The organism is Pseudomonas asplenii, assembly GCF_001293465.1.
In the GTDB taxonomy this organism is placed as follows: Bacteria; Pseudomonadota; Gammaproteobacteria; order Pseudomonadales; family Pseudomonadaceae; genus Aquipseudomonas; species Aquipseudomonas fuscovaginae_B.
The window spans coordinates 1-57,671 of the sequence record NZ_JSYZ01000028.1; the positions used below are offsets into that span (position 1 = coordinate 1).

Here is a 57,671-nt window from a genome sequence, read left to right on the forward strand (position 1 = left end):
GCCACCGACCTGGTCGGCTACCACTTTGACTCAGTCAATCTGCGCCGCTAACGCCGCATTCCTGCGTAACCGATCCAAATAATCCGTCCATTGCTGCGCGGCCTCCCGACGCTGCGGTAGCAATTGAGCGCGGGCATACACCGCGCCCAGTGCGCCTGGCATGCGGTGAGACAACGACAACTCCAGTACAATCGGATCGATGCCCAAATGCTCATGGGCGAGGGTGCGGTAGGTGGCGCGAAAGCCGTGAGCGGTAATGGCGTATTCCGGCCAGAGTCGCTGATAGGACTTGGCCAGAGAGGTCGCATTGATGGGGCGCCCCGGGTAGACCGGGGAGACGAACACCCAGCCGTTGCCGGCCTCATCCACCACCCGGCGCTTGTGCAGCTCGCGCAGAAGCACCAGCGCCTGCTCCGGCAGGGGGACGATGTGTTTGCTCTTGTCCAGGTACCGGGTCTTGCTGACCACAAAGCGCCAGTCGGCGTTGATCAGGTCGACGTCTTCCCAACGCATCTTCACCAGTTCTCCCGGACGCACCGGCAGCATGACCAGCAAGCGCATTGCCGTGGTGACGCTGTTCGGGGCGAGTTCATCCAGGCGCAGCAAGAAGCGTCCCAAGTCGGCTGGTCGCTCGATCGCGGGATTGCTGGTGACGACCTGGCGGATTTTGAGTTCCTCGGTGTTGCTCAGCGCCACGTTTCGCTCCAGCCAGCCGCGCCCCTGCGCGAAGCCGAGCACGGCCCGGATGAGGGTACGTACGCGCTTGGCCATGGCCATGGTGCGGGCACGGCGCAGGGTACTGATGATTGCGGTGATGTGCTCAAGCCTGATTTCGGTCACAGGTATGGTGCCAATGGCGGGCAAGATATGGTTGCGCAGGGCGCCGCGAAATCCGGCGATGGATTTGCTGACCAGGTCGGGAGACTTGAACTTCAGCCACTCCTCGGCCACGTAGGCGAACGTACGTGCCTCGTTGAGCCTTTGCGCTTCGATCCTGGCCCGTTTCGCTTTGAGCGGATCGAGGTCATGGAACACGTTATGGCGTGCGGCCCGAGCCGACTCGCGGGCCTCTTTCAAGCTCACCTCGGGGTACCGGCCAATCACGAAGACCTGCTCCTTGCCGCGCAGACGGTACTTCAGGCGCCAATGACGAGAGGGGGACTTGCCGGGCTTGAGTGAGGGGCGCACCTGAAGATACAGACCCGGCACTTCGCCGTCGGCATATTTGCCGGCGGTGGTCAGCGAACGGATGAACGCGTCGCTGAGTTTTTGGCGGAAGGCAGGCGGTCTTTCGGCGGACATGGCGTGGGGGTATCTTTTTGGTTTTTCCCAAAAGATACCCCCAGTCAAGGTGGAATTGAGTGGAATCAGACGGACGGTAATGGACGCATTTTCGACTTAAGTGCCTGTATTAAAAGCCTTTATGGCCTTCAGTGGAACCGGCCTACAGGCTCTCGGGGTCCCCGCAGAACATCTGAATCCGCGAACGCAGCCAGCGTTCGCCCGGATCGTTGTCCTGCGAACCGCGCCAGGCCATGTGCAGCTCGAAACTCTGCACCGGAATCGGCGGGTCCTCGGCCCGCACGCCACCGGCGGCGGTCAGGGCATCGGCGGTGTAGTCGGGGATGGTGGCGATGATGTCGGTGCCGCTGATCAGCGTACCCAGGCCGTTGAACTGCGGGACCGCCAGCACCACATGGCGCTTGCGGTCGAGTTTCTCCAGCTCGGTATCGATGAAGCCGCTCAGGTCGCCGGCGAAGGACACCAGCGCATGGGGGCGCGAACAGAAGTCATCGAGGGTCAGCGGGCCGGGCATGGTGTCGGCGCGCAGCACCTTGGGCGAGCTGCGGCGCAGCACCTTGCGCTTGGCATTGGCGGGCAGGTCGGAGGTGTAGCACACGCCAATGGAGATTTCGCCGGAACTGAGCTTGGCCGGAATCAGCAGATAGTTGACCCGGCGCACCACCAGCACGATGCCCGGCGCCTCGGCGCGCAGGCGTTTGAGCAACTGCGGCAGCAGCGCGAACTCGACGTCGTCGGACAGGCCGATACGGAACACCTGGGTGCTGGTGGCCGGGTCGAACTCGGCGGCGCGGCTCACTGCCGTGGAGATCGAGTCCAGGGCCGGCGAGAGCAGGGCGAAGATTTCCTCGGCCCGGGCCGAAGGTTCCATGCTGCGGCCGGTACGTACGAACAACGGATCGTCGAACAGGTTGCGCAGGCGCGACAGCGCCGCACTGATCGCCGGCTGGCCGAGAAACAGCTTTTCCGCGGCCCGGGTGACGCTGCGCTCGTGCATCAGGGTCTCGAACACGATCAACAGGTTCAGGTCGACGCGGCGCAGGTCGTTACGGTTCATCGGGCTCGCTTCACAGGAGGGTCAATAACGTAAGAGGTGAATCTTACGGGCAAAACCGTCTGATTCGCACTGGAAAAATGAACTTTCCTATTTCGCCGGGGAATGGCGGCGTCTGGTCCCCGATTTCGGGGCCTGTCCGGCCGGCAAAAGCGGCTTTTCTCACAGCTGCGGCCCGCTGCGGCTGACATTGTGTACAATGCCCCCGAATCAATGACAGGCATGTCGACTATTAACGGGCACGGATAGTGTTCCCCACAAAGCCCGGATAGAGTTCGTGTCATTAGAAGTTCATTTGGCGAGGTTTGCGATGTCCCGCACGATCCGTTTTCACAAGTTTGGTTCGGCCGAGGTGCTCAAGTGCGAAGAGCATGCGACGACCTTGCCCGCACCGGGCGAAGTGCAGGTGCGTGTCGAGGCGATCGGTATCAGCTGGTACGACGTGCTCTGGCGGCAGAACCTGGCGTCCTCCCACGCCCGTCTGCCGGCCGGTATCGGTCATGAGATGGCCGGCGTGGTCACGGCGGTCGGCGATGGGGTGGATGACCTGGCGGTCGGTGACAAGGTCGCCAGCTTCCCGGCCCAGAGCCCCAACGACTATCCGGTGTACGGCGAAGTGATCCTCATGCCGCGCTCGTCCCTGACCCGTTATCCGGATGTGCTGACGCCGGTCCAGGCCAGCGTTCACTACACCCCGCTGTTGATCGCCTATTTCGCCTATGTCGACCTGGCGCGGGTCAAGCCGGGGCAGTTCGCCCTGATCACCGATGCCAGCCACTGCGCCGGCCCGGCCTTCGTGCAACTGGGCAAGGCCCTGGGCGTGAAGGTGATCGCTGCGACCAAGACCGCCGAGGAGCGCGAATGCCTGCTGGCCCTGGGCGCCGAGAAGGTGGTGGTCACCGAGGAGCAGGATCTGCTGATGCAGATCAACAAGTACACCGATGGACGGGGTGTCGACATGGTCTTCGACGGCCTGGGCGGCCCGCAGATGTCGATGCTCGGCGATGTGCTGGCGCCGCGTGGCAGCCTGGTGCTCTATGGCCTGCAGGGCGGCAACCAGACGCCGTTCCCTGCCTGCGCGGCGTTCCAGAAGAACATCCAGTTCTTCGTGCACTGCATCGGCAACTTCACCGGCAAGCCGGAGCTGGGCATTGTGCAGGACCAGGCGGCAGTGCAACGGGCCCTGCGCGATATCAACCAGTTGACGGCCGATCGTGTGTTGCCGCCGATGGAGATTCGCGCGTTTCCCTTCGACGAGTTCGTCGAGGCCCATCGTTTCATGGACGCCTGTCCATGCCGTGGTCGCGTGGCGTTGCAGCTCGATCCGGCCTGACGCCGGCCAAGGTGTCATCAGCCCCGTATCAGGCGACTGATACGGGGCTTTTTATTTTGTCCAATATTTTATCGCGGATGAACTTCCCCGGAATGCCTGTTTTACTGCAACTGAACTGGTTTTTTCAGAAATTCTGTATCTGTTAATCGTGCTCTAAGCACTGATAATTAACCGGTAACTTTCAGCTCAAGGAATGAGTCATGGTTGAGTTTCAGTTGTTGTACCGCAGTGGTCCAGTTGCACAAGCTTTGGGCGCCGAGTTTGCAGAGCATAGGCAGGGCCAGGCAGCGCCCGTGCGGCGGGGTGCTGCCAGCTAAGAAATTGCATGTAATCGAAGTTTGTAAGTTGATGTAAGAATATTCCTAGGAAGTTCTTTCTCCGAAAATTTCCAACGCTAACCGGCAATCAGTAATCAGGGCACTCTCGTATATCCTGCTATGGATGTTGCAGGCTCGGGGTAATACTCTTGTTGTTGCCCGACATGTTCCGGTGGCGGACGCCAAACAGGCACCTGAACATGGCAAGACCTGGCAAGCGCGGATAATACGAGCGCCGTTGGCCCGACACTGAACCCAATCCAGGTGTAAAGGCTATGAGCTCTATTCATGAGCAGGCAATGAACTATGTATATCAACAGGTCCTACAACGGTTGATGAGTTACTTCACCCGTGCCGAACGGATCGCCCTGCAGTTGTTGATCCAGCGCCTGATCGTCGCTGCCGGCGGTATCGAGCGGATCGGTGAGTTCAAGGTCATGGTGGCCCATGGTGGCGGCAAGGACAGCAGCTACACGCTGGCCTTCCTGAGGGCCGCGCAGTTGAGCATCGCCGGCCGCTCGCCGGCCACCTTCAACCTGCGTATCGCCACCTCGCGTCATGCGGGCCTGACGTCCACGGTGATGAACAACATCCATCAGGGGTATTGCGCCCTGTTCGTCTATGACGATCCGCGGGTGGAATTGCTGATGGTCGACAACCGGCACGTGCGCCCGTTCCACCATCGCACGCCGTTGTCCGACCTGGGGCGCGACCTCAATCGGCGCGACCTGCTCATGAACGGCCATCTGACGGCGGGCGATGGCCGCACGACCTTCTGCAACAACTGCTACCTGTCGATGGCCGATTTCTACGAGCGGGCCAGTTCCTGGGACCAGGGCATCGATGCGCTGATCATCGGCGATCCGCCCCGCGAGCAGAAACAGTACCTGACATGGTTGCTGCGCTCGACCGAAACGCCCGAGCGCAGCCCGCTCGGCGGGCGCGCGCTGGAATTCGAGGAGGCGGTCAGGACCTGCAACGAACTCAGCCTGGAATACTACCGGGAGCTTTACGGTGACGCCGCGACCCAGCCCCAGGGGCCGGCCATCAGTCGCTCCAGTCGCAGCCAGCCGCCGATGCTGGTCGGCGTGCATGACCTGGTGGGCAGCGACATCGAGCAGCGCTGGCCGTTGCTGACCGAGTTCCTCGGTTTCCGCTTCGACGACCTGGCGTTTCACTTCAGTGAATCCGACTGCGCCAACCCCTTGCTGATGGCGCATATGCGCGGTCTGCAGGCGCAGTATGTCAGGGGCCTGAGCTACCAGACGGGGATCACCGAATACCTGCAACTGGCCGTGGTGATGATGCGCAAGAAACGCATGTCGGCACGCCTGATCGAGCAGGCCATGGCGGCCTACGACAGCTCGGAGAAACTCCTCGGCCGCCGGGCGCTGGCCCGGGTCTACGCCCAGGAAGCCTATGGCCTGAGCGAGGGGCAACTGATCTGCCTGCTGTTCGCGCCCTTCGTCAATCAGGGCCGTGGCCTGGAACCGTTCCTGCGCCGCTGCCACCCGGGCATGCTGGTGGCTTTGCCGGAGCTGCACAAGGCGCTGTCGGGCAAGCCGGCCGGCGAGCAGGTTGAGCAGTGGCTGAGCGAGGTCAGCGGTTTGCCCCTTGAACGCCTGCAGGATCTCTACCAGAAAAAACAGGTCGACTTCAGTGCCGCCGCCTCGCTGATTGCCCGGGTCCGGGCCAGCGACCCGGACAAGCACCGTGTCGATATCATCCATCCCGACAGTGGCGAAGTCCGCAAGGAAGTCCTGTCGGGACGCTAAAGGGTTTGCGATTGACTGCCTCGAAAACTCCCGAACCCGCTTCGACCCCGACCGGACCGAGCGGCCGGACGCCGCGAACGACCCCGGAAGGCAAGCCTGCGGGCTTTGCCTACCAGGCGGTCTACCGTTACCTGGTCAGCCTGATCAACGAGGTCGAAACCGAAGCCCGGGTCAAGCTGCCCTCGTTGCGCCAGTTGTCCGAGCGCCTGAACGTGTCGATTTCCACCGTCCAGTACGCCTATTCCCTGCTGGAGAAGGAGGGGCGGGTCTATTCCCAGGCCAAGTCGGGCTATTATGCCTTGCCGGTACCCGGCGGCTCGTTCGTCAGTGGTGGGGCCGATCTGCTGGAGCGCATCTACGTGCATTCGCGCAGGCCCGGCACCCTGGTGCTGGGCAATGACGAGCCGGCGTTGCTGCTGTCGCTGGACAACCCGCTGCTGCTGCTCGAACGTGAACTGGTGCGCCAGTACCCGCGGCAACAGCAGCCGCAACTGCAACCCTTTGGCGAGATGGAGCTGCGAGCCGCCCTGGCGGTGCGCTACACCACCTCGGCCCAGCGTTACTGGCATGCCGACGACGTCTATATCGGTGCCGACCTGCGCAGTGTGCTGGAAACCCTGATGGCGGCCCTGGCGTTGAAACACACCACTGTGCTGGTGGAGTCGCCCTGCGACTGGGTGATCCTGCGCCTGTTGCAGGCCGGAGGCGTCGACGTGGTCGAATTGCCGCTGGGCGGCAACGGGCTGTTCGACCTGGAACAGCTCGAACAGCTGTTGCGCACACAGCCGGTCAAGCTGCTGCTGATGTCTTCCGCGGTCAACATGCCCCGGGGCAGCCTGATGCCGGCCGAGCATCGCCAGCAGATCGCCCGGCTGCTGGAACAGTTTGGCGTGTGGTTGCTGGAGAACGACAGCCACGGTGAACTGGCCTACCAGCCCGCCGGCGCGCGCATGCGTGACCTGGTCGACCCGGATCGCCTGCTGGTGCTGGCCGGCTTCGAGCGTTTCATGGGCTGCGAGGCGCCATTCGGCTACCTGCTGTCGCGACACTTCGGGGTGGAACTGCAACGGCATTTCCTGCTGCGCTCGTTCCGCATGTCGCCGACCCGGCAGAAGGCGATTGCCCGCTTGTACGGCAGCGGGCGTCTCGACCAGCACCTGGGTATCCTGCGCCGCCTGCTGCAGGAGCGCATGTCGCAGGTCTGCCAACTGTTGCAGGAACGCCTGCCCGACAGCCTCGACTTCGTCCCGCCCCAGGGCGGCGCCACGGTCTGGGCACGGGCCCGGAGTGAAGTGGACATGCGCAAGGTCTTCGAGCACCTGCTGGAACAGCGCATCGTCATCGCCCCCGGTGAACTGTTCAGCCTGCACGGCCTGCACCGCGATTGCCTGCGCCTGAGCAGCACCTCCAACGGTCACCGCCACCTGGAGCCGGCCCTGGGCGCGCTATGCAATGCCCTGCGCCTGGAGTCCGGGCCCTGAAACCCCGTACCGGGCAACCCTTTGTCCAATTGTGTTTGCCAGACGCGGGGAGGACTGTTATCTGTATGCATAACCAGCATTCGACAACCGTGGTCCTGCCTGCCCGTGACAACTGCGCCCCTCGACGATCCGTTTTACTACCTGAACAACTTCCACTGTGTGCTCGATTGGCTGACGCAGCGTTATGCCGATTTGCTGGATGCGCGGGAGCGGGCGTTCATCGACGACTTCGCCAGACTGCCCAGGGCCGCGCAGGCGCTGCTGGTGCGCATGGTCATGCGCAAGGGCGAGCACTTTCGCGGCAGCCGGCTGAACTACGACGAGATTGGCGATACTACCGCTGCAGTACAGCCGCTGCTGGCCCTTGGCTGGGTCCGCGATGACCTGCCGCTGGCGTTGGAGAGCCTGTTCGCTGTATTGCAGAAGGCCGAGATCGTCCAGGCGTTCCAGGCCCCGTCCAGGTTGAAGAAAACCGAGCTGTACGAGCGGCTGGCGCCGTTGCACGTCGAACCGCGGCCGTTCGCCCAGTGGTGCCCGCAGGTGCCCGACCGGCTCTACAGCCTGCAGGTGATGGACCTGTGCGACCGCCTGCGGCTGATGTTCTTCGGCAACCTGTACCAGGACTGGTCGGAGTTCGTGCTGGCCGACCTCGGCATCTTCAGCTACGAAAAGGTCGAGTTCCATGCCGACTCCCGTGGCCTGCGCAGCCGCGCCGACGTGGACGGCTACCTGCACCTGCAGGCGGCGCGGCAGGCCCTGGAGGTCGGGGAGGAGGTGGGCCGGGTGCTGGAGCAGGTCAACCGGCTGGAAACCGACAACCCCTGGCTGGAGCGTCGGCGCGGCAAGCTGCTGTTTCAACTGGGCCAGCACAGCGAGCGCCTGGAAGACCTGGCCGGCGCGTTGGCGATCTACCAGGGTTGCCGCTACCCCGGCGCCCGGTTGCGGCGTATCCGGGTGCTGGAGCGCCTGGGCGAGCACGGGTTGGCCATGACCCTGGCCGACGAGGCCCTGGCGGCGCCGGAGAGCGCCGGGGAAGAACAGCACCTGCAGCGCATTCTGCCGCGATTGCGGCGCCGGCTCGGGCTGCCGGCGGTTGCCCGAAGTGCACCGGTGCCGGTGACGCGCCTGGACTTCAGCCTGAGTTGCGAGCCGCACGAGTCGGTCGAGCAGCGGGTCGCCCGGCACCTGTGGGAAGAGCAGGGGCCGGTGCATTACGTCGAAAACACCCTGATCAATTCGCTGTTCGGCCTGCTGTGCTGGCCGGCGATCTTCGCGCCGCTGCCCGGTGCGTTCTTCCACCCCTTCCAGAGCGGGCCGGCCGACCTGCACAGCGAGGATTTCCATGCCCGCCGCGCCGAGCTGTTTGCCGCGTGCCTGGAGCAACTGGCGGATGAGCGCTACAAGCAGACCATCCGACACAACTTCGTCGCCAAGTGGGGGCTGCAGTCGCCCTTCGTGTTCTGGAACGTGCTCAGCGGGGAACTGCTCGAACAGGCGCTTGAGTGCCTGCCGGCGGCGCACCTGCGGCACTGGTTCGAACGGCTGCTGCTCGACATCAAGGCCAACCGCGCCGGCATGCCCGACCTGATCCAGTTCTGGCCGGCGCAGAAAACCTACCGGATGATCGAGGTCAAGGGCCCCGGCGACCGCCTGCAGGACAACCAGTTGCGCTGGCTGGAGTTCTGTCACCGGCACCAGATGCCGGTCGCGGTCTGCTACGTGCAATGGGCGGAGCCGGTCGCTTGAGCTACAGCATCGCCGTGCGGGCCCTGTGCGAGTTCACCGCCAAGGCCGGCGACCTCGACCTGCGTTTCACGCCGTCGCCGACCGCCCTGGAGGGCATCACCGGCCACCGCACCGTGGCCGCGCGTCGCAGCGAGGGTTATCGCGCCGAACTGGCCCTGGAGGGGCATTACCAGCAGTTGCGGGTTCGGGGCAGGGCCGATGGCTATGATCCGGCACAAAACCAACTGGAGGAAATCAAGACCTACCGTGGCGACCTCGCCAGACAGCCGGCCAACCACCGCCAACTGCATTGGGCCCAGGCCCGGATCTACGGCTGGCTGGCGTGCGAGCACCTGCAACTGAGCGAAATCCATCTGGCGCTGGTGTACTTCGATATCATCAGCGAAAAGGAAACCCTGCTGCGTGAAACCTGGAGTGCCACCGATCTCAAGGCGTTCTTCGAGGGGCAGTGTGCATGCTTCCTGCACTGGGCCGAACAGGAAATGGCCCATCGCAGCGCCCGCGACCAGGCCGCACGCCAGCTGGCATTCCCCCATGGCGAGTTCCGCCCCGGCCAGCGCGCCCTGGCCGAGACCGTGTACAAGGCGGTCAGCACCGGTCGGTGCCTGATGGCCCAGGCACCGACCGGCATTGGCAAGACTCTTGGTACGCTGTTTCCGATGCTCAAGGCCCTGGCCCCGCAGCGGCTGGACAAGGTGTTCTTTCTCACCGCCAAGACGCCGGGGCGCCAGTTGGCCCTGGACGCCGCGCGAGTGCTGCACGCCAGCCAGCCAGGCCTGCCGTTGCGGGTGCTGGAGCTGGTGGCCCGGGACAAGGCCTGCGAGCATCCGGACAAGGCCTGCCATGGCGAGGCCTGCCCGTTGGCGCACGGCTTCTACGATCGCCTGCCGGCCGCGCGCGAGGCCGCCGCCGCAGTGACCCTGCTCGATCGCCAGGCACTGCGCGAGATCGCCCTGGCCCACGACATCTGCCCGTATTACCTGAGCCAGGAAATGGCCCGTTGGGCCGACTGGGTGGTTGCCGACTACAACTACTATTTCGACTTCAGCGCGCTGCTGTTCGGCCTGGCCCAGGCCAACCAGTGGCAGGTCGCAGCCCTGGTGGACGAGGCCCACAACCTGGTCGAGCGCGGTCGCCAGATGTACAGCGCCGGCCTCGACCAGCACGTGCTCGGGCAGGTGCGCAAGACGGCGCCACAGCCATTGCAGAAGGCCCTGCAGCGGTTGAACCGCGAATGGAATGCGCTGCACAAGGAGCAGGTCGCCAACTACCAGGCCTACGACCAGGCGCCGGGCAAGCTGTTGTCGGCGATGACCCTGTGCACCGCAGCCATCGGCGACTATCTCAATGACCACCCCCAGGGTCTGGATGGCGAGCTTCAGGCGTTCTACTTCGAACTGTTGCAGTTCGCCCGGGTAGGCGAGCTGTTCGACGAGCATTTCCTGTTCGATATCAGTGTGCGCGATGTGGGCCGCCGACGCTTGTCGCAACTGTGCCTGCGCAATGTGGTGCCGGCAGCGTTCCTGCGGCCACGCCTGACGGCGGCGCGCAGCAGCGTGCTGTTTTCCGCGACCCTGAGCCCCCGGCACTATTATGCCGACCTGCTGGGGCTGCCCGCCGACACGGCCTGGATCGACGTCGAGTCGCCGTTTCGGCGTGAACAACTGGACCTGCGCATCGTCAGCCAGGTTTCCACCCGTTACGTCCATCGCCAGGCGTCGCTGGCGCCCATCGTCGAGCTGCTGGCCGGGCAGTTCAGGCAGCGTCCCGGCAACTACCTGGCGTTCTTCAGCAGCTTCGACTACCTGCAACAGGTGGCGCAACGGATGGCCGACACCCACCCGGATATCCCCTTGTGGCTGCAGTCGCGGCGCATGGAAGAGAGCCAGCGCCAGGCCTTTCTCGAACAGTTCACCGAGCACAGCCAGGGCATCGGTTTCGCGGTGCTGGGCGGTGCCTTCGGCGAGGGCATCGACTTGCCCGGCCAGCGGCTGATCGGGGCCTTCATCGCCACCCTCGGCCTGCCGCAACTGAACCCGCTCAACGAGCAGATCAAGCAGCGCATGGCGGCGCTGTTCGGCTCGGGGTACGACTACACCTACCTCTACCCGGGCCTGCAGAAGGTGGTGCAGGCGGCGGGGCGGGTGATCCGTAGCCAGCAGGACAGCGGCGTGGTGGTACTGATCGATGACCGGTTCGCCGAGGCCCGGGTCCGGCAGTTGTTGCCGCGCTGGTGGCAGCTTTGATGTCGGTCACCACAGTGACTGTGTTCATGGCGGGGCGACCCGGGCTGGCGCGTCGCGCGAGCGGACCTGCTCGCGAAAGACCTGGACCGAGGTGACGATCCCCTCGACATCGAGGCCCGAGGCTTGCAGCAACTGCTCGACCGTCCCGTGTTCGATGAAGTGGTCGTCCAGGCCCAGTTGCAGGGTCGGCCGGCCACTGAGCGAGGCGGCCAGGTATTCGAGGCAGGCGGCCCCGGCACCACCTTTGACGCAGCCTTCCTCCACCGTTACCAGCAGGTCGTGACTGCTGGCCAGGTGTTCTATCAGGTTCATGTCCAGCGGCTTGACGAAACGCATGTTGGCCACCGTCGCATCCAGGCGCCGGGCAGCCTCCAGGCTGGCTGACAACAGCGAACCGAAGGCCAGGATGGCCACTCGCCGGCCTGCCGGCTGGGTCGACTGTCGGCGAATCTCGCCGCGACCGATCGGCAGGGGCGTCAGCCGGGCCTGCAGCGGGACGCCGCAACCGCTGCCTCTCGGGTAGCGCACCGCTACCGGTCCGTTGTGACACAGGCCGGTGTGCAGCATCTGCCGGCATTCGTTCTCATCCGCCGGCGCCATGATCACCAGGTTGGGGACACAGCGCAGGTAAGCCAGATCGAACGCTCCGGTATGGGTGGCACCGTCCGCACCGACCAGGCCGGCGCGGTCGATGGCCAGCAGCACGGGCAGGTTCTGCAACGCGATGTCGTGGATCAACTGGTCGTAGGCCCGCTGCAGGAAGGTCGAGTAGATCGCCACCACGGGCCTCAGGCCTTCGGTCGCCAGACCGGCGGCAAAGGTCAGGGCATGCGCCTCGGCAATGCCGACGTCGAAGTAGCGATCGGGAAAGCGCCGCTCGAACTCCACCAGACCCGAACCTTCGCGCATCGCCGGGGTGATGGCGACAACGCGCCGGTCCTGCCCGGCTTCGTCGCACAGCCAGTTGCCGAACACCTGGGCGTAGCTCTGCCGAGCGGCGGGCACGGCCTGGAGACCTTCCTGGGCATTGAATTTGCCCGTCGCGTGATACTGCACCGGGTCGCTGGCGGCCGGGCTGTAGCCGTGACCCTTTTCGGTGATGACGTGCAGCAGTTGCGGGCCGGGTCGACCTTTCAGCGCTTGCAGGGCGGGGATCAGCGCGTCGAGATCGTGTCCGTCGATGGGGCCGCTGTACTCCACGCCGAGGGCCTCGAACAGGCTGGCCGCGTCGGGCCGGGCTGTCGAGGTGGTGAGCCCGGCCAGGTGGTTGCGCAGCGCGCCGACCGCCGGGGAAATCGACATGTCGTTATCGTTGAGCAGGATCAGCAGCGGCAGGTCTGCCTGCACCCCGGCATTGTTCAGTGCCTCGTAGGCCAGGCCACCGCTCAAGGCACCGTCGCCGATCACCGCGACACAGTGGCGCCGCCGGCCCTTGATCCGCATGCCGAGCGCCATGCCCAGCGCGGCGGAAATCGAGGTGCTGGCATGGGCCGTGCCGAAGCTGTCGTACTCGGACTCCTGCCGCCGTGGAAAACCGGATATGCCGCCCTGTTGGCGAACACCGGCCATGGCCTGGCGCCGACCGGTGAGGATCTTGTGAGGATAGGACTGGTGCCCCACGTCCCAGACGATCCGGTCGTGCGGGGTATCGAAGACATAGTGCAGGGCGATGGCGATTTCCACACTGCCCAGGTTTGCCGAGAGGTGCCCGCCGGTTCGGGAGACGCTGTGCAGGATGAACGCCCGCAACTCGTCGGCGAGTGACGGCAGGGCCTGCCGGTGCAGGGCCCGGAGATCGCGCGGGCTGTCGATGGTATTGAGTAGTTCGAACATGGCGTAGTTGCCTCCACCGCTCAGCGCTGGCGGTCGATGACCTGGTCGGCCAGGGCCCGCAGGCAGTCTGCGCGGCTGTCGAAGCGGGCCAGGGCGGCATGGGCCTGCTGCTTCAGTTGCCGGGCCAGGGCTTGCGAGGCGGCCAGGCCGATGAGCGAGACGTAGGTCGAGCGGGCATCGCGGACGTCCTTGCCGGCCGTCTTGCCCAGCGTTGCCGAGTCCTGGGTGACATCCAGCACGTCGTCGACCACCTGCAGGCCCAGGCCGATGGCGGTCGCATAGCGCTCCAGCGCCTCGACCTCGGCCCGCAGCGGGCGGCCGCACAACGCGCCCATGCGCACGGCGGCCCTGATCAGCGCGCCGGTCTTGAGCTGCTGCAAATGCTCCAGGGTGTCGAGGTCCATCGGCCTTGCCGGCGGCTGCAGGTCCAGCATCTGCCCGCCGCACATGCCCAGCGAGCCGGTGGCCTGGGCCAGTTCCGCTACCAGGCGCAGTCGGCGGGCGCTGGGCAGCGGGGCGTGCTGCAAGGTCAGGAAGGCCTGGGTGAGCAGGGCCGTGCCGGTGAGAATGGCGGTGGCTTCGTCGAACCGGACGTGGACGGTCGGCTGCCCGTGGCGCAACGGGTCATCGTCCATGGCCGGCAGGTCGTCGTGGACCAGCGAGCTGACATGCACCATTTCCAGGGCGGCACTCACCACGTCGAGGGCCTGCGGATCGGCGCCTACCACCAGGCCGCTGGCCTGGCACAGCAGCGGACGCAGGCGCTTGCCCGGGTTCAGCAGGGCATGGCGCATGGCCTCGTGCAGGCGTGAGGGCACGGTGTGCGCCGGTGGCAGTTGCGCATCGAGCCGTTGTTCGAGGCGTGCCAGTACGGCGCGGCGCCAGTCATCAAGGGGGCGGCAGGCTTTTTCGTTGGGCAGGCCGCCCGCCACCGCGCAGTGCGTGTCTGTGTTCATGCTCCGCTCCTCTCAGCGTGACGAATGAGGGGAGAGGGGCGCGGTGAGGGCGACTTCGTACCAGAAACGCAGGGTCGACAGCGGGTAGGTCTCGAAGATCCGGCGTAGCCATATCGTGTACTGCTGCGGCGCCGCCGCGATGTGCCCGGGGATCTCGGCCAGCGGCAGCCAGTTCCAGGCCATGGCTTCGTCGGGGTTGGCCAGCGGGGGGATATCGCTGAGGCCGACGAACAGGTGATCGAATTCGTGCTCGATCAACTGGTTCGAGACCTGTTCCCGGTAGAGCAGCGAGGCCACTTCGCGCAGCGGGCAGCTCAGGCCCATTTCCTCGAACAGCCGCCGTTGCGCGGCGGCCCGGGTCTGCTCGCCCTGGCGCGGGTGTCCGCAGCAGGTGTTGCTCCACAATCCCTGGGAGTGATACTTGCCCATGGCCCGCTGCTGCATCAGCAAGCGGCCATGTTCATCGAAGATGAAGATCGAGAAGGCCCGGTGCCGCAGGCCCTGTTGATGGATGAACAGCTTTTGCGCACTGCCGGTCTCGCAATCATCCTCATCGACCAGGATGAGGGTTTCCTCCATGACTCGGACTCCACTGTGTCGTTGTCACTGGGCAAAACGGCTGACCAGACTTCGGTTGAGGGCATTGACTCAAGGTTATGAGAAAGACTAGATCGCGTTTTTCCAGACGCAAGCGAACCACTGTCATTCTGCCCTGCCATCTGTCGTCCATTTCCCAGCCGGCTGCTTCAGCCTGCGCGTGCCGGCGGCCACCGCGTTGAGGTAATATCGCCCCTCGAAACGGCGCTCGCATGCGCCCGACAAAGGATTGTATGCCCGCCACATTTCTTCGCCGCTTGTGTTCATGCCTGATGCTGGGGCTGCTTGCCGGCTGCCAGCCCGACCCGGCAACGCCCCTCGACCAGCAACTGTATGTCTGGCAGCGCCAGTGGCGGCCCGCCCATGAGCAGGCCCTGGCCGAGAGCCGGGCGGATTTCTCGACCCTGCGGGTGCTGGCGTTGCAGGCACAGCCCGGTGCAGGGTGGAGCCGGGCGCTGGTCGATCTGCCGCGGCTCGAGGCGGATGGCCGGCCATTGATCGCGGTGGTGCGCCTGGACGGTCAACTGCCGGCACTGGACCTGGAGGGGGCGCGCGTGCAGATCGGGCAGATGCTGACCGACTGGCAGGCCGCGGGCGTCAAGCTGACCGGGCTGGAAATCGACCATGACAGCGCCAGTGCCCGCTTGTCGGGCTATACCGACTTCCTGCTGAAATTGCGCGGGCAACTGCCCTCCGGCTTGAAACTGAGTATCACCGCCTTGCCCGCCTGGCTCGACAGCCCGCAACTGCCCGGGTTGTTGCAGGTCGTGGACAGCAGCGTGTTGCAGGTTCACGCCGTGAGCCATCCACGGCTGGGCCTGTTCGACCCGGTTCAGGCCCGCCAATGGGCCGAACGCTGGAGCCGCATCAGCGAAAAGCCGTTCTATCTCGCCTTGCCGGCCTATGGGGTGGCGCTGCTGCCGGACAGCGGCGGTGCGCCGCTGGTGGAGGGTGAAGCACCGTTGAACCGTGGCGGCGAGCGCCGTGAGCTGCTGGCCGATCCGCAGCAACTGGCGCAACTGAGCCGGCAACTGCGGGACAAACCACCGGCGCACCTGGCCGGGCTGATCTGGTTCCGCCTGCCCTTGCCGGGCGACCGCCGGGCCTGGAGCCTGACCACCCTGGCTGCGGTGGCCCGGGGCGATGCGTTGTCCGCCCGGTGGCAGGTCGAACTGTCGTTCAAGGACGGACTCTATGACATCAGCCTCGCCAACGTCGGCAACCTCGACCAGCCGCTGCCCGAACGGGTGGAACTGAGCGCCGAACACTGCGATGGCGCCGATGGGCTCAATGGCTACAGCTTGCAGGCATCACCGCAACATCTCGTCTTCAGCCGCCAGTCCAGCGTCCGTATCGCCGCTGGCGGCCGGCGTGCCCTGGGTTGGGCGCGCTGTATCCGTATCGATCAAGGAGCGTGGCATGTTTACCCGTAACTGGCCCCGGCACCTGTTGTGCCTGTCCCTCAGCCTGCCGCTCGGTTCGGCACTGGCCTGCGGCCCGGACTTTCCGCTGCGATTGCTGGACGACCGGGCGCAGACACTGGCCGACCTGCCGGAAACCAACTTTGCCTTCGAAGTGAACCGTCTCGGCCAGGTGATCGCCGGCCTCAAGCCCGCCACCGAGGCGACCCTGAGGATGTACTGGTACAGCGATGACAATACCAACGCCTACCGCGAGCAGCGCGACAAGGTCGAGGCCAGCGAACTGCCGGAAAATCTGCGGGCCAGGGTCGCCCAGTTGCGCACCCTGCAGGATCCGCAGCAGGTGGAGGCCCAGGGGGCCGATCTGCCCGATGAGTTGCGCCTGTATATTGCCGGTGCGGTAGCCTTTGACGCTGGCAGCCAGGCCCTGGCGGCGGAGTATTTCCGCAAGGTGCTGGCGCTGCCTGCCGAACAGCGCAAGCTGCGCAGCACCTGGGCAGCCTATTCCCTGGGACGGGCGCTGGTGGCGCTGAGCGCCGAGGCCGGCGACGATCCGCAACAGACGCCGGCGGCCTTGCAGGCCCAGGCACGGCTGGCCTTTGAGCAGGCGCGCGAGTTCAGTGCCGGCGACTTCAGCGATCCGCTGGAACTGGGAATCGCCAGCCTGGGCGAGGAGGCCCGCCTGGCCAAGCTCAAGGGCAACTGGGAGGATGCGATCCAGCTGTATGCCAGCCAGAGCCGCCTGGGTTCGGCCAGTGGCTACGCCTCGCTCAGGCTGGTCGCCGCCGAACTGGTGGCGCTGCCCGATGAGCCGTTGAAGGAACAATTGACCCATCCGACGGTGCAGAAGCTGTTCACCGCCTACCTGTTGAGCCGTGTTGGCTGGTTCTTCGACGAACAGCCGGAACAGGAGCAACGCCTGACCCAACTGCTGCTCGCCAGTGTCGGCGACAGCCTGGAGAACGCCGACCGGCTGGCGGCGCTGAGTTACCAGAAGGGGAATTTCGCCGCCGCCAAGGGCTATCTCGAACATGCCGGTGATGGCGGCCTGGCCTGGTGGCTGCGGGCCAAGCTGGCCCTGCGTGACGGCGACAAGGTCCAGGCTGCGGCGGCCTATGCCAAGGCCGCGGCAGCGTTCCCCAAGGACGAGGTCTGGGGCTCGCGACGCACGCCGGACTGGGCCTACGAAACGGTCCAGCCCGGCTGCCGGGTCGAAGGCGAAAGCGCGATCCTGGCCCTGGACCGTGGCGATTACCTGCAGGCGTTCGACCAGCTCTATCGTAGCCAGGACATCTATTGGCCGGACGCGGCGACCGTGGCCGAGCGGGTGCTGACCCTCGATGAGCTGAAAGGTTATGTCGATGCCCATGTGACGGCGCCGCCGCCGGCCACCCAGCAGGACAAGGATAACTACGTACGCCGCCCGGTGGCGGCGCAGTTGCGCGAATTGCTCGGGCGCCGGCTGTTGCGCGAGGGCCGTTACGATGAGGCCCCGGCGTACTTCGACAGCCCTGAACTGCAGGCCGCCGCCCAGGCCTATGGCCAGGACCGCAAGGACGGCGCCTCGCGCTGGACCGCCACCGGCCGTGCCGAGGCGCTGTATGCCGCGGCGAAGCTGGCGCGCCAGTCGGGAATGGAAATCCTCGGCTATGAAATGTCGCCGGACTACCGCTGGCTGGGAGGCAGCTACAGCCTGGGCACCGTCGAAGTGCAGGCGGGGCCGTTCCTGGAGGAGGCGGAAGTCAAGCGCCAGCAGGGTGCGCAGGCCACGCCCAACCAGCGTTATCACTATCGTTATGTGGCTGCCGACCTGGCCAGCCGGGCGGCCGACCAGTTGCCCCACAGCAGCCAGGCGTTTGCCGCGGTACTGTGCAAGGCCGCCGGCTGGGTTGCCGGTAGCGATCAGGAAATCTCGCTGTACCAGCGTTATGTCGAACAGGGTCCCTATGTCAGCTGGGCCGGGAATTTCGGCCAGCAGTGCCAGGAGCCGCGGTTCGACCAGGCCAATCGGCGCTACCTGACCCAACCGCTCAACGCCATGCGTTCGGCGTTGCGCCCCTACAAGGGGCTGGTGCTGGCGGGTGCGGCGGCGTTGCTGGGTGGTCTTGGCTGGCTGTGGATTCGCCGTCGCAAGGCAAAGCAGTGAGGCAATCGGCGCCCGGGCATGCTATTGATAGGCGGTAACTCCCTGAACAGCCATCGGTTTCAAGATTTACGAGGTGACGATATGCCAGTTAAGCACGACTTGTTCGCAGATTTGCATTTGACCCGGGAGCAGGTCACGGAGCGCAGGGCCCAGGACAGCAAGCTCAACCACCTGCTCGACGAGTACGACGAGATCGACAAGCAGGTGCTGGCAGCCGAGGCGGCGCTGGCAGAGGATGACGACGTGAGGAAGCTCAAGGAAAAACGGCTGCTGGTCAAGGACCGGATCGTCCGCCAGCTTGAACTGCCGCACTGATTCGGCGAGCCGCTTGAGCCGCGCTGCGGGCACCGGAGCCCGCAGCCCCCTGAATGGAGTTTTCATGTCCTCGACGATGTCATCCACGGCCGAGCTGCCGATCACGCCGAAAGTCGTGCTGATCAGCATGTTCGCGCCCGAAGCGCAAAGCTGGATCGAGCGCCTGGCGTTCAACCAGGAAATCCCGCTGCCGGGATTGAGTGCCGACTACCCGAACATTCTCTGCAACGACCAGGGCGTCTGCCTGCTGGTGACCGGCATGGGCCAGACCAATGCGACGGCCTCGACCCTGGCGCTGGCCCTGTCGAACCGTTTCGACCTGCGCCAGACCTATTTCCTGATCGTCGGCATTGCCGGCATCAACCCGCACCGGGGCACTCTCGGTACTGCGGCCTGGGCCCGCTACCTGGTGGACTTCGGTACCCAGTGGGGGCTCGACTCGCGGGATGCGCCGCCGCACTGGCCGAGCGGCTACATCGGTATCAACACCCGCGGGCCGGACGAAAAGCCGCCGCTGGACTATCGCACCGAAGTCTTCGAGCTCAATGCGCGGTTGCAGGCCAAGGCGTATGCCTTGACCCGCCATGTCGTCCTGAGCGAAAGCGCCGAGTCGGCGCTCTGGCGGACGAAGTATCCCCATGCGCCGGCCAACCAGCCGCCGCAGGTGATCTGTGGCGATACCGCTTCGAGTTGTACCTGGTTTTCCGGTACGCGCCTGGGCGAGCGGGCAGAGGTGTGGACCCGGTTGCTGACCGACGGCGAGGGGGTCTACTGCACCACCCAGCAGGAAGACAACTCCACCTATGAAGCGCTGTCGCGGGCGGCCAGGGCCGGCCTGCTGGACATCGGGCGCCTGGCGGTGCTGCGCGCCGGCTCGAACTTCGACCGGCCGTATCCGGGCTACAGCGATGCCGACAACCTGCTCGACTATGCCCAGCAGGGTGGCTTCGCCCCGGCGCTGGAGAACCTCTACCGGGTGGGTAGCACCCTGGTGCAGGAGATCGTCGGCCATTGGTCCGAATGGGAGCAGGGCGTTCCCGAGTCCTGAGCCGGTTTCTGGCGCGCCTGTGCCGGCCCTTTCGCGGGCGAGCCCGCTGCCACCGTCGCCTCGGCTTTGTGTATCAGCAGGAGCCCGCGAAAGGGCCGGTCGACCCATCACTTCACCCCAATCAGCATCCGCTACTGTATAACCATCCAGTCGCGGTATAGTGGCGACCTCACCCCCGTTCGAGTGCAGGTCTTGTCTTCTCCACCGCCGATCACCGCACCCACCGCTCTGGCCCGGACGCTTGCGCCGGTCACGCTGTACCTGGCCCGCCTGGCGCCCTCCAGCCGCCAGACCATGCGCTACGTGCTGCAGGATGCCGCCGATCGCCTGGGTCTGGAGGACACGCCGATCGACGAGATCGCCTGGCACCAGCTGCAGCCGGCCCATCTCACCGCGCTGGTGGCCGCCCTGCGGGCAGACGGCTTCGCGCCCAATACCTCGTCGCTCTACGTCAATGCCATCCGCGGCGTGATGAACCAGGCCTGGCAACAGGACCTGATCACCCCCGAGCAACTGATGAAAATCCGCGCGGTCAAGGCCGCCGGCGGCTCGCGTCTGAGCCCCGGGCGAAACCTGCGCCGCACGCTGATCCGTGACCTGATGGACGTCTGCGCCGCCGACCCGCGGCCCCAGGGCCTGCGCGATGCCGCCATCATCGCGATCCTCTACGGCACCGGCATGCGCAAGTCCGAATCGGTGGATATCGAACTGCACCAGGTCAATGCCGCCGAGCGCAGCCTGCGGGTGATCGGCAAGGGCAACCGTGAACTGATCAAGTTCGCCCCGGCCTGGGCCTTCGACAAGCTCGACGCCTGGTTGCGTTTTCGTCGCGAGCAACTGCCCGCGGGTGTGGCCGACGACAGCTTCCTGTTCAACCGGATTCGTCGCGGCCACCACATCACCCGCGAACGGCTGACCAAGCACGCGATCTACTACATCGCCAAGCAACGCGGCCGGCAGGTGGGTGTCGAGATCATGCCCCATGACTTCCGGCGTTCCTTTATCACCCGGGTGATCGAAGAGTACGATGTGTCGATTGCCCAGAAGCTGGCGCACCACGCCAATATCGCCACCACGGCCGGCTACGACATGCGCGACGACAACGAGCGGCGCAATGTCACCGATCGTTTCCTGCTCTGAACACCTTATCGCCCGCTTACCCGAAAGGATCGACCATGTTCAAACCCCTGGCCCTCGCACTGCTGCTGACCTGTTCCCTGGCCCAGGCAGCCGAACCCGAGCTGCTGGCCGACATGCCACTGACCTACCTGGAACAGGCCGAGCCCGATACCCACGACCAGCCGCTGGTGATCTTCCTCCATGGCTATGGCAGCAACGAGGACGACCTGTTCGGCATCCGCGAGAGCCTGCCGGACAACTACACCGTGTTGTCGGTGCGCGGCCGGCTGGAACTGAGTTCGGGTGGCTACCAGTGGTTCCACAAGCGTACCGATGCGGCGCAGTACGATGGCAACAGCGATGACCTGAAGCTGAGCGCCGAGGCGCTGACCGACTTCATCCAGCGGGTCACCGAGAAGTATCACACCCGGCCGGAGAAGGTCTTTCTGGTCGGCTTCAGCCAGGGCGCGATGATGACCTACGAGGTGGCGCTGCGGCATCCCGAGGTGCTGCACGGCATCGCGGCGCTGAGCGGACGGCTGTTGCCGGTGGTGCGCACCCAGGCCAGGACGCCGGCGAACTACCGCAACCTGAGCGTGTTCATCGGGCATGGGACGGCGGATCCGCAGGTTCCCTACGCCGGAGCGACCGATGCGCTGACGTACCTCAAGAGCCTGTCCATCGAGCCGCAGTTTCATTCATACCCCGGTGTGGTACATACCATCAGCGCCACCGAGGTCATCGACCTGGCGAACTGGATCGCCGCGTCGCTCAAGCCCTGACACCGATCTTGCCGACAAGCCCGGCTCCTACAGGTGGTGGGGTTCTGCGCATGGCCTCCATTTTTCAGGCACTTGCGCACCTCGCGGGGGTCAGATGTTGCAACGGTCGGCTTGAACGCCGGCCCTTGCGCCATCAGACACCTCGGGAGAAACAATGAGCCAAGATGTCCTCGCCACCGAAACCAACCGCCGCCAACTGCAACAGATCATCGCCGGCCTGTCCGACGGAGTGATCCTGATCGAAGTCGACCAGGGCATTCTCTGGGCCAACGAAGCTGCCCTGGCCATGCATGGTGTCAGCGAGGTCGGCGAACTGGGGGCGAATGCCGAGCAGTATCGTGAGCGCTTTACCCTGCGTTACCGCAATCACCACCCCCTGAGTGCCGACAGCTACCCGATCGCCCGGGTCGCCAATGGCGAAACCTTCAGCGACCTGGTGGTCGAGGTCACCGCCCAGGCCGACCCGGAGCGTACCCGGGTGCACCATATCCGCAGCATGATCCTCACCGACCGCGCCGGTGAACCGGAATCCCTGGTGCTGATCATCAGCGACGCCACGGAGCTCGCCAGTGCCGAGCAGCGCTTCGAGAAGGCCTTTGGTGCCAACCCGGCACCGGCAGTGATCTGCCGGCTCAGCGACCTGCGCTACATCAAGGCCAACCAGGGCTTCCTCGAAATGACCGGCTACAGCCGCGACCAGGTGATCGGTCGCTCGGTCTACGAGCTCGATGTACTGGAGGACGCCGAGCGCCGCGAGCTGGCGATCCAGCGGTTGGGGGAGGGGGCGACCATTCCGCAGATGCAGGCCGAGCTGAAGCTGGCCGAAGGCGGCAGCAAGCTGGTGATCGTGGCCGGCCAGCCGCTGGACATCAACGAGCAGGACTGCATGCTGTTCACCTTCATGGACCTGGAACCGCGCCGCCGTGCCGAAACCGCCTTGCGCCAGAGTGAGGAGCGTTTCGCCAAGGCCTTTCGTTTGGCGCCGGCGCCGACCCTGCTCTGTGGCGTTGCCAGTCGCCAACTGCTGGACGTCAACGAGGCGCTGCTCGGTACCACTGGCTACCAGGCGCAGGAGTTGCTGGGCATGCGGCTCGACGAGGTCGGCCTGTTCGAGGACGGCAAACTCTGCGAACAGGTGTTCGCCGCCCTGGCCAAGGCCGGTCGCCTGGAGAGCCTGGACCTGCGCATCCGGCGCAAGGACGGCGAACTGATCGACTGTGCGTTGTCCGCCGACAGTGTGCAGATCCAGGACGAACACTGTTACCTGCTGGTGCTGATGAACATCACCGAACGCAAGCGCTCCGAGCTGGAACTGGTGGCGGCGATCGAGGCGGCGATGCAGGACACGTCCTGGTTCAGCCAGAAACTGATCGAGAAGCTGGCGACGGTGAAGAACGTCAACGCCCGCAAGCTGCCGGGCCTGTCCTTCGCCGACCTGACGCCGCGTGAACGCGATGTGCTGGAGCTGATCTGCGAAGGCCTGGCCGACAAGGAAATCGCCGCGCGGCTGAAGCTGGCGCCCAATACCGTGCGCAATCACGTGGCGACGGTGTACTCCAAGCTCGACGTGCACAGCCGCAGTGAGGCGATTGTCTGGGCCCGTGAGCGTGGCCTGTTCGGCACCCGTTCCCAGGACTGCTAGTGCAAATGCACCAGTGCCATTAGTTCATATTCGGGTTTCCTGCGCCGGCCTGGCGTCCCAGCATGGAGGCATGGCGGTCGGGCCTGTTGCCCGGCTCGCAGCCAACCTGCTCAAGGATATCGCCGGTGTTTTCTTTAATGGATCTACGAGCGCTGCTCGAACAGGGCTTTGCGCCGCTGGCCTGTGACTGTGTGCTGGGCGATGCCTCGTTGAGCGTGCGGGTCTATGACCGCGAGAGCGGGCGTGTCGACCTGATGGTCGCGGGGATTGCCCTGGGTGGTTTGCGCCAGCGGGAGGATGCCGTGCGCCTGCTCAAGGAATTGCAGGATGAGCTGGCCTTCAATGCATTGCGACGTGCGCAGAGCTAGGGCATGCATCAGGCGTGGCCCCATGGAGAGAAACGGGGTGCTGTCAGCCCTGTTTGTCCGTTTGCAGCAACGCCTGCCAGGCTTTCCTGAACCCTGCCTGACTCGATCCCATCCGAGGATTTGCAGGCCCGTCCCCACGCTACATACTGACCTGCGGGTGTATTGGACGGTGCGGGGATTGCAATGGCTTTGGCGCAACAGGGACTACAGCAGCAGGGCGTACGCCCACAGACCCGTTCAGGCATGCGGCAACGACTGATCCTCGGCTGCGTGGTGATCCTCACCGGCATCGGTGCCGGCCTGGGTGGCATGCTGCTGGCGATGTTGTTGCACGCCATCCAGCACCTCGCCTATGGCTACGGCCAGGACAGCCTGAGCAGTCACGAAAGCTTCCTGGTCGGCGTCAGCAGTGCCTCGCCCGAGCGCCGGGTGCTGGTGCTCGCCCTCTGTGGCCTGGTCGCCGGCCTGGGCTGGTGGCTGCTCTATCGTTTCGGCCGGCCATTGGTGAGCGTCAAGAAAGCCGTGGCGCCGGGTGCCGCCGACATGCCGGGCAAAACCACCCTGGCCCATGCCTTGCTGCAGATCGTCACCGTCGCCCTGGGTTCCCCCCTGGGCCGCGAAGTCGCGCCCCGCGAGGTCGGTGCCCTGGTGGGCACCTGGCTGTCGCACAAGGCCGGCCTGTCGCCCGAAACCCGGCGGCTGATGATCGCCTGTGGCGCGGGCGCCGGATTGGCGGCGGTGTACAACGTGCCGCTGGGCGGGGCCATCTTCGTGCTGGAAGTGCTGGTCGGCAGCTTCAGTTGGCCGGCGGCGATCATGGCTTTGGCGACTTCGGCGATCGGCGCCTGTGTCGCCTGGATCGGCCTGGGTGCCGAGGTGCAGTACGTGGTGCCGGCCTTGCCGTTGAGTCCCGGTCTGCTGGCCTGGGCGTTGCTCGCCGGCCCGCTGTTCGGGCTGGCCGCCCATGGTTTCGTGCGCCTCACCGGGCAGGCACGGACCCACGCGGCGCGGGGTTGGCAACTGCCGCTGTTGTCGTTGCTCAACTTTACCCTGATCGGTTGTATTGCCGTCTACCTGCCGCAGATCCTCGGCAACGGCAAGGGGCCCGCGCAACTGGGCTTCGACAGCGAGCTGACGATCGGCCTGGCGGCGTTGCTGCTGGTGGTCAAGGTGTTGATCACCAGCAGCAGCCTGCGTGCCGGTGCCGAAGGCGGCCTGCTGACGCCGGGGCTGGCCATCGGCGCGTTGCTGGCGATCATTCTCGGCGGGCTGTGGAGCCTGGCCTGGCCGGGCGTTCCGCTGGGTGCCTTTGCCATCGTCGGCGCCGCGGCGTTCCTCGCGTCCTCCATGAGCATGCCGCTCACCGCCATTGTCCTGGTGGTCGAGTTCACCCGCATCGACCATGACTTCCTGGTGCCGATCATTCTCGCGGTGGTCGGTTCGGTGTGCGTAAGCCGGCTGTGCGCCAGCCTGGCCGAGGCGAAGCGCTGAACCATCTCCCCCGTCTCCACTGATTCTCCCCTCATTTTCCTTCAGATGTTTCGCGCACGGTGTTGCATCCGTGTCATCCGTGGGCGTTATTATTTACATGTTCAGCGTATTGACTATTCGTTCAGTCAATAAATATTATTGCATCTCATTCTTAAAAAGCATGCTCAGCGGTTCAGGGAGAGGACGGGTCAATGTGGCAATCGTTTAAGGGTAGGGCAGCGCTGGGCCTGGTCTATGGCGCCATGTTGAGCCCGGGGCTGAGCGTGTCTTCGGCGATTGCCGAGGAGGGCGGTGGGCCCACCCTCGAGTTGCAGAACATTACGGTTACCGCCCGCAAGCGTGAGGAAACCGAACTGCAGGTCCCGGTCAGCATGAACGTGATCACCCCGGAACAGGCCCGGCAGAACATTGCCCCGGCGTCGAGCAACGCCGACCTGGCGCGTCAGGTGCCCAACTTCAACTACATGGAATCCGGTGGCCAGTACAGCAACTCCGGCAATATCCGTGGGGTCGGCTCGTTTTCTCCGTTGTCGGCCGACGACACCTCCATCGTGTTCAACGTCGACGAAGTGCCGGTTTCCGCCTACGGGGTACCGCCGGCGCTGCTGGACATCGAGCGGGTCGAGGTGTTGCGGGGCCCGCAAGGCACCCTGTACGGGCGCAACACCCAGGGCGGGGCGATCAATGTGGTACCCAATCGGCCGTCATTCGAACATGAAGGCTCGGTGCGGGTGGAAGGGGGCAGCCGGGGCTACGCCCTGGGCGAACTGATCAGCAACGAGGCCCTGGGCGACAACGTCGCCGGGCGCCTGGCCTTGCGCTACAGCGAGCAGGGCGGCGACATCTCCAACCGCGCCGCCGGCGGCAAGGACGGTGCCTCGCAGATCAGCGCGATGCGCGGTTCGCTGCTGTTCCTGCCCAACGACGACACCCAGGCGCTGCTGACGTTCTCCTACAACCGCAATGACGACGATGCGCCGCGCTTCATTCTGCGCAGCGGGCGAACGCCGGACAGCGGGCTGAACCCGCGCAACGATTTCAGCCGGGAGAGTTCGGCGGTCAACCTACGGGTCACCCACGACCTGGGCTGGGCGCAACTGACCTCGCTGTCGAGCGTCCAGTATTCGACCTTCGACCAGCGCATGGACATGATCGACAGCGTGCTCTACTCGGCGCTGACCGGCAGCCCGCCAGCGGCGTTCGACGGCGATACCGACCGTTATCGCGGTACCTTGCGTGATATCGCCTACATGCAGGAGTTTCGCCTCGCGTCCCTGGAAGACAGCTACGTGCAGTGGGTCACCGGGATCAACCTCTGGCACTCGCAGTTCACCGCCCATACCGACGGCGAAGCCTTTACCCAGCCGCGCTTTGCGGTGTTCAGCGGCCAGCAGAAGAACGATTTCAGCACCGACAGCTACTCGCTGTTCGGCGAGGCGACGGTGCCCCTGGCCGAGCGCCTGAAGGCGACCCTCGGCCTGCGTGGCACCCACGAAAGCAAGGACGCGACCTATCGCTACAGCGGCGGTGACCTGGGCACTGTCAGCCAGTACCACCAGAACGCCTCGATGTCGGACAATTTCCTCACCGGGCGCGGCAGCCTCAGCTACGACTGGTCCGACAGCCTGATGACCTACGTCAGCGTGGGGCGCGGCGTGGTCGGTGCCGACTATCCGTGGAACTCTTCCAATACCCCGTTCGGTCGCGACGAGCAGTCTTTCGATGCGTCGAAGAGTTGGAGCTACGAGCTGGGCTTCAAGAGCCTGTGGTGGGATGACCGGATCGCCCTCAATGGCGCGGTGTTCTACAACGACGTCAAGGACGGCCATCTCTATGTCTACAACGGCGTCAACTACCAGCCGGTGACCGTCGACTACGACTCGGTAGGCGCCGAGCTGGAATCCCGGCTCAAGTTGACCGAGCGCCTGAGCGTGAACGCCGGCGTGGGCTACACCCATGCCGAGCTGAAGAATGTCGACGCCACGGTCACCGCGCTGACCCGCGGTGCCCGTGACGGCAACCAGGTGCCCAACGTGCCGGAGTACTCCGCCAACCTGGGGCTCGACTACCGGGTGCCGGCCGAGCAGTGGGGCGTGCCGATCAGCGGCGAGTTCTACGGCCATGTCGATTACCACTACCTCGACAAGCGCGCGGCGGACGTCGCCAATACCTTCAATCTCGGCTCCTACGACCTGACCAACGCCCGCCTGGGCTGGCAGAACAAGGACTATGGCGTCTACCTGTTCGGCAACAACCTGTTCGACCGGCGCTACGAGGCCATGGGGGCCTACTACAGCGCCTCGGTCCAGGCGGTGAAGATCGGCAGCGGCCGGGTCGTCGGCGTCGGCCTGACGGCGAACTTCTGAGGGCGCCGCGAATGTCTGAAGACCTCTCCACGCTCGCCGTCGTCCGTTCCGAGGGGCACCGGAACTACTGGCGCCTGCTGCCGCGCATCGGCCTGTTGTACCTGGCCTTCGGCATCCTGTTCGGCCTGGTCCAGGGCGGCCTGCCGCCGTTGCTGCGAGCCCAGGGCCTGGAACTGGGGCGCATGGGCTGGCTGTTCCTGTTGCTGCTGCCGTTCGGCATGACATTCCTCTGGGCACCGTGGGTCGACCGCTGGCGCTGGCCCTGGTGCGAACATCGGGTTGGCTGGATCCTGGCCATGCAGGCCGTGGCGATCATCGCCGTGGTGAGCATCGGCCTCGGCCAGCAGTGGCCTGCGGTGGCGCTGCTGGCCCTGGGGCTGCTGGTGGCCTTTGCCGCCGCGACCATGGACCTGGCCCTCGATGCACTGGTCACCGAAACCACCCCGGCCCATAGCCGGGCCCTGGCCGGCGCGATGAAGGTCGGGGCGCTGAGCATCGGCGCCATGACCGGCGGCGGGGTGTTCGTGATGCTGTTCGAGCGTCTCGGCTGGCAGGCGATCTTTCTCGCCGTGGCCGGTTTGCTGGCGCTGACCACCTTGCCGATCCTCGGTTGGCGCCCGGCGGTCGGCCAGCGGCATGCGGCCGAGCCTTCCGCCAGCCTGTTCCGGGCCCTGGCCCAGCCGATGATGCGCCGGCGCCTGCTGTTGCTGTCCGTGGTTTCCAGCGTGCTGATCAGCCTGTTCAGCCTCAATCGGGTGATGCTCATCGACCTGGGTGTCCCCCTGGAAACCGTCGGCTCGGTGGTCGGGCTTTTGTCGCCGCTATGTGGCCTGTTCGCCGCCGTGCTGGCGCCCTGGACCCTGCGCCGGCTCGGGCTGCGCACCAGCCTGGCGGTGTTCTGCGTGCTCGGCCTGCTGGCGGTGATGCTGCTCCTGCTGGGCGCCTGGCAGGGCCGGCAGGCGCTGGCGATGCTCGGCGCCATCACCATCAACCTCGGCGTCAGCGGCCTGTACGTGGTGATCTGCGCGGTGATCCTCGGCTGGGCCAACAGCCGCCAGGCCGCCACCGACTATGCGGCGCTCTATGGCATCAGCCGGCTGATCGCCCTGATCGTGCTGATGACCCTCATGCAAGGCCTGACCCGACTGGGCTGGCCGGTTTTCTACGGGCTTGGCCTGCTGGCGTTGCCGCTGGCCGTGAGCCTGCTGAGTCGAACCCTACGGGAGCAACCCGACGGCAACTGAACGTGATTGAACGGCACTTGACTGACTTGATAACAGGAGGTTTCTAAGTGACATATGCCAAACGAGAACTTGACCCGGTCGACGCCAGCGGCGCGACCTCTCTACTCGAGCCACTGCGCCAGGAAGTCGCCAGTCTGCTCGACCTAGACCCGCGGGAACTGGACCCGCACCGCTCACTGATCGAATACGGCCTGGAGTCGATCAAGCTGATGCGCCTGCAGACCCGCATGGCCGCCAGGGGCATCAAGCTGCCGAGCCTGGCCCGCCTGCTGGAAGCCCCCACCTTGCAGGACTGGGCCGCCCAAGCCCGGCCGGGCAAGCCACGGGCGCAACTGGCGCCGGTGGCGAAGAGCGAACCGGACGCCGCCTTTGCCCTGACACCGATTCAACAGGCCTACTGGATCGGTCGCCAGGATGACCAGCACCTCGGCGGTGTCGGCTGTCACCTGTATGCCGAGTTCGATGGCCAGGCGGTCGATGCCCCAAGGCTGGAACAGGCCATGTTCCAGCTGCTGCAGCGTCACCCGATGCTGCGGGCGCGTTTCCTGCCCAGCGGTGAGCAGCAGATTTTGCCACGCAGCCCGTGGGCCGCGTTGCAACGCCACGACTGGCGGGACGCCGCCCCGGCGCAGGCCGAAGCCGGCCTGCTGGCCTTGCGCGAGCGTCTGTCGCATCGGCGCCTGCGGGTCGAGGAGGGTGAGGTTTGCGATGTGCAGCTCAGCCTGCTGGGCGAAGGGCGCAGCCGTATTCACCTGAACCTCGACCTGCTGGTCGCCGACGTGCTGAGCTTCGAAATTTTCCTGCACGACCTGGCGATGTTCTATGTCGGCCGCGGCGGCGAATTGCCAGCCCTGAGCACCGGTTTCGCCGACTACCTGGCGACCCAGACGCAACAGCGTGCAGCGAGCCTGGCGGCCTCCCAGGACTACTGGCGCCAGCGCATCGCCGATCTGCCCGGCGGCCCGGCGCTGCCCCTGGCCCGTCAGCCGGAACAACTGACCCGCACCCGTTTTTCGCGACGGGCCTTCACCCTCGACCTGGCCTCCCTGGCCGCTTTGCAAACGCGCGCCCGCGACGCCGGCTTGACCGTAGCCAGCGTGCTGGCCAGTGCCTTTGCCCAGGTCCTGGGGCGCTGGAGCAGCGACGGGCACTTCGTGCTCAACCTGCCGTTGTTCGACCGCCAGGAACAGGCGCCGGACGTCGCGCACATGATCGCCGATTTCACCAACCTGACCCTGCTGGAAGTGGATGTCAGCCAGCCGCTGAGTTTCGTCGAGCAGACCCGGCGCCTGCAGCGCCAGTTGCATGACGACCTGCAGCACAATGCCTGGTCGGGCCTAGAAGTGCTGCGGGAAATGGCCCACGAAACCCGCCGCAGCGCCCCGGTGGTGTTCGCCTGCAACCTGGACAAGCCGATGCCGGCACCGTTGTTCCGCCAGGAACTGGGCGATCTCGGCTGGTCGGTGTCGCAGACGCCGCAGGTCTGGCTCGATCACCAGACCTATCCGCTGGCCGACGGCCTGATGCTCAACTGGGACGCGGTCGACGAGCTGTTTCCCGCCGGGCTGCTGGATGAGATGTTCGGCTGTTATCGCCAGGCCATCGAATGGCTCTGCACCCAGGACTGGCAGCAGTCGCTGCCGTTGCCATTGCCGCCGCGCCAGCAGCAGGAGCGCGAGCAGGTCAACGCCACGGCCGGCGAGTTGCCCGAAGGCGTGCTCTATCAGCCCTGGCTGCGCTGGGTCGAGGAAACCCCGCAGGCGCCGGCGCTGCTCAGCGACTCGGTGTGCCTGAGTCACGCCGAATTGTTCGAAGTGGCCGCGCACATCGCCAGCCACCTGGTCGAGGCTGGCGTGGTGCCGGGTGACCGGGTCATGGTCTGCCTGGAGAAGGGCCCGGTGCAGATCGCCGCGACCCTCGCGGTGCTACTGGCCGGCGGGGTCTACGTGCCGGTGGCGGCCGATGGGCCGCTGGAACGCCTGCGTCTGATCCACCAGGATTGCGCCGCTCGGGCGGTGCTGGTGGAGCGCGGCGGTGCCGAACGGGACTGGCCGTTCGCCACCCTGGCCGTGGACCTTGCGACCCGCGCCGCCCAAGGCCTGTCGCCGGAAGTGGGGATGGGCCGCAATGAAGAGCTGGCCTACATCATCTACACCTCGGGTTCGACAGGTTTGCCCAAGGGCGTGATGATCGACCACCGCGGCGCACTGAATACCGTGCTGGACATCAACCGCCGTTGGCAGGTGGATGCCCGCGACCGGATCTTCGGCCTGTCGTCGCTGAGTTTCGACCTGTCGGTCTACGACATTTTCGGGGCCCTGGCGGCCGGCGCGGCGCTGGTGTTGCCGGCGGCCGACAGCCTGCGCGAGCCGAGGCACTGGCTGGCCAGCCTGCAACGCCACGACGTGAGCGTGTGGAACTCGGTGCCGGCGCTGTTCGACATGCTGCTGACCGAACTGCAGGGGCAGGGCGCCCGTCTGCCGCAGAGCCTGCGCCTGGCGATGTTGTCCGGCGACTGGGTGCCGCTGGACCTGCCGGCCCGGGCCAGGGCCTGTGGTCCGCAGTTGACCCTGGTGGCCCTGGGGGGCGCCACCGAGGCGTCGATCTGGTCGAACTGGTTCGAGGTCGGGCAGGTGGACCCGTGCTGGGCTTCGATTCCCTATGGTTACCCGCTGACCAACCAGTATTACCGGGTGCTCGACAGCCAGGGACGCGATTGCCCGGAAGGGGTCAAGGGCGACCTGTATATCGGCGGTATCGGTGTGGCCCTGGGCTACTGGAACAATCCCGAGCGTACCGCCGCGCAGTTCAGCCTCGACCCGCAGACCGGCGCACGCTTCTATCGCACCGGCGACCTGGCGCGCTATACCGCAGGCGCCCGCCTGGAATTCCTCGGTCGCAAGGACTTCCAGGTCAAGATCAAGGGCCATCGGATCGAACTGGGCGAGATCGAATCGGTGCTGGCGCGCCAGCCCGGCATCCGGGGTACGGCGGTGGACGTCCAGGAAGACAGCGCCGGCAGCCGTCAGTTGGTGGCTTACGTCACCCTGGACCCGGCGCAACGGCACGACCCGCTCAACCCGGTCGGCTGCCGGCAGGAGCCGCCGGCGGACGTCGAGGAGCGCTGGCAGGCCACTGTCGAGGCCGGCCGGGACGAGGTGCAGCAGGCCCTGGTCGATCTGGACCTGCCACGCTTCAATGCCTTCTGGCGTGATATCGAACGCCTGGCCGCGCTCGGCATGGCCAAGACCCTGGCTGAGGCCGGCCTGTTCACCGAAGAGGGCATGACCCACGACAAGGCGCAGGTCATGCAGCGCCTGCAGGCCTTGCCGCGTTATGCCAAGCTGGTGGGGCAATGGCTGCAGACCCTGGCCGACGACGGTTTCCTGCAGGCGGGCGACGGAGATAGCTATACCGCCCGCCGCGGCTTGGGTGCCGAGGCCTTCGAGGCGGCCTGGCAGGCCCTGAGCGATATCGGCATGCTCGGTGACCATGCCGAACAGGTGCTGGCCTATATCCGCCGCAGCATCGACGGCCACCTGGCGCTGTTCCGCGGCACCCTCGACCCGTTGGAAATCTACTTCCCCGAGGGCTCGACCCGGGTCGCCGAAGGCATCTACCGGTTCAACCCGGTCAATGCCTTCCTCAACCGGGTGGCGGCGCAACTGGTGGGGCACCTGGCCGCCAACCGCCAGGGCACCCTGAACGTCCTCGAGGTCGGTGCCGGTACCGGCGGTACCAGCGAATCGCTGTTTGCCGCCCTTGAGGGGCACGATGTGCGCTATCGCTTCACCGACCTCTCGGATTTCTTCCTGGAGCGCGCCCGCCAGCGCTTCGCCCGCTGGGACTTCATCGACTACGGCCACTTCGACATCAACGACGAGCCCGAGCCGCAAGGCGTACGCCTGGGGTCCCAGGACCTGGTGGTGGCGGTCAACGTGCTGCACGACGCGCGCAACCTGGCCAACACCCTGGCCTCGCTGCGCCAGATCCTGCGCCCCGGCGGCCAGTTGCTGGTGATCGAGGCGACGCAGAACTGTCGCCTGCAGATGGTCAGCATCGGTTTCATCGAAGGCATGAGCGACTATGACGACTGGCGGGTGGAGAACAACCTGCCGTTCCTGTCGTTGCCGCAATGGGAGGCCGAACTGCGTGGCAGCGGTTTCGCCCGGCAGCAGGTGTTCCCCGAGCCCGGCAGCGAGGCGGCGGTGATTGCCCAGCATGTGCTGCTGGCACAGAACCTGGAGCCGGCGGTCCGTCTCGATGCCGAGCGCCTGCGGCGGCATCTGGCGGGGCACCTGCCGGAGTACATGCTGCCGGCGCATTGGGTCACCCTGCAGCGCTTGCCGTTGAGCGGCAACGGCAAGGTCGATCGCGGCCGCCTGCCGGCCCTGAAGCTGGGCGACAAGGTCGGCAGCGATGACTACGAGCCGGCCCATCCGGGGCTGGAAACCCAGGTCGCGGCGCTGTGGGCGCAGTTGCTCAAGCGCGACAAGGTCGGCCGACGCAGCGATTTCTTCGCCCTGGGCGGCGACAGCCTGCTGGCCACGCGGCTGATGGCCTTGCTGCGCCAGCAGTTGGCGTGCGAGGTGCATTTGCGCGACCTGTTCCAGCATCCGCGCCTGCAGGATTTCGTCGCCTGGCTGGGGCAGCCCAAGGCCGAACAGCCACTGGTGATGCTCAATCGCCCGGTGGGTGGAGTCAATGTGGTCTGCCTGCCGACCGCTGATGGCGAGTGCGAGAGCTATCGGCAGTTGGCCGTCCGCCTGGATGGGCAACTGAGCCTGGTGGGCCTGCGCGATCCCCAGGGGCGCTGCGGCAGCGAGCTGCCTGCGGCACTGCACGGCTTTATCGAGACCCTCAAGGCATTGCCCGGACCGGTCCTGCTGCTGGGCTGGTCGGTGGCGGCGAAACTGGCCACGGCGCTGGCCGGCGAGATGGAACGCCGCGGCCAACCGGTGGCCGGGCTGATGCTGCTCGATCCGCTCTCCACCCGCTGCTTCGAACAGGATGGCGTGCTGCAGCCGGCGCGTTTCTTCGGCTTGCCGCCGGTGCCCGCCGGCGATCTGTATCTACAGGCGCGGCAGGCCGGGAGAATCCCCCATGGGCTGGAACCCGATGCATTCCAGGCGCTGCTGCAGCGTTGTCGCAACCTGCATGCCGGGCTGGCGGGCTACCCGACGCCACGGCTGGCGGCGCCGGTGCGCGTCCTGCAAAGCGCGGCGAGTGCCGAATGCTGGTCCGAGCCGTTGCACGACTGGCAGGACCTGCTGGAGCAGGCGCCGGCGCCACAGACGCTGTGGACGCTGCACTGGGAGCTGTTGAGTGATCAGGAGTCGCTGGCGGTCATTGCCGAAACCTTGCTTGGCCTGACCCGCGACTGACCTGGAGAACGCTCATGAAGCTGACTTTCGAAGCGCTGGGCGGTCAGTCGCCCAGCCCCGTGCACCTGTTCATCTTCCCCCACGCCGGCGGTCAGCCGGCGACCTACCGGTCCCTGGCCGAACACCTGGGAACCGCTGTGCAAGTCTCGGCCATGCTCTATCCCGGGCGTGGACGGCGGATGTTCGAGCCGTTGCCGGGCTCGATCGCCGAACTGGCCGAAGAGGCCCTGGCGGCGCTGCCGCGCAACCAGCAACTGGTACTGCTGGGGCACAGCATGGGCGGCTTCGTTGCCCATGCGCTGGCGGCCCGGCTCTGCGAGCAGGGGCGGCCGCCGGCGCGGCTGCTGTTGTCGTCGGTCCGCGCGCCGCACCTGACGCCGCATCGCTGCCTGGCCGGGCACTCGGATGAGGCGTTCGCCACGGCCCTGCTGGAACTGGGAGGCATCGCCCCGCAACTGCTGCGTGATGCCGAGGCGCGGGCGTTGTTCCTGCCGATGCTGCGTGCCGACTTTGCCCTGGCCGAAGCCCATCGCGCCCATCCGACGAAGCCCCTGGACTGTGCCGTCAGCCTGTTTCACGGGCGTGATGACGAGCATGTGCCGCTGGCCGACCTGGAGCGGTGGCGCGACTGGGCGGCCATCGACCAGTTGCATCTGCAACCGGGCGGGCACTTTCACCTGCTGCAGCAGGTGGCCGAGTTCGTCGGCAGCGTAGGGCCGCTCGCGCCTGCCAACCTGGCGGTCCATACCGCTTCCCGCAACGTCCACCTCCGTTAACCGAGATCAATGCCATGCCGACTGTGAACCTCAAGACACCTGAAGCCTGCCTGGACCTGAATGACATTCGCGACGGTATCGATGCGCTCGATCATCAGATCCTCGAAACCCTGCAACAAAGGCTGCGCTACGTGAAGGCCGCCGCCCGATTCAAGCCGAGCGAGCAGAGCATCCCCGCGCCGGAGCGGGTGGCGGCGATGCTTGCCGAGCGCCGCCAGTGGGCGGAGGCGGCCGGCCTCGAGGTCGGTTTCATCGAAAAACTCTACGAGCAGATCATCCACTGGAACATCCAGCAGCAGATCCTGCACTGGCGCGCCACTTATCCTGAACGGGTGCAAGCATGAGTCCCTTTATCGATCGCACGGCCTTGCTCGACTGCCTGGAGCAGGCCCGGCAACGCGCCACCGACCAACAACGGCCGGTCCTGGCCTGTTTCAGTTGCCGCTGGCCGGCCTGTGACGGCCTGCGGGCCTTTGCCGCCGCCTGGGGCTTCACTCAGGCCGTACTCTGGCAGTTCGCCGAATCGGGCCCGGCGATGGTGGGCGTCGGCCGTGCCCTGGAACTGGGGCTGCAGCAGGACCAGTCGCTGGTCGAGCTGCAACAGGCCTGGCAACGCTGGATGGCCGAGGCGGTCATCGTCGGACCACAGCGGCCACGGCTGTTCGGCGGCCGCACCTTCGACCGGGAAAATCCCTGCTCGGAACAATGGCGGGCATTTACCGAGGCCGCTTTCGTCCTGCCCCGGCTGAGCCGCCAGGGCGAGCATCTGTTGCTGGCCAGCCAGATCGACGAACAGACCGACTGCCAGGCGTTGTGCCAGGAGCTGCTGGACGACCTTTATTACTGGTGGGAGACGGAGCAGGGCAGGCCGGTGACGACCTTGCAGCCGGGACGCAATCCGCGGGTTCGCGAAAGCCTGCCGGCGGAGGAATGGAAAGCCCGGGTGAAGCGGGCCCTGGCCGATATCGAAAGCCGCCAGTTGCACAAGGTGGTGCTGGCGCGCGAGGTCAGGATCCAGGCGGACACTCCTTTCAGCCTGCCACGCATCCTGCAGGCCCTGGCGCAGGGCAACCCCGGAGCCTATCTGTTCGCCTTCCGCCGTGGGGACAGCTGCTTCCTCGGCGCCACGCCGGAACGCCTGGTGCTGCAACAGGCCGGGCAACTGCGGACCACCGCGCTGGCCGGGAGCATTCCCCGTGGCACCTGCGCGCAAAGTGATCGGGCCAACCATGACCGTCTGTTGGCCAGCGCCAAGGATCGCCATGAGCATGCGCTGGTGGTGGAAACCCTGCGCAGTGACCTGAGGCGCTTCACCGCCGAGTTGCAGGTGCCTGAGGTCCCGGTGGTTCACCGACTCAAGCATATCCAGCACCTGATGACGCCGATCCACGGCCGTCTGCTGCCCGAAGTGCCGCTGCTCGCGGTGGTCGAGGCGCTGCACCCGACGCCGGCGGTGGGCGGGCTGGACCGTCAGGCGGCGATCCGCTGGATTCGCCGGCACGAGAGTCTGCACCGCGGTTGGTACGCTGCACCGGTCGGCTGGCTGGACAGCGAGGGCGATGGCGAATTCGCCGTGGCCCTGCGTTCGGCACTGGTGCGCGGCGAGCAGGCCTGGGCCTTTGCCGGCTGCGGCCTGGTGGCCGGCTCCGAGCCGGAACTGGAATACCGCGAAACCTGCGTCAAGTTGCGGACCATGCTCGATGCGCTGGCACCGGGCCTGAGTGAAAACCTGGTCGAGGCATCGCGGCTGCAGGCCTGACAGGAAGCCAATCATCCAAAGGGATTTTCAAGCATGCATCAGAATCTGAGTGAACTGAGGGCGCAGTGCGTGGCGCCGCCCGCCGGCCTGGCCAGCGAGTACCGTCGTCTGCCGTACTGGCAGGAACTGAGCCTGGGCCAGATGCTCAAGGCCCAGGCCGAGCGCCATGGGGAACGCCCGGCGCTGGTCGATGGCGAGCGCTGCCTCAGTTATCGACAACTGTACGAAGGTGTCGAGCGCCTGGCCACCGCACTGTGGAGCCGCGGCCTGCGGCCGGGCCAGGTGGCGATCGTGCAACTGAACAACCAGGCGGCCGTCGTCGAACTGGTGTTCGCCCTGTTCCGCCTCGGCGTGGTCCCGGTGATGGCCCTGCCGGCCCATGGCGAACGGGAGATCGGCCAGTTCGTCGGCCTGACCGATGCGGTGGCCTGGTTCCATCCGCAGTACCCCCATGACAGCGCCAGGCAGGCGGTGGTCGAGCGCATCCGTATCGGCTCGCCGTCGTTGCGCCTGGTGGTGGCGGTCGAGCCGCAGGAGTCCTGGCGCGACCTGATGGCGGGGCAGGACACTGCGGCGACCATCGCCCAGCCGAGCCCCGACGATATCGCCTGCTTCCAGCTGTCCGGTGGTACCACTGGCATCCCCAAGCTGATTCCACGGCGGCACAACGAGTACCTGTACAACGCCCATGCCAGTGCCCACGTCAGTGGCCTGGACAGTGACTCGCGCCAGTTGGCGGTATTGCCCATGGCCCACAACTTCCCCATGGCCAGTCCCGGCTTCATCGGCACCCTCAGTGTCGGAGGCTGCGTGGTGATTGCCCGGGATCCGAGCCCGATCGAGTGCTTCGAACTGATCGAGGCCCATGGCGTCACCCATGTCTCGCTGGTTCCGACCCTGGTTCTGCTGTGGCTGGAGGCCGCGCAGGAACTGGCACCGGTACTCGACTCGCTGCAGGTGCTGCAGGTCGGCGGGGCCTCGTTCGCCGAGGATGTCGCGCGCCGCGTCGAACCGACCCTCGGCTGCCGACTGCAGCAGGTGTTCGGCATGGCCGAAGGGCTGCTGAGCTTCACCCGCCTGGACGATCCGCTCGATCGGGTCTGCACCACCCAGGGCCGGCCGCTGTCGCCGGCGGACGAAGTGCTGATCGTCGACGACCAGGATCGGGAGTTGCCGGTGGGGGAGAAGGGCCATTTGCTCGTGCGTGGGCCGTACACCCTGCGCGCCTACTACGGTGCGCCCGAGCATAACCGGCACGCCTTCCGCGCCGACGGTTTCTACCGCACCGGTGATCTGGCCCGGCGTGACGCCGAGGGCTACCTGCGTCTCTGCGGGCGCGACAAGGAGCAGATCAACCGGGGTGGCGAAAAGATCGCCGTGGACGAGGTCGAGAGTGTGCTGATCAGCCACCCGTCGATCTATGATGCGGCGGTGGTCGGCCTGCCGGATGAGTACCTGGGGGAAAAAAGTTGCGCGTTCATCATCCTGCGCCAGCCCATGGAATCGCGGGAAATCGGTGACTTCTTGCAGCAGCAGGGGCTGGCGAGCTTCAAGCAGCCGGACCAGTACTGCTTCATTGACGTGTTCCCGGCCACCGCGGTGGGCAAGATCAGCAAGCGTGGGCTGCGCGAGCGTCTGCGTGAGCAGTACCTGACCGGCTGATCAGGCGGGACGGGTGATCAGGCTCAGGGCATAGGCCAGGAAAGCCTGGTCATCCGGCACCGGGTGGCCGCTCACGGCGATGGCATCCTGGGCCTCGATCCGGCTGTGCAGCCAGTACTGGATCAGCCCGCCGACAGTGATCATCGCCTGGCCGGGCGGTATGTCGTTGCGCACGTAACCGGCTTCCTGGGCCCTGGCGAAAATCGGCACGAACAGGTTGTTGAGCTGTTCGGAGCGTCTTTTGCGTTCCTCGTCCTGCTTGCCCATGATCCGCCACAGTTGGAAGCGCAACGCGCTGGGGTGGGATTTCCAGTAATCCATGTAGGCGCCGACCAGGGTCGGGATGGTCTGGGCGTCGATGGCGTTTTCCGTCAGCGACAGGTCCTTGAACCACACCTGGAAATCGGCGGTGACCCGCTCGCCCACCTGTTCCCAGAGGGTTTCCTTGTCCTTGAAGTGATGGTGGATCAGCGGCGGCGAAACCTGCGCGGCCAGGGCCACCTGGCGAATTGATGCACCCTCGAAACCCGAGACGGAAAATATCTTCAGCGCCGCATCCAGGATCAGGTCGCGGGCATCGGGGCTCGAGTAGTGCGGGCGTAGTTCAGGCATTGTCGGTCTCCAGACTGGCCGCCAGAGTCTAGCCATGACTGACCGCCTGATCAACCGGCTGAACGCCTTGAAAATACCGTTGCTGAATCACGGTGGAGCAGGGCAAGGGCAGTGAACTATCGGTTCCGGTAATAGTGAACATCAAGCATCGCAAGTTCCGTTTTGCCGGGGCACACCGGAAAATTGCCGCCATTCCAACGAACCGCGTCTTTAACCAGGATTTGCCCATGCGCCGCTTACTGCTTCCCGTTCTGGCCTTCGCCGCCTTGTTGCTCCAGGGGTGTGCCTCCGCCCCCAACGACCCGACGCTGACCCTGCAGACCAGCAAGACGCCGGAGGAGTACACCGAGTGCGTGGTGCCGAAACTGCAGAAAAACGCCCTGACCCCGATGGTTTCCCAGAGCCAGCGGCACTACAAGATCGTCGTGGCCAGCAAGTTCGCCGCGGACAATGTGCTCGAGGCCTACAAGGCGCCGAGCGGTGGCAAAGTGTTCCTCTACGAGCGGCAACTGCTGGCATCGACCTTCAAGGCCTCGCCGTTCGAGCGTGCCGCGCAGGATTGCCTGTAGTCAGCGGCCCGTTTCCGCTCTTGGCTGGCCTGCCGGCAACAGTACATCCAGTTCACTTCGACCCGGTATCGAGGTCAATTCGACGCGTCCGCCGAGCTGTTCGACCCGTTCCCGAATATTGCGCAGACCGATACCGGCCTGGCTGCGGGTGACCTGGGCGATGTCGAAACCGATCCCATCGTCGACCATTCGCAGGCGGATCGAGGTTTCGCTGCTGTACAGGTTGATCGAAACGTGACGGGCCCGGGCATGCCGTTCGATGTTTGCCAGGCCCTCCTGGACGATACGGAACAACGACACCGCCGCCTCGTCGGCCAGGCGGCTGTCGAAGTCACTGACGCTGCAACTCACCTGCAACCCCGTCCGCTGCTCGAACTCCGCGGCAAGATGACCGATCGCCGCCGGCAGGCCGAGGCTGTCGAGCAGCGACGAGCGCAGGTCGTGGGACAGGTTGCGCACTTCGCCAATCGCTTCGCCCATGCGCTCGGTGGCTTCTCTGAGGATGCCCAGGCCCTTGGCGTACTGTTGTTTTTCGAAGACATGCCCGGCCAGCTCGAACTTGAACTTGATCGACACCAGCAACTGGCTGATCCCATCATGCAGCTCGCGGGAGATCCGTGAGCGTTCCTCTTCCTGGAGGCTGACGATACGCCGGGTCAACTGCCGCAGCTTGCGGTCGGCCAGGCGCTGCTCGCTGAAGTTCAAGGTCATGCCGCCGGCGAACACCAACAGCACCGCGACCAGTGCCACCAGGGCGATCGCCAGCATGGTTTCGTGAATGCCACGGGCCACCTCGTCGCGGGCCTGCCGGGTGGCCTGGTCGACATCTTCCAGGTAGATGCCGGTGCCGAGCATCCAGCCCCAGCGATCGAGCATCACCACATAGGACAACTTGCCGGTGACCTGGCCGGTGGACGGCTTGTTCCAGGCATAACGCTGGAAACCCGTGCCGGATTGTGCGGTTTTCAGTAGCGCCTGGATCACCGCCAGGCCGTGGGGGTCCTGCATCTCCCAGAGATCCCGGCCGACCAGCTCCGCCTGCCGCGCATGCATCAGGTTGCGCCCCTCGCGGTCATAGACGAAGAAATAACCATCGACGCCGAAACTGAGCTTGCGCAGCACCTCCAGCACCTGCTGCCGGGCCTGTTCATCGCCCTGGCCGTCGTTGTACAACGGCGCGATCAGGCTCTGGGCGAGGGCGACATGGTTCTTCAGCTCGGCGCGTTTGCTGGCCAGGATGCTGTGTTCGATCAGTTGCGCCTGCTGGTCGCCCAACTGGCGGTTGAGGGAAAACACCAGGCCGCAGATCACCGCGATCGCCAGCGCCAGGGGCAGAATCCCCAAGGCGACGACTTTGTGTTTGAGCTGCATCTGGGCTCCTGTCCGGCTCGTGTGGGGAGGGTTGTCAGGCAATTCGTAGAGACGACGAGCTCAGTCCTACGGATGTCTTGTAGATATCGGACAACCACATTGGGCCAGTTCCATCAGGCGGAAACAAGGTATGCAACAACAAGAAAGGGCACTGCCAAGCCTTGCCTGGCTTTGGACTGCCCCCTGAAAGGCGGGCAGACCCACCGTAACCTCAAACAGGTGGGGAGTGCAGCTATCATCACTCCGGCATATACCTCACCCGCAACCGCTCCAGGGTCCCATCCCGACGCAGTGCCTCCACGGCATTGCGCAGCCGCTTCACCAGATCTGCGGAACACTGTTTGGAGCAGGCCAGATACACCTGCGCCGAACTCATCACCGGGCTCATGTACAGCTTGCGATCGGAGAGCTTCGGCCAGATATAGCGGCTCTCCGGAACGCCATTGAACCAGGCATCGATCCGGCCCATGAGCAGCATCTGCGCGGGATTGTCGCCGATGGTCAGCGGGTAGATCTGATCCTTGTCAAAACCCTGGGTACGCAGGATTTCCTCCTGCGCGCTGCCCAGCCCGACACCGATCACCCGATAGGTCTTCCTGGCCTGGTCGAAGCTGGTCACCGGCTTGTCGAGACTGAAAAACGCCCGGTCCATGCTCATGATCGGCGCGATCCAGGTGAAGCGATCCTCACGTTCCGGCGTGCGCGTCAGTGGTGCAATCAACAGATCCTGCTTGTCACTGACATGCCGCTGCGCCCGGGCCCACGGCAATGCCTCTATATGGGCGGTGTGGCCTGTCCTGGCGATGGCCTGCACGGCAATATCGCCGACGATGCCATGCCCGTTGGAATCGTCGACAAAGGTCAGCGGCGGTGCATCGAGGATGTACAGATCGATAGGAGAGGGCGAGGGCGCGGCCAATGCGGCCTGTGCAGTCAGCAGCGACACGGAAAGACACAGCCGGGCCAGCCAGGGGCGGGCCGTCGATGGGCGGGGGGCGGGTTCCATGGCAGGTCTCTCTAGCTCGGCGGATGTCATGGGGCAGTAGCCTGGCTGATAGCAAACGGCTTCAGAGTAGCATCAGAGCCCTCGGATGGTGCATCGTTCCCAAATTTTGTGCACGTGCCCTGGACGCCTATCGAGCATTCGTGTCGGGCGCCACCCGGTTGCGCAGTGGCGCTTGCTTTTATGAGTGAGAGTCGGTGGCGCGGCGATTAGATCGGCGCTGCAAAGCTTTTGAGTGCACGAATGATCTCTGTGGCTTGAGTGATTTCCTCGATGACTTCATGGGGGCTCAGAGACGATCGGCTTAGTTGACTCTGGTAGAGCGAGATAAAGGTATTGAGATTGGTTTTTTGTATATCAATCGATGACTTCACGGCTGAGATCACCAGGATTTTCTGGATCTTTTCACGAATGTCCCGGGCATTTACAGGCGTTGCCCAGATCCTGAGGTCCAACTTGACGATGGAGGGGCCGTCAGTCAGGACGAAGTATCTGTCCTTTCCTGCCGTGAGTTCTTCGTCGTGGGCGAGAAAGGTCCTGATAATGTCCGCTATCTGGCTGCCAATGACATTGCGCATCCTGGCAGAACCGCCTGCGACGATTTTTTCCAGGGGCCCCATGACCGCACCGAGCACCTGGCGATCGGTCACGGCAGGGTTGTAGGCATGCACCTCTGAATAGGTATCGATGATGTTCGAAATGGGCACTATCTGATTGTCGCTGCCCAGGGAGGTATTCAAGCGGTTCGTGAGCTCCAGCTCGGCGACTGTGGCGCGTGCCTTGCCAAGATCGAAGAGCGTTTTCACATGCTCGCGCACATTTTCAAGCTCCTCATCGTTGAACAGCTTCAAAGCTTCCTTGAGTTGCCCCATGTGTACGTCCTCGCCGGTTCAGGTTTTGAGTGGTTTTAACACAGCCGGAATCAACCGAGAAGCGGGCGGTTAAATGACTGGAATTGGATAACTCAACTAAATCTCCATTTAGTTGAGTTATTTCATGAGTTGCCCGTGAAGGTCGTATCCCAGCAGTGTGAGGGGGATGAATGTCAGTCAAGCGGGATTATCGACTTCCTGAAATAGCACCCACCATGTATTGGTTCAAATCGCGAAAATCCTTAACGCTCCATGCGTGCGAAGGCAGCTTTACACCGTTCTCCTGCAAGGTTCTTGGAATCAAATCCCCATTGGGGCGAAGTATTACCGATGAAACAATAACGCCCGGATAATCATTCAACCGCTTTTTGAAGGCTGACGTCGTCAGATCAGGCGTGGGAGGATTGCTTTTTTTAGCCAGCGGGCCTGTTCCCTTGATATCGGCACCATGGCACATGGCGCATCGTTGTAAATAGAGGTTCTTCCCATTGATGTTATCCGCCAGGGATGGCGATGCCTGAATGAGCGATAGAGTGCCGAGTAAGGCCATGAGTGGTGCTTTCATTCCACGAAGCATGCTGATCCCTTGTTTATGCTGAGGCTGGATACGTCATTGGGGCCTTTGTCTGGCCGAGTCAAAGGCCTTTCATGCATTTCCTGACGTCATCGTCGATCACATTGCCAGGCTTGATGCAGTCCTTGAGCGCCTTTCTATCTGGCAGGCCGTCGAACTCGGCGCGTGCCTGAGCGCGACATTGCTTGTTCATTACGTTGGCGAACTCCGAGCGTTGACCTTTGTAGACTCCGCAAAGCACTGCGTCCGAGACTTTCTGAACCTGAGCAGTGAACGGTTGCGTGATGGGTTGGGCTGATCCTGTGCTACAGACAAACAGCATGGCTGCGGTGATGATCCATTTCATGAAGCGTCCTTGGATGATGTGGCGATGCAATGAGCGAAACGTCCGGGAACGAGACGTTAGCGCAAGGTCTTGATTTGCGTAAGGTCCGGCTCATGAATTCTGTGGAGAAGCGGACTGAACGAGTCATATGATACTACGCATAATGTATATTATGTTAAATCGTGTGTATGCGTAATGGCGTTCACACTGCCCCCTCGTCGAATCTCTTTGCCGGAACGTAAAATGGCGCCCGCTCCAATTCAGCTCGGACGCCCTGCGCTTTCAGCTTGATCAGCCACCACACGAAAGGATTCCAATGAGCGCTGAAGAAAAGATCGACACGACTACGCCTGCCGTCATCGCCAAATCCACCAGTCAATTTCCCTGGGTGCTCGCGCTGCCGTTTTTGGGCTTCGTCGGTTATGCCGCGCCGTACGTCACTGGTTTGATTTATTGGCAACACTATCTGCGCGGCCTCAGCATTCCCTCTGGACTGTTCGAAGCTGAGTCTCGGGATTATTTTGTATTCGCCTACGTGGCTCTGGTCGAGTCGCTTGGCAACTGGACTGGCATTGTGCGCAACCCGTTTGTCTGGCTCTCCGTCGCTGGTTTTATCCTGGCACTCTCTGTTGAGCTGGTGGTCATCAAGAAGCTCGAAAAAAATGCTCGGATAAAAAGCACGTTCGAAAAATACACCCGTAATCGATACGTCGCTCTCACCAGTGGGCTTGTTGTGCTTTGCGCAGCCATTACGACCGTGTTGATGCTGATACCGCTTATCCTGCTGCCAGTCCTGCTTATTCCTGGCGCCATTGGAAATTACGGTGCCGATCAAACCCTGAAGCGCGACCGTGAGATTTTTGCCAGGGGTTGTGATTTCTCCGAGGAGGCAAAAAGGCACTGTTACGTGGTCCGGGATGGCGAGAAAGTCATTGCCTCGGGCTTTCTGGTGGCGACCTCGGGCTCCAGGCTGGCTATTTATGAAAATGGCCGACCCAGGATCCTTCCACTGAAGGACTACAGTGTCGAAACGCTGGTTGAAGATGAAAAATCGACTACAGAGTAAAAATCGTGAGCCACGCCCTCTCCACTTCGAGTTGGTGTTCCCATTCCAGGTGTGTGTTCAGAGCGTACTGCTGAACACGCATCGAAATAGCGAGGGTAAATTTGCTAAATCAAGAAGTTAACAATGAGATCATTCGAGGAGATTTCCAGGGGAAAACCTCTGCTGAGCTCAAGGGCCTGTATGTCAAGCGCAACTCACTGAATGTTTCTCCAGGGGAGCATATTTATCGGCTATTCCGGATTGACTATCTCTTGAAGGATGTAAAGAAATCAACGCTGAGCCTGGTTAAAGTTTGCCCTGACTCTTTTGACGACCCAGGGGAAAACCCATTGATCGACAAAAAATTCATGGAGAATGGAGATGAGATCCTTTTAGGGTTCCTGGATTGTTATTATGCTCTTTGTTGGACTGACGACCCGCTTGATTCAAGGTGGCGGCGAGACCGATTCTTGCGTGGGCGAGCAGGTGCAAGGGTAAGGGTTTCGCTAGAAAAATTCATGTATCAGATGATGGATGAGCGGGATCGATACTTTATGCTTCACTGCTTTGCCGCAAGGGTTGAGTACCGTAGTGATGAGGCGATGCAGGCTCTTTTGAGCAGTAATGACTATTCGGTACATCTGGACTCGCTGGGTCAAGGAGGCGTCCTGGCTGTTTCGACGGTCACCGATTTCTTGGAGGAAGAACGCGAAATTCGCATAGTGTACTCTTATGAACGCGATAATGCATTCGTAGCAGAACAGGTTCGACTTGAAGGGAATCTCTGTCGAATCCCCTTTGACTGGACGAATATCATTGAAGAAATAAATTTTGATGAGTCTGTATCGAAGCAAGAATATGAAAAACTGTTGGCTCAATTGAGGAGTCATGGCATCAATTGCCCAATAACTCTGCAGCCCATAGAGTGATTATCCAGATTCTTCCTGGCTTCTGCTGTTAAAGGGCTGCTCGCAAGAACCGAACCCGAGCCCGCTGCGGCCGCAGGGAAAACCACCCCCGTGGCGCCAGCTCGCCGTCGTACACGATGTCCCAATGCTCCACCCAGTAGGCCAGCGCTGCCGCCAGATCGATCATCGCCATCGCGGTTCCCGGGCAGGAACGGTCCCCCAGGCCGAACGGGAAATAGGCGCCGCGCGGCCACGTTGCCGAGTCCAGGAAACGTTCCGGGCGGAATTCCAGGGGCGCCTCGAACCAGCGTGGGTCGCGATGGGTGATCCAGCTGGAGACCATGACCACGTCGCCCCGCTTGAGCGAATGCCCGGACACTTCGATGTCTGCCGTCACCTGCCGTGGCGCCAGGCCGTAGGCTGGTGGGTACAGGCGCAGGCATTCCTGCAGCACCGCCCGCAGCAAGGGACAGTTGCGCAGGTCACTGACCGAGCGGATGGCTGGCCAGTCGATGTAGGCCAGTTCGGCCCGCAGTCGCTTGCACAGGTCCGGACGTTGCGCCAACAGCAACAGGCACCAGGTCAAGGTGACGCCAGTGGACTGGTGCGATGCCATCAGTAGCGTGCAGAGTTCATCGCGCAACTCGACCAGGGGCTTGGGCGACTGCTGCGCAACCTCGTCGACCACCGCCCGCAATTGCCCCAGCGCCCAGCGTTTGCGCGGGCAGAGTTTGCTCGGGAACCAGTGCCCCAGGGGCAGACCGGTGGACATTTCCAGCAACGCCACCCGCGACAGCAGGCGCACCGCCTTGGCGATCCGGTAGGCCGAAGGCTCCAGGTCCACCTCGAACAGCGCGTGACCGCTGAGGGTGGCGCTGAACGCGGCCATTTCCAGGTCGAGATCGTACTCGCGCCCCTCCTCTATCCGCTCTGCCCACTGTGCGGCCAGATGGCGCACCTCACTGGCCGCTGGCGCAGTAATGTGTGGACGCACCGCCTTGCGCTGTGCCTGGGCCGGCTCGCCTTCGCGCATCATGAAGCTGCGTCCGTTCCATTGCTTGAGCATGCACAGGGCTGGCGCCCAGCGACGCAGGTCGTCGCGATGCTCGACCATCAGCTCGTGCACGGCTTGCGGATGGAACAGACACCAGACACGCTGCGGGCCCATGCGCATGACGGCGACGTCCGGCTGCATCGCGTGCATTTTCTGCAGCCAGGCCAATGGGTCGCGCTGGATCTCCAGCCAATGGCGCAAGCCGGCGCGGTTATCACCGACCCAGGGCAGATGGGCCAGCCGACGACGGATCGGGCAGTTGGGGTTGGCTTCGAGCATGGTTCCGTCTCGCTTTCCTTCGCTGGGGCCTTGCAACAGCGCGGATTCTAGACTTTTCGAGCCTGAACACCAACACGACGTTACTGATCGTTCCCACGTGCCGCGTGGGAAACGCAGTCCGTGACGCCCTGCGTCACAAGAGCGGACGACAAGCGTCCTGGGAGGCATTCCTACGCGTAGCGTAGGAACGGCCGTCTCAGAAGTCCGCTGATGTCAGTCGCCATTCCCGGCAATGGTGATGTAGTCGGTATACACCTGCGGCGCACCGGAGAAGGACGCCAGTTGCCGCCATTCCTCGTACATGCGCTCGCTCTCCTGGTGCTCGCGGACAAAGGTCAATGCCTTTTCCGTCGACACGTCCAGTTCCGGGTGGAAGGCATTCAGCGAGGCCAGGCTCTCGATCTCCAGCATCACCGCGTACTGGTCCAGGCGGTTACCGCCCTGCCCCTTGAGCATGTGGAACTTCCAGCCCGGGTAGTCTTCGATGCGCTGGATATTGCCGGTGATGAAGTCGTCGAAGGTCTGCGCCGACACGCCGGAGCGCAACGCCAGGTTATGGATGCCCACCACCCGTGCCACCGGTTTCTCGTCGGCCACGGCGCGGTAGTTGGGGCCTTCGGCCAGGGAACTGTGGTTGTTCTGCGCCAGCAGCGAATAGGTGGAAAAAAGGGTCGGCAGTTCGGCGAAGGTCGCGAAGGTTTTCCATTCGGCGATCAGTTCCAGCGCCTCGCCGTGCTGCTGCCAGAACTCGCGGGCATGGGCGGTCTGGTCGCCGTTGTGGTCGATGTAGTGGGCATATTCTTCGGCGCTGGGCGCTTCGAACAGCATCAGGTACTGGTTCTGTCGCTCGCCGCGCAGGCCCTTGAGCAACGTCCAGCGCCAACCGGGATACGCCGGGATGGCGACGCCACGCTGGCGCACGAAATCCTCGAAATGCTCGGCAGTGACGCCCTTTTTCAGGTTGAGACCAATGTAGTGCAGGCTGAATACCGCTGCGGATTCCTGATTCATGATGACTCCATGGAGGGGTAACGTCGGGACGAAACAAACCGGTGTCTAGCGCACAGCCTTCGGCCCCTGGCCAGTGATGCGCCAGGCGCTGGCGCAGACCAGCAGCAGGATCACCACCCCGGCGCCAAAGGCGCTGGTCAGGCTGGCATGCCGGGCGACCAGGCCGATCAGCGCCGGGCCGCTGAGCAGGCCGCTGTAGCCGACCAGGGTCACGGCCGACAGGGCCATGCCCGATGGCACGCGCGGATGGTTGCCGGCGGTGCTGAACAGGATCGGCACGATGTTGGAAAGGCCGATGCCCGCCAGGACGAAGCCGCCCAGCGCCACCCCCGGCCGATCGATCGAGACGATCAGCAACAGGCCGATGGCAGCACAGCCGGCACCGGCCGCCAGCAGGCGCCGGTGCCCCACGGCATTGACCAGGCGGTCACCGCCCAGCCGGCATAGCGCCACGGCCAGGGCGTAGAGGGTGTAGCCGAAGCCGGCGTGGCTCTTGTCCATGCCCCGCTCGCTGTGCAGCAGCACTGCCGACCAGTCGAGCATCGCCCCTTCGATCATGAAGATGAAAAAGCACAGCAGCGCGATGACCAGCAGGCTCGGCTGGGCCAGCGCCCGCAGCAGGCCCGCGCTCTCACCAGGCTCCCGGGGCTGTCGGCCGAGCAGATGGGCGCAGGCCTGCATCACCAGCAACGCGATCAGCAGCACCACCAGCAGGATCGCCTGCAGAGGCGCCAGCCCCGCCCACAACAGCAGACTGACGCCACCCGCCCCGGCCACGCTGCCGATGCTGTAGAAACCATGGAAACCGGACATCTTCGCCTGCCCGCTGTCGCGTTCGACAATCACCGCCTGGGCGTTCATCGACACATCGAGCAGGCCGTTGACCGCGCCAAACAGCAGCAAGGCCGCGGCGAGCGCCAGTGTTGCGCTGGCATGCATCATGAACGGCAGCACCAGACACAACAGTGTGGCGCAGGCCAGGATCACGGCCCGGCAGCCGAACCGGGCGATCAGCCACCCGGTAAAGGGCATCGCCAGCATGGAACCGGCGGCGATGCAGAACAGCAGCAGGCCCAGGGTGTCGTCGCCGATGGCCAGCCGGCCCTTGACGAAGGGAATCAGCGGTGCCCAGGCGGCCATGCCCAGCCCGGCGACAAAGAAAGTCCGCCGAGTAGCCTGCTGCTGGCGCAGATTGCCCGCCAGTCGTGAGTCGAGCACTTGAGTCGTCATCAGCTCAGACTCTGCGCGACCGACAGGTAGTCGGTGTAGATCTGCGGCGAGCCGGAGAACGACGCCAGTTGCTTCCACTCCTCGTACATCTGTTTGGTGTCGCGATGGGCCCGGGCGAATTTCGCCGCCTCGTCGGTGGCGATATCCGGCTCCGGGTAGAACACATCCAGCGCCTGGAGGCTGGCGATCTCCATCATCACCACGTACTGGTCCAGGCGATTGCCGCGCTCGCCCTTGAGCAGGTGGAACTTCCAGTCCGGGTAGTCCTCGATGCGATGGTGGTTCTCGGCAATGAAGGTCTCGAAGGTCTGCGCCTGGACATCCGCACGCAACGCCAGGTTGTGGAGGCCGATCACCCGGGCGATGGGCGCCTGCCCTGCCCGCTCCTGGTAGCGCGGGCCCGGCGCGACCGTGCTCTTGCGGTTTTCGGCCAGCAGGCGGTAGTCGGTATAGAGTGTCGGCAGTTCGGCGTAGGTGCCGTAGCGTCGCCATTCGCCGAGGATATCCAGGGCCTGCGGCCGCTCACGCCAGAACTGGCGGGCCCGTTCGGTCTTGTTGCCATCGGCCGTGATATACAGGTCACGCTGTTCGGCACTGGCGATCTCGAACAGCATCAGGTACTGCCCTGCCCGCTCGCCCCGCAGCCCGCGCAGCAGGGTCCAGCTCCAGCCCGGGTAACAGGGAAGGTGCACGCCTTTCTCGCGCACGAAGGTTTCGAACTGCTCCGGCGTCACCCCGGCCTCGGTATCGATGGCGATGTAGTGGAGGCTGAAGACCGCTGTGGAGGGAGTGTTGTGCTGTTGCATCGACGCGCTCCTTCAGGCCCGGGGCTCAGTGAACTGGGTATTGATGATGGCTTCCACCAGGGTCACGCCATTGGGCGTCAGCCGCACCCGCTCGCCCTCGACGCTGACCAGCGCCTTGTCCACCAGGGTCTTGAGGGCTGCGCTGATAATCGGGTTGTCGTGGTAGCTGCGTCCGTCGAAGCGCTGGCGGAACACCTGGTCGTCCACCGGCACCAGGGTGGAAAGGGCCATCTTGAAGGCGTTCACCTCCCGCTGCAGCGGCGAGACGCCACGGCTTTCGTCGATGGGCAGGCGGCCTTCGTCCAGCGCCTGCTTGTATTTGGCATAGCCGGTGATATTGATCGCTTCGGCGCGGGTGCATTTGGAACTGCCGCCCAGGCCGATCGCCACCTCGGGGTACTGGGTCTCGAGGTCGGTGATCAGGCCCTTCCACTTTTCCGGCTGCAGGTCGTTCTGGTGGAAGTACATGGTCGGGTGCTCGCGATAGCTGGGCGCCAGGTACTGCTCCACCAGCTCGCGCATCTGGTACTGCTTGCCCAGGCCCGGGAAGGTCATGTCGTTCATGCTGATCAGGCCCTTGCGCTGCCAGTGGCTCTGCTTCTCGCCGGAGACCCCGGTGCGGGTCTTCATGAACTCCTCCATGTGCAGCTTGCTGATGACCACATGGGACAGTTCCAGCTCCAGGGCCTTCTGCATGTCGTACTTCACATCATCGACGCTCTGGCCGAGCATGCCGTAGATCAGGTCGACACTGACCCACTCCAGGCCGATGGCGCGGGCGTGGTGGATGGTGTCCACGCACTCCTCGGCCGAGTGCATGCGCCCGCAGGCGGCAATGATGCGGTCGTCGAAGGACTGCGCGCCGAAGCTGATCTTGGTGAAACCCAGTTCCTTGAGCAGCGACAGGTATTCCCTGTTCAGCGTGCCCGGCTCGCCCTCGAAGCGCAGGGTCGCGGCCGAGAAGTTGAAGTGGCTCCGGTAGAACGCCATCAACCGGCGCAGCTCCGACTCCGGCAGCAGCGAGGGCGTCCCCCCGAAGATATTGAACTCGCCGACCTCGGCCCGGGCCAGGCTCGGCACCTTCTGCAGCCACAGGCCGGCTTCCCGGATGTTGTAGTCCACCACATCGCGGAACACCACCTGGGACGAGGCCGCCTTGGGGTTGAGGATCACCGTCGGGTACTGGCAGAAATGGCAGCGGTAGCGACAGGTGGGAATGTAGGCCCACAGGTGGATCTGCCTGGCCTGGCGGATTTCCCGGTCCATGTCCGCGAAGAACGACGGCAACGGATAGCCGGGCATATCGCCGGGGAACACGTGGCAGCCGAACGGGTCGTTGAACACGTACTCAAGGAAGGCGCTGTTGTCTGGGTGCGCGAGGAACTCATGGACCCGCGGTACCGGGTAGTTCGGGTCGATATCGTGCAGTGAGTGCAGGGCTTCGCCGTTCATCAGAACACCCCCCCGTTGGCAAAATAGTTATGGGCTTCGCCGGACTCGCGGTCCTCGGCGAAGTAGTAGACGAAACGCTGGAAATCCTCGGGCTTGACCTTGTCGAAACAGGCCGGCAATGGCGGTGGGTAGCCGATGTCCTCGCCCACGGCGCGGCGCAGGGCGCTGAAGATTTCCTCGCGGAACTCGAAGTACAGGCGATAGGACGGGGTCTTGTAGGCGTGGATCGGCTTGAAGTCGATCACCCGCGACTGCTGCTTGATCTCGTGGATGCGCTGGTACAGGCGGTCCGCCACCGGCTCGCCGAAGAACGCCCGCACCGCCGGATTCTCCAACAGAATGTGCGGGTTGAGCAGCGCCGGCAGCACGATGTTCTTCGGCACGTAGTCCTTGATCGAGTACTCCCAGGCCTGCCGCGACTCGGCAGGCGTGGTGTCGCGCAGTGTCGGAGCCTGCTCTTCAACCTCCGGACGCACGTCCTTCATGATGATGATGCCGTCCTGGCCGTAGGCATTACCGGTGATCACCTCGTCGAGAATGGTGTCCACCCGTCGGCTGTTGATCTCGATCCGTGATTCGTGGGCGTAGACCGGCTTGCCGCCCCAGGCGATCACCCGGATGCCGAAGTCCCAGTCATCGGAGAGGTGTTCGACGAAACGGCCGTTTTCCAGCTGGTAGAAGATCTCGATGCCGCCGACCCGGTCGTAGAGCCGGCGTTCGACGGCGAACCCCTTGCCGTCCGGGAAGCCACCGAACAGCGAGAAGGACATCTCGCGGCAACGCAGGGTCTTCTGGATCTCGTTGTACAGGTTCGGCCGCTGGCGGAAATGCGCTTCGTTGTAGTAGTAGTTGCAGGTGCCCAGGTCACCGTTTTCGGTGATCATCCTGGCAATCAGCGCGTGCAGCCAGTACGGGTCGACGGTGCAGTCGGCGTCGGCGGAGGCAATGTAGTGCCGGTTGTCGACGCCCAGGCGGATATCCCGCTCTTTCGAGCGCAACGAGGCATAGTCCATGCCGCGCTTGCGGGCAGAGGAAACCCCCTGGGTAAGCTCCTGGATCACATGGATATCCAGGGAAGGATGGCGCTCGCTGAAACGCCTGATCTTGGCCACTGAATCGTCGGTCGAATTGTTATCGACGATGATCAGTTCATAACTGGCATGGGTAATCAGATTGTCCCGGGTTTTCTGGTGGAACAGTGAGTCGAGTACGACATCGATTCGGTCGCTTTCGTTATAAAGCGGCAGCACCACCGAAACAAAAACAGTATCACGCATAGTTCCTCCGCAAGGGCTCAGGTCAAGCATGTCCACGATATTGTTGGAGAGCACCCGCCGACCAATGGCAAAGTTGCGCTGGGCTATCTGCTCCATCAGCGCCTTGTCGTTCAGCAGTTGGTAGACCTGCTCGACGAAGTTGTCGTCGGGCAGTCCGTCATGTTCTTGCGAAATCGCCATGATCGGCGCCTCGAAGCCATGTCGACCATAGACTTCCTGGTAATACTCATAGTTGCTGGCGATATAGCAGCGCTGGCTGCTGATGGCCTCCCCCACGGGGTTGCCATAACTGTCGTAACCCCAGGACGTCAGGAATGAAACCAGGTCGCAGGAGTGGTAAAGATCCTCGACCGTGATTGTCCGCTCATCCGACGGCATATAGTCGTGGGACAGTGCGCCGATGAACTTGATATAGGCCTCGACCTCAAGTTCCCGGGCCAACTGGTTCAATTCGGCGAAATAAGCCGGATGCTCGCCGGGGTCGCCCGCCAGTGCCAGGTACACCCGGCGCCGGCTGCCGTCCCGGGCGAAGCGCTGGTTCAAGCGCTGTACCAGATGGATATCGCGATCCTGGCGCTTTTGCGGAATGATCCGCGTGGTGCGGGCGATCAGCAGGTCGCTGTCACGGATATCCAGGCGCTCCTTGATAGAGTGGTAGCGGCCCTGGCCACTGAAGTCATAGGTGTTCCTGCGGACCTGCACCTGTACCCGGTGATCGCACCAGTGTTCGAGCTTGTCCTTCAGGTCGTTGTTGAGGGTGACATAGGTGATATGGGGCGAACTGACCGGCTTGACCGCATGGGGATAGGGCTCCGGCCCGTATTTCATCACGGACTTTTCGCTGCTCCACATCAGGTCGTGGTCGCGCCAGATGACAAAATTGCCCAGCCCATGCTGCCGGCCGTAGCGCTCGATGGCCAGGTACAGCGCCTGGGTGTAGATAATGTTTTCCGGCAGCGTGGCGTTTTCCACGATGACATGCCGGATATCGAGCTGCTCCCACAACTGGATGATCCGCAGGGACAAGGCCTGGGCCGACTCGCCAATGGCCTTGAGCAGGTGTTGCTGCTCCTGCGCGGATACCTGGGCCTTCTGGGCAATGAGGATGTTGTGGGAGTACTCGATGAAGTCCACGTTGTAATAAGGCACGGTGTCGATATCCTCTATCCGCACCAGGTTGAAGATATCCCGATAGATATCCTTTTCATGATCGTAGGGTTTGTTGAAGTTGCCCTTGTCGACCTTTATTTCATAACCCAGGTCGAGGTACGAAGTTATCCCCTTGTGCAGGAGATGTTTCGCCAGTTTCGAGGCTTCGACGGTGATGCCGGAAACCGCAACAGCATCGAAGGATATGAATATCGCTCCAGCAGGCATAGCAATACCTCTCGAACCAATAGAAATGTATTGGTCTTCATGGAATAAAATGACCAGCTTTTAATAATGCATAGCGATACGAAATGACGTGTTGTCATCCCGATATTGTCGACTCGGTGATAGGTGCCCGTTCAGATAGCCTTTTGCAGGCGCACTTCTCCCTTGGCCATTAATCAGCCATCCATGTGACCAGCAAGTTGCAGGCTGCGCGGATTGTTCAGGGTGGCGACGGGAAATGCAGGGGTGGACGGACGGTTTTCCAGCGATGGTGGCTCATGCTCTTTACCCTTCCCTTTTCAGGATCTTGTTTTGAAAATTTGATGGGTGGCGCTGAGTAACATTTAGTAAAGAACATACTCGTCTGTACGAGTCAAAGCAACCGTCCTACAGACATTTTTTCAGACTGTCCCTTTTATCGAGGGCAACTAAGATGAGATGAAAGTTAGTATTAAATTGCCATTATTTTGCTGCTATCCTGCAACAGGCCCGGCTGCGCAGCACGCGCAGCCGGGCCCGATCATTCGATTGTGTTGTTGCCTGCAGAGCGGCTTTATACCACTGCGGCTCGCCAGCCCAGGGTCTGCAGGGCCTCGATCAAGCGTGCGCCCTGCAAGGCTGGCACCTCCCGCCCATCCCCGGCCCGCATCGGCCGCCCGGCCAGTAGCGCGTTGATAATCGCCTCCTCGACCGCCTCGGCCGCCGCCGCGAACAGCGGCGAGATATGGTCGTTATTGACCATGGCGACCTGGGCCGTCCGAGGCAGAACACGACGATTGTAATCGGCCGGCGCCAGCCCTGTGTTACCGGTGGAGAAAGCCAGGAAGATATCGCCACTGGAATCATCCGTGCCCCCGCCCGTGCGGGCGATGCCCACCGAGGCGCGTTGTGCCAGGCGTTGGCATTGATGCGGCAGCAAAGGGGCATCGGTAGCCAACACCACCACGATCGAGCCCATGCCCGGGGTATCCTGTTCGGTAAACGGTGAGGGCAAATCCAGCAGTACCCGCCCTACGGGGTAGCCGTCGACCCGCAGCTCGCGACGCTGGCCGTGGTTGGCCTGGACAAAGGCGCCGACGGTCCAGCCACCCTGCTCCGCCGGCAAGGCCCGAGAAGCGCTGCCGATCCCGCCCTTGAACTCATGGCAGATCATGCCGGTGCCGCCACCTACGGCGCCCTCAATCACCGGCCCGCCGCTGGCCGCCGCCAGCGCCTGTTCAACCAGCCCGGCATTCACATGCTGACCCCAGATGTCGTTCAGCACGCCGTCGTAGGTCTCCATCACCACCGGCATGCACCAGTAGGTCGACGGGTCCGCCAGGGTCGCGTGCTCATGGGCGATCAGCGCATCACGCACCACACCGACGCTGTGGGTGTTGGTGGTGGCAATGGGCGTGGTCAGCAGCCCCGCTTCGCGAATCCACTCCAGGCCCGTGGCATCGCCATTGCCGTTGAGCACATGGCAGCCGGCGAAGCAGGGCTCGTAGCGCGCGGCGCCGGCACGGGGCTCGATGAGGCTGACACCGGTGCGCACGGGCTTGCCCTCATGGACCTTGTCCAGCGTGGCATGGCCGACCCGCACCCCCGGCACGTCGGTGATTGCGTTGTGGGGGCCCGGCTTTCCAAGGCCCAGGGTGATACCAAAGTCGCGTGCTCGCATCGTTTCTCTCGCTTAAAGTTTCTGGAAAGCCGAGCTCAGCTTGCCGTAGGTGCCGTATAGCACCACGGAGCCGAGCAGGATGCCCAGAATGATGAAGATATCCCGGGTGGAGGCACCAGCCAGCAAGGTCACCAGCAGATACCCCGCGCCCATCACGGCCACCAGGGCCGGCAGCGGCCACAGCGGCATCCGGTACGGGTGCTCACGGTCACGGCGCAGCACCCGGCTGAACAACGCGCACAGGCCGACCACCAGATAGACGCAGAGGATCAGCAGCACGGTGAAGGACGTGAGTTCCGACAGGTTGGAGCTGAAGGTCAACGCCGCCGAAGGCACGGCCAGGAACAGCGTAGCCAGCCAGGGCGAGTCCCACTTGGGATGGATGCGGGTGAAGGCCCCGTTCAGGGACGGCATCCACAACTCGTCGCGCCCGCTGCTGTAGATCACCCGGCCGATCTGGATCACCAGGGCGATGATGGCGTTGAACACCGACAGGAAAATCCCCGCACTGACCAGTCGGGACAGTGTTTCGTTGCCGTGGGCCGTCAGCAGGTAGCCAATCGGATCGGGGCTGGCCAGCATGGCTTCCAGCGACGGTGCGCCCATCAGCAGCGCAATCAGCGGAATCAACTCGATAGCCACCACCAGCACCAGCGACCACAGGACGGCCTTGGCGATGCCCTGCCCGCCGCACTTCATGTCTTCGGCGAGCAACACGGCGCCGCCATAGCCATTGAAGGAGAACAGCGCCGTGCCGACGGCACCGATCACCAACGCCCAGGGCGCCGCGTGCAACACACCATTGTCGAGCATGAGCGGGTTGAGCAGGTTGCCGACCGGCTGCCGGGCATGGCCGAAGCCCAACACCACGATGACCATCAGCGCCGCCACCTCAAGCAACAGGCAACTGCCGGTGACCCAGGCATTGAGCTTGATGTTGAGGATACCGAGCAGATAGCTCAGGGCCACGATCACCAGGGCGACGGTCTGCCCGTCGAACTGCGTACCCAGTGCCGCGTTGAGGTAGGTCGCCGCGCCAGTCGCCAGCACCGGCGGAATGAACAGCAGCATCGCCAGCACGGTCAGGAACGTGGCGTAGCCGGCCATGCCGCCAAACACGCGCTTGGCGAACACGTACTCGCCGCCCGCGGCACTGTGGGCCCGGCCCAGCTCCGCATAGCAAAGGGCGAACATCAGCGCCAGCACGCCCCCCAGGATGAACGCCCAGATCACCCCGGTGCCGGCCTGGGCGATCGCAAACGGCGCAATGACAAACACCGAACTGGCGGGCGTCACCGAAGAGACGGTGATGGCGACCACATCGGGCACGCTCAGTGTGGGTTTGAGTTCAGGGGAAGGAGCGGTCATAGGTTCATCCTCGCGTTGTTCTAGGTGTTGGGAGGCAGAACTGGAATTCGACAAGTTGCGGGCTCGACGGCTCGCTTGATAGGCCTGGAATCTAGGCAGATGCGCCCGGCCGGGCAATTCCCCCTATGGGGTACCCCCGTTGACAGGCGCGCTAAATCGGGCGCCAATGCCCTACCCGTTTCAAGGACTCAGCCGTGGACATTCTCTTCAAGGAAGTCGCCAGCCATACCGCGCTGGCGCGCGCGATCGAACAGATCGGCAGCCCGCGCTTCTGGCGACAGCTGATCCTGGTACTGCGCCATTGGGTGCCATTCGACAACGCCCTGGCGATTCACTTCCCCGCCCAGGGCGCGCCCCATGTGCTCGAGGAATACGATGCGGCGCCGGCACCGGCGGCGGGTGAGCTGTATCTCGATGGGTTGTACCTGCTGGACCCGTTCTACCAGGCCGCTCGCGAAGGTTTGGCCAGTGGTTTCTATCACCTCGAGGAAGTCGCGCCTGACCACTTCTGGCAAACGGACTACTACCTGAACTACTTCCAGGACCATGTGCTGGTGGATGAAGTGCAGTTCCTGTTGCAACTGCCGGACGGAGTGCTGTCGCTGTCGCTCGGCATGCGCCGGGCGTTTGATTCGGCGGAGTTGGGGAAGTTGAGCCTGGTCAGTGGCTGGGTGCTGGCCCTGCTCCATCAGAATTGGACGCGTATCGGCATCTCCGT

General features: G+C 64.0%; 44 protein-coding genes (1 of these 44 running past the window's edge). 25 read left to right on the top strand and 19 right to left on the bottom strand.

The window, feature by feature from the left end; translation table 11 throughout:
* Positions 1-30: 30 nt before the first annotated feature.
* Both PF66_RS28935 and PF66_RS28940 read right to left on the bottom strand, forming a co-directional pair.
* On the bottom strand, positions 31-1,302 hold the full coding sequence (locus PF66_RS28935; RefSeq protein WP_054064558.1) for a tyrosine-type recombinase/integrase: 1,272 nt from the start codon (positions 1,300-1,302) through the stop codon (positions 31-33).
* A gap of 142 nt (positions 1,303-1,444) precedes the next feature.
* On the bottom strand, positions 1,445-2,359 hold the full coding sequence (locus PF66_RS28940) for a LysR family transcriptional regulator (protein WP_017901839.1): 915 nt from the start codon (positions 2,357-2,359) through the stop codon (positions 1,445-1,447).
* 307 nt (positions 2,360-2,666) lie between these two features.
* Between PF66_RS28940 and PF66_RS28945 the strand changes: the two genes are divergently transcribed.
* The 5 genes from PF66_RS28945 (at position 2,667) to PF66_RS28965 (ending at position 11,254) form a co-directional block, all read left to right on the top strand.
* Positions 2,667-3,689, top strand: coding sequence for a zinc-dependent alcohol dehydrogenase family protein (locus tag PF66_RS28945; protein WP_054057369.1), 1,023 nt, complete (start codon positions 2,667-2,669; stop codon positions 3,687-3,689).
* Between the two features lie 592 nt (positions 3,690-4,281).
* Positions 4,282-5,781, top strand: coding sequence for a hypothetical protein (locus tag PF66_RS28950; RefSeq protein WP_054057370.1), 1,500 nt, complete (start codon positions 4,282-4,284; stop codon positions 5,779-5,781).
* 11 nt (positions 5,782-5,792) lie between these two features.
* A complete protein-coding gene (locus tag PF66_RS28955) occupies positions 5,793-7,262 on the top strand; it encodes a PLP-dependent aminotransferase family protein (RefSeq protein WP_081009935.1) in 1,470 nt (489 codons plus the stop codon).
* 105 nt (positions 7,263-7,367) lie between these two features.
* A complete protein-coding gene (locus PF66_RS28960) occupies positions 7,368-9,008 on the top strand; it encodes a VRR-NUC domain-containing protein (protein WP_054064559.1) in 1,641 nt (546 codons plus the stop codon).
* A complete protein-coding gene (locus PF66_RS28965; protein WP_054064560.1) occupies positions 9,005-11,254 on the top strand; it encodes an ATP-dependent DNA helicase in 2,250 nt (749 codons plus the stop codon). Before PF66_RS28960 ends, PF66_RS28965 begins: the two co-directional genes overlap by 4 nt.
* A gap of 24 nt (positions 11,255-11,278) precedes the next feature.
* Here PF66_RS28965 and dxs read toward each other — a convergent pair whose 3' ends face one another.
* Genes dxs through idi form a run of 3 tightly spaced genes read right to left on the bottom strand, consistent with a single transcriptional unit; the run spans position 11,279 to position 14,622 of the window.
* On the bottom strand, positions 11,279-13,087 hold the full coding sequence (gene dxs, locus PF66_RS28970; RefSeq protein ID WP_054064561.1) for a 1-deoxy-D-xylulose-5-phosphate synthase: 1,809 nt from the start codon (positions 13,085-13,087) through the stop codon (positions 11,279-11,281).
* 20 nt (positions 13,088-13,107) lie between these two features.
* Positions 13,108-14,043 (bottom strand): polyprenyl synthetase family protein, encoded by a 936-nt coding sequence (locus PF66_RS28975; RefSeq protein ID WP_081009936.1) that lies wholly within the window; start codon positions 14,041-14,043, stop codon positions 13,108-13,110.
* Between the two features lie 12 nt (positions 14,044-14,055).
* The gene (idi, locus tag PF66_RS28980; RefSeq protein WP_054064562.1) at positions 14,056-14,622 is read right to left on the bottom strand and encodes an isopentenyl-diphosphate Delta-isomerase; all 567 of its coding nucleotides are present in this window, start codon (positions 14,620-14,622) and stop codon (positions 14,056-14,058) included.
* A gap of 290 nt (positions 14,623-14,912) precedes the next feature.
* On the opposite strand from idi, the gene PF66_RS28985 reads away from it, so the two are divergent.
* The 16 genes from PF66_RS28985 to PF66_RS29060 all read left to right on the top strand — a co-directional run bounded on the left by PF66_RS28985 (position 14,913) and on the right by PF66_RS29060 (position 38,163).
* Positions 14,913-16,073 carry a DUF3142 domain-containing protein gene (locus PF66_RS28985; protein WP_152973104.1) on the top strand — a complete coding sequence of 387 codons (1,161 nt, stop codon included), beginning with the start codon at positions 14,913-14,915 and terminating at the stop codon, positions 16,071-16,073.
* Positions 16,060-18,207, top strand: coding sequence for a hypothetical protein (locus PF66_RS28990; RefSeq protein WP_054064564.1), 2,148 nt, complete (start codon positions 16,060-16,062; stop codon positions 18,205-18,207). The genes PF66_RS28985 and PF66_RS28990 overlap by 14 nt, the downstream gene beginning before the upstream one ends.
* A gap of 81 nt (positions 18,208-18,288) precedes the next feature.
* The gene (locus PF66_RS28995; protein WP_054056753.1) at positions 18,289-18,522 is read left to right on the top strand and encodes a DUF465 domain-containing protein; all 234 of its coding nucleotides are present in this window, start codon (positions 18,289-18,291) and stop codon (positions 18,520-18,522) included.
* A 64-nt stretch (positions 18,523-18,586) separates the two neighbouring features.
* Positions 18,587-19,570: a purine-nucleoside phosphorylase gene (locus PF66_RS29000; protein WP_054064565.1), complete on the top strand. Its 984-nt coding sequence runs from the start codon at positions 18,587-18,589 to the stop codon at positions 19,568-19,570.
* Between the two features lie 228 nt (positions 19,571-19,798).
* Complete coding sequence (locus PF66_RS29005; protein ID WP_054056754.1) at positions 19,799-20,710, top strand: site-specific integrase; 912 nt, start codon at positions 19,799-19,801, stop codon at positions 20,708-20,710.
* A 35-nt stretch (positions 20,711-20,745) separates the two neighbouring features.
* A complete protein-coding gene (locus PF66_RS29010; RefSeq protein WP_054064566.1) occupies positions 20,746-21,471 on the top strand; it encodes an alpha/beta hydrolase in 726 nt (241 codons plus the stop codon).
* Positions 21,472-21,625: 154 nt separating this feature from the next.
* Positions 21,626-23,113: a helix-turn-helix transcriptional regulator gene (locus tag PF66_RS29015; RefSeq protein ID WP_054064567.1), complete on the top strand. Its 1,488-nt coding sequence runs from the start codon at positions 21,626-21,628 to the stop codon at positions 23,111-23,113.
* A 137-nt stretch (positions 23,114-23,250) separates the two neighbouring features.
* A complete protein-coding gene (locus PF66_RS29020; protein WP_054056722.1) occupies positions 23,251-23,481 on the top strand; it encodes a DUF1652 domain-containing protein in 231 nt (76 codons plus the stop codon).
* 183 nt (positions 23,482-23,664) lie between these two features.
* Positions 23,665-24,972, top strand: coding sequence for a chloride channel protein (locus tag PF66_RS29025; protein ID WP_416768961.1), 1,308 nt, complete (start codon positions 23,665-23,667; stop codon positions 24,970-24,972).
* Between the two features lie 191 nt (positions 24,973-25,163).
* A complete protein-coding gene (locus PF66_RS29030; protein WP_054056724.1) occupies positions 25,164-27,338 on the top strand; it encodes a TonB-dependent receptor in 2,175 nt (724 codons plus the stop codon).
* 11 nt (positions 27,339-27,349) lie between these two features.
* Positions 27,350-28,582, top strand: coding sequence for an MFS transporter (locus PF66_RS29035; RefSeq protein ID WP_054064569.1), 1,233 nt, complete (start codon positions 27,350-27,352; stop codon positions 28,580-28,582).
* Positions 28,583-28,629: 47 nt separating this feature from the next.
* Positions 28,630-33,966, top strand: coding sequence for a non-ribosomal peptide synthetase (locus PF66_RS29040; protein ID WP_054064570.1), 5,337 nt, complete (start codon positions 28,630-28,632; stop codon positions 33,964-33,966).
* Positions 33,967-33,980: 14 nt separating this feature from the next.
* Entirely contained in the window at positions 33,981-34,742 is a 762-nt protein-coding gene (locus tag PF66_RS29045; protein WP_054064571.1) for a thioesterase II family protein, read from the top strand.
* Between the two features lie 14 nt (positions 34,743-34,756).
* Complete coding sequence (locus PF66_RS29050; RefSeq protein ID WP_054061580.1) at positions 34,757-35,086, top strand: isochorismate lyase; 330 nt, start codon at positions 34,757-34,759, stop codon at positions 35,084-35,086.
* Positions 35,083-36,501 (top strand): isochorismate synthase, encoded by a 1,419-nt coding sequence (locus PF66_RS29055; protein ID WP_054064572.1) that lies wholly within the window; start codon positions 35,083-35,085, stop codon positions 36,499-36,501. The genes PF66_RS29050 and PF66_RS29055 overlap by 4 nt, the downstream gene beginning before the upstream one ends.
* A gap of 33 nt (positions 36,502-36,534) precedes the next feature.
* Positions 36,535-38,163 (top strand): (2,3-dihydroxybenzoyl)adenylate synthase, encoded by a 1,629-nt coding sequence (locus PF66_RS29060; protein WP_054064573.1) that lies wholly within the window; start codon positions 36,535-36,537, stop codon positions 38,161-38,163.
* On the opposite strand, the gene PF66_RS29065 is transcribed toward PF66_RS29060, so the two are convergent.
* Entirely contained in the window at positions 38,164-38,775 is a 612-nt protein-coding gene (locus PF66_RS29065; RefSeq protein ID WP_054061427.1) for a TetR/AcrR family transcriptional regulator, read from the bottom strand.
* A gap of 227 nt (positions 38,776-39,002) precedes the next feature.
* On the opposite strand from PF66_RS29065, the gene PF66_RS29070 reads away from it, so the two are divergent.
* Entirely contained in the window at positions 39,003-39,344 is a 342-nt protein-coding gene (locus PF66_RS29070) for a hypothetical protein (RefSeq protein WP_054061426.1), read from the top strand.
* On the opposite strand, the gene PF66_RS29075 is transcribed toward PF66_RS29070, so the two are convergent.
* From PF66_RS29075 to PF66_RS29090, 5 genes are all read right to left on the bottom strand, one after another.
* A complete protein-coding gene (locus tag PF66_RS29075) occupies positions 39,345-40,715 on the bottom strand; it encodes a cache domain-containing protein (RefSeq protein WP_054061425.1) in 1,371 nt (456 codons plus the stop codon). It abuts the gene before it with no gap.
* 238 nt (positions 40,716-40,953) lie between these two features.
* On the bottom strand, positions 40,954-41,721 hold the full coding sequence (locus PF66_RS29080) for a substrate-binding periplasmic protein (RefSeq protein ID WP_054061424.1): 768 nt from the start codon (positions 41,719-41,721) through the stop codon (positions 40,954-40,956).
* A gap of 206 nt (positions 41,722-41,927) precedes the next feature.
* A complete protein-coding gene (locus PF66_RS29085) occupies positions 41,928-42,590 on the bottom strand; it encodes a hypothetical protein (RefSeq protein WP_054061423.1) in 663 nt (220 codons plus the stop codon).
* A gap of 187 nt (positions 42,591-42,777) precedes the next feature.
* On the bottom strand, positions 42,778-43,155 hold the full coding sequence (locus tag PF66_RS32400) for a c-type cytochrome (RefSeq protein ID WP_081006131.1): 378 nt from the start codon (positions 43,153-43,155) through the stop codon (positions 42,778-42,780).
* A gap of 70 nt (positions 43,156-43,225) precedes the next feature.
* Positions 43,226-43,510 carry a hypothetical protein gene (locus tag PF66_RS29090; protein ID WP_054064574.1) on the bottom strand — a complete coding sequence of 95 codons (285 nt, stop codon included), beginning with the start codon at positions 43,508-43,510 and terminating at the stop codon, positions 43,226-43,228.
* 295 nt (positions 43,511-43,805) lie between these two features.
* Between PF66_RS29090 and PF66_RS29095 the strand changes: the two genes are divergently transcribed.
* Together PF66_RS29095 and PF66_RS32910 are read left to right on the top strand one after the other, a co-directional pair.
* Entirely contained in the window at positions 43,806-44,555 is a 750-nt protein-coding gene (locus PF66_RS29095) for a hypothetical protein (protein ID WP_054061421.1), read from the top strand.
* A 101-nt stretch (positions 44,556-44,656) separates the two neighbouring features.
* Positions 44,657-45,463 carry a hypothetical protein gene (locus tag PF66_RS32910; protein ID WP_152973105.1) on the top strand — a complete coding sequence of 269 codons (807 nt, stop codon included), beginning with the start codon at positions 44,657-44,659 and terminating at the stop codon, positions 45,461-45,463.
* Positions 45,464-45,491: 28 nt separating this feature from the next.
* Here the strand turns inward: PF66_RS32910 and PF66_RS29105 are convergent, their stop codons facing one another.
* The 8 genes from PF66_RS29105 to PF66_RS29140 all read right to left on the bottom strand — a co-directional run bounded on the left by PF66_RS29105 (position 45,492) and on the right by PF66_RS29140 (position 56,953).
* A complete protein-coding gene (locus PF66_RS29105) occupies positions 45,492-46,775 on the bottom strand; it encodes a cytochrome P450 (RefSeq protein ID WP_054064576.1) in 1,284 nt (427 codons plus the stop codon).
* Positions 46,776-46,988: 213 nt separating this feature from the next.
* The gene (locus PF66_RS29110) at positions 46,989-47,786 is read right to left on the bottom strand and encodes a hypothetical protein (protein WP_054064577.1); all 798 of its coding nucleotides are present in this window, start codon (positions 47,784-47,786) and stop codon (positions 46,989-46,991) included.
* Positions 47,787-47,831: 45 nt separating this feature from the next.
* On the bottom strand, positions 47,832-49,016 hold the full coding sequence (locus PF66_RS29115; RefSeq protein ID WP_054064578.1) for an MFS transporter: 1,185 nt from the start codon (positions 49,014-49,016) through the stop codon (positions 47,832-47,834).
* The gene (locus PF66_RS29120; RefSeq protein ID WP_054064579.1) at positions 49,016-49,822 is read right to left on the bottom strand and encodes a hypothetical protein; all 807 of its coding nucleotides are present in this window, start codon (positions 49,820-49,822) and stop codon (positions 49,016-49,018) included. The genes PF66_RS29115 and PF66_RS29120 overlap by 1 nt, the downstream gene beginning before the upstream one ends.
* A gap of 12 nt (positions 49,823-49,834) precedes the next feature.
* Positions 49,835-51,274, bottom strand: a complete 1,440-nt coding sequence (locus tag PF66_RS29125; RefSeq protein ID WP_054064580.1) for a radical SAM protein — start codon at positions 51,272-51,274, stop codon at positions 49,835-49,837.
* Positions 51,274-53,928 carry a glycosyltransferase gene (locus PF66_RS29130; protein WP_054060856.1) on the bottom strand — a complete coding sequence of 885 codons (2,655 nt, stop codon included), beginning with the start codon at positions 53,926-53,928 and terminating at the stop codon, positions 51,274-51,276. Before PF66_RS29130 ends, PF66_RS29125 begins: the two co-directional genes overlap by 1 nt.
* Before the next feature lie 550 nt (positions 53,929-54,478).
* A complete protein-coding gene (locus tag PF66_RS29135) occupies positions 54,479-55,585 on the bottom strand; it encodes a P1 family peptidase (RefSeq protein ID WP_054060855.1) in 1,107 nt (368 codons plus the stop codon).
* Positions 55,586-55,597: 12 nt separating this feature from the next.
* Positions 55,598-56,953, bottom strand: coding sequence for an APC family permease (locus PF66_RS29140; RefSeq protein WP_054064581.1), 1,356 nt, complete (start codon positions 56,951-56,953; stop codon positions 55,598-55,600).
* 194 nt (positions 56,954-57,147) lie between these two features.
* Here PF66_RS29140 and PF66_RS29145 point away from each other — a divergent pair, with 194 nt between their 5' ends.
* Positions 57,148-57,671: the 5' portion of a helix-turn-helix transcriptional regulator gene (locus PF66_RS29145; protein ID WP_054060853.1), read on the top strand. Its footprint extends 256 nt past the window's final position; 524 of the gene's 780 nt are visible here — the first part of the coding sequence; the start codon lies at positions 57,148-57,150; the stop codon falls past the right edge of the window.

Bases quoted from the DNA above. Each gene is read 5' to 3' on its own strand.
- PF66_RS28935 (WP_054064558.1), bottom strand. From the start codon at position 1,302: ATGTCCGCCGAAAGACCGCCTGCCTTCCGCCAAAAACTCAGCGACGCG.
- PF66_RS28940 (WP_017901839.1), bottom strand. From the start codon at position 2,359: ATGAACCGTAACGACCTGCGCCGCGTCGACCTGAACCTGTTGATCGTG.
- PF66_RS28945 (WP_054057369.1), top strand. From the start codon at position 2,667: ATGTCCCGCACGATCCGTTTTCACAAGTTTGGTTCGGCCGAGGTGCTC.
- PF66_RS28950 (WP_054057370.1), top strand. From the start codon at position 4,282: ATGAGCTCTATTCATGAGCAGGCAATGAACTATGTATATCAACAGGTC.
- dxs (WP_054064561.1), bottom strand. From the start codon at position 13,087: ATGTTCGAACTACTCAATACCATCGACAGCCCGCGCGATCTCCGGGCC.
- PF66_RS28975 (WP_081009936.1), bottom strand. From the start codon at position 14,043: ATGAACACAGACACGCACTGCGCGGTGGCGGGCGGCCTGCCCAACGAA.
- idi (WP_054064562.1), bottom strand. From the start codon at position 14,622: ATGGAGGAAACCCTCATCCTGGTCGATGAGGATGATTGCGAGACCGGC.
- PF66_RS28985 (WP_152973104.1), top strand. From the start codon at position 14,913: ATGCTGGGGCTGCTTGCCGGCTGCCAGCCCGACCCGGCAACGCCCCTC.
- PF66_RS28990 (WP_054064564.1), top strand. From the start codon at position 16,060: ATGTTTACCCGTAACTGGCCCCGGCACCTGTTGTGCCTGTCCCTCAGC.
- PF66_RS28995 (WP_054056753.1), top strand. From the start codon at position 18,289: ATGCCAGTTAAGCACGACTTGTTCGCAGATTTGCATTTGACCCGGGAG.
- PF66_RS29000 (WP_054064565.1), top strand. From the start codon at position 18,587: ATGTCCTCGACGATGTCATCCACGGCCGAGCTGCCGATCACGCCGAAA.
- PF66_RS29010 (WP_054064566.1), top strand. From the start codon at position 20,746: ATGTTCAAACCCCTGGCCCTCGCACTGCTGCTGACCTGTTCCCTGGCC.
- PF66_RS29015 (WP_054064567.1), top strand. From the start codon at position 21,626: ATGAGCCAAGATGTCCTCGCCACCGAAACCAACCGCCGCCAACTGCAA.
- PF66_RS29020 (WP_054056722.1), top strand. From the start codon at position 23,251: ATGGATCTACGAGCGCTGCTCGAACAGGGCTTTGCGCCGCTGGCCTGT.
- PF66_RS29025 (WP_416768961.1), top strand. From the start codon at position 23,665: ATGGCTTTGGCGCAACAGGGACTACAGCAGCAGGGCGTACGCCCACAG.
- PF66_RS29030 (WP_054056724.1), top strand. From the start codon at position 25,164: ATGTGGCAATCGTTTAAGGGTAGGGCAGCGCTGGGCCTGGTCTATGGC.
- PF66_RS29035 (WP_054064569.1), top strand. From the start codon at position 27,350: ATGTCTGAAGACCTCTCCACGCTCGCCGTCGTCCGTTCCGAGGGGCAC.
- PF66_RS29045 (WP_054064571.1), top strand. From the start codon at position 33,981: ATGAAGCTGACTTTCGAAGCGCTGGGCGGTCAGTCGCCCAGCCCCGTG.
- PF66_RS29050 (WP_054061580.1), top strand. From the start codon at position 34,757: ATGCCGACTGTGAACCTCAAGACACCTGAAGCCTGCCTGGACCTGAAT.
- PF66_RS29055 (WP_054064572.1), top strand. From the start codon at position 35,083: ATGAGTCCCTTTATCGATCGCACGGCCTTGCTCGACTGCCTGGAGCAG.
- PF66_RS29060 (WP_054064573.1), top strand. From the start codon at position 36,535: ATGCATCAGAATCTGAGTGAACTGAGGGCGCAGTGCGTGGCGCCGCCC.
- PF66_RS29065 (WP_054061427.1), bottom strand. From the start codon at position 38,775: ATGCCTGAACTACGCCCGCACTACTCGAGCCCCGATGCCCGCGACCTG.
- PF66_RS29070 (WP_054061426.1), top strand. From the start codon at position 39,003: ATGCGCCGCTTACTGCTTCCCGTTCTGGCCTTCGCCGCCTTGTTGCTC.
- PF66_RS29075 (WP_054061425.1), bottom strand. From the start codon at position 40,715: ATGCAGCTCAAACACAAAGTCGTCGCCTTGGGGATTCTGCCCCTGGCG.
- PF66_RS29080 (WP_054061424.1), bottom strand. From the start codon at position 41,721: ATGGAACCCGCCCCCCGCCCATCGACGGCCCGCCCCTGGCTGGCCCGG.
- PF66_RS29085 (WP_054061423.1), bottom strand. From the start codon at position 42,590: ATGGGGCAACTCAAGGAAGCTTTGAAGCTGTTCAACGATGAGGAGCTT.
- PF66_RS32400 (WP_081006131.1), bottom strand. From the start codon at position 43,155: ATGAAAGCACCACTCATGGCCTTACTCGGCACTCTATCGCTCATTCAG.
- PF66_RS29090 (WP_054064574.1), bottom strand. From the start codon at position 43,510: ATGAAATGGATCATCACCGCAGCCATGCTGTTTGTCTGTAGCACAGGA.
- PF66_RS29095 (WP_054061421.1), top strand. From the start codon at position 43,806: ATGAGCGCTGAAGAAAAGATCGACACGACTACGCCTGCCGTCATCGCC.
- PF66_RS29105 (WP_054064576.1), bottom strand. From the start codon at position 46,775: ATGCTCGAAGCCAACCCCAACTGCCCGATCCGTCGTCGGCTGGCCCAT.
- PF66_RS29110 (WP_054064577.1), bottom strand. From the start codon at position 47,786: ATGAATCAGGAATCCGCAGCGGTATTCAGCCTGCACTACATTGGTCTC.
- PF66_RS29115 (WP_054064578.1), bottom strand. From the start codon at position 49,016: ATGACGACTCAAGTGCTCGACTCACGACTGGCGGGCAATCTGCGCCAG.
- PF66_RS29120 (WP_054064579.1), bottom strand. From the start codon at position 49,822: ATGCAACAGCACAACACTCCCTCCACAGCGGTCTTCAGCCTCCACTAC.
- PF66_RS29125 (WP_054064580.1), bottom strand. From the start codon at position 51,274: ATGAACGGCGAAGCCCTGCACTCACTGCACGATATCGACCCGAACTAC.
- PF66_RS29130 (WP_054060856.1), bottom strand. From the start codon at position 53,928: ATGCCTGCTGGAGCGATATTCATATCCTTCGATGCTGTTGCGGTTTCC.
- PF66_RS29135 (WP_054060855.1), bottom strand. From the start codon at position 55,585: ATGCGAGCACGCGACTTTGGTATCACCCTGGGCCTTGGAAAGCCGGGC.
- PF66_RS29140 (WP_054064581.1), bottom strand. From the start codon at position 56,953: ATGACCGCTCCTTCCCCTGAACTCAAACCCACACTGAGCGTGCCCGAT.